This window comes from Micropruina sonneratiae (assembly GCF_025972045.1).
Lineage (GTDB): Bacteria > Actinomycetota > Actinomycetes > Propionibacteriales > Propionibacteriaceae > Micropruina > Micropruina sonneratiae.
The window spans coordinates 457754-515424 of record NZ_JAPDHX010000002.1; the positions used below are offsets into that span (position 1 = coordinate 457754).

A 57671-nucleotide genomic window follows, 5' to 3' on the forward strand; every position below is an offset into this window, starting at 1 on the left:
CGGCCACGTCCGCGGCGCCCAACCCCTTGCCGGTGAGCGCCTGACCGGCGATCGCCAGGGCGTCCAGGGCGAAGGCGAGCAGCGTCCACACGGTGAAGGCGACCTGATGCGCCGCCAACGGCACCTCACCGAGCGCGGCGGCCACCCAGGTGGTGAGCAGCAGGACGGCGCGCAGGGCCAGGGTCCGGACCAGCAGCGGGACGCCGCTGGTCGCGGCAGCCAGCACCCCGGCCGGATGCAGCCGCAGGGTCGCCCCCGAGCGTCGGACGCGGCTCACCCACACCGCGACGAGGGCCAGCGCCATCGCCAGCTGAGCGATCACCGTCCCCCACGCCGAGCCTGCGATCCCCCAGCCCAGCCCGTACACGAACCACCAGTTGAGCAGGGCGTTGGCACTGAAGCCGGCCACCGAGACGATCAACGGGGTGCGGGTGTCCTGGACGCCGCGCAGCGCCCCGGTGATCGCGAGCACCACCAGCATCGCCGGCAGTCCGATCGCCGAGACCCGCAGGTAGGCGACGGCCTGAACGAGCACCTCCCCGCTGGCCCCCAGCCCGGCACACAGCCAGGGCGCGGCGGCGGTCGCCACCGAGCCGCTGACCACGCCGAGCAGCAGGGCCAGCACGGTGCCATCCACGCCGGCCGATACCACCCGGTCGGACGCCCCGGCGCCCAGTGCCCGGGCGACCGCCGCAGTGGTGCCGTAGGCGAGGAAGACGAAGACCCCGACGGCCGTGGACAGCACGGAACCGGCGATGCCGAGGCCGGCCAGCTGCGGCGTCCCCAAGTGCCCGATGATGGCCGAGTCGACCAGCAGGAACAGGGGTTCGGCGACCAGTGCGACGAACGCCGGGACGGCCAGGTTCAGGATCTGCCTGGTCAGGCTCGGCGCACGCACCCGGTCAACCTACCCAGTCGAGCCGACGGCGCTCGCCCCGGTGACCTGCCGAGACCGAACGCTGGCCGGGTTCAGCGCAGCTGGGCCGCCCGTTGGCGGTACCCCTCGAGCAGTGCGGCGCCGGTTCCGGCGTCGTCCACCACCACGAGCTCGACACCACCCGATCGTCGGATGACGACGATCGCACGGCCCGACCGCAGCACGAAACCCTTCGCCCCCTGCAGCGGTCCGCGCACGGCGACCCGGTAGCCCCAGCCGCCGAACTCGGCCATCGCGCGTACCTCGGCGGCGGCGACCGCGGCGACGTCGTCGATGCCGACGACAGCCCGCGGCCAGCCGAGCGGACCGGCCACCCGCAGCCCCTGCGGCCCGACCGTCACCCGGACGCTGAGCGCAGCCACCATCAACAGCCCCAGCGCGAGCGGGACGACCAGCATCCACGCCGAGCCGAGGACCAGGGCGAACAGCAGGGTGAGCGCGGTGGCCGAAGCCGCGATCACGATGCCGGGGGTCGCGGTCAGCGCGACCCGGCTCCACACGGCGACCTCGGTCGGCCCCAGCTCGGCGGGCCGGACGCCGTCCACGCCCTGCGGCAAGGGCGAGGCCCAGCGCGGGATCAGCAGGGAGGTGGCGTAGCCGCAAGCCACTCCGATGACCAGACCCACCACGAAGGCGGGCAGCGGCAGCATCACCGTGCTGACGTCCCCGACGCCGAGTTGCGGGGCCAGGGTGCCGAGCAGCGACGTCAGCAGGAAGCCCCCGGTGCCGGACGCCAGGGCCGCGAGCGACCGGGCGGCCGTCGAGGTGGAGGCCGTCCCGGCCCAGGCGGCCGCGATGAGGGCCACCACGCCCAGCCCCATCAGCAGGGATGCGACAGCGGCGGGCGAACTGAAGCCGTCCGGCCGGCCGGCGGCGTCCCAGTGCGAGGCGACCGGATCGGGCAACTGCCCCCACCACAGCGCGAGCACCGCCCCACTGAGCAGCAGCATCAGCAACGGGAGGGCGACCGCCCCCATCACGACCCGGCCACTCGAGGGACGTTCCTGTTCGATCATCTGCCATATCCCTTCGTCACCAGTGTGGCCAGTTCGTCGGCGCTCAATCCCAGCCTTTGAGCGGCCCGGCGCACCTCCTCCAGCGCCGCCGCCAGCGTCGCCCGGTCGGCGGTGCTGACGGCGTCCGCCGACCCGGCGACCACCGCGCCGCGACCGCGACGCAGTTCGAGCAGCCCCTCGTCGCGCAGCAGGTTGTAGCCGCGCAGCACCGTGTGCAGGTTGATGCCGAGGGACTGCGCCAGGTCGCGAGCCCCCGGCAGCCGCTCCCCGGCCGCGATCGATCCCGCGGCCAACTGGGCGCGCACCGAGGCGGCAAGCTGCTCGTAGAGCGGTACGTCGCTGGCCGGGTCGATCCGGATCAGCACGACACCTCCTGCTGTAGTTGTTCGGTATCAACTATAACAAGCCCGGCAAGGATCGTGCCAGCCGTCCTCTCGCGCTCGCCTAACGACCGAGCGCTCGCCAAGGTTGGCGAGCGCTCGGTAGTGAGGCGAGCGGTGGGGAGGGAGTCACTTACTGGGCGGCGAAGACGAACCACCACACCGCGGTCGCCACCGCGAGGACGGCCAGCACGATCAGCACGATGCGTTGGGCGCGGGGCTGCGTGGGGCGTCCGAACGGCGAACTCGCGATGCCGGCGAGCGCCGGCAACACGGCCAGCGCCGTCCACCACCACCACTCACCGATCATGGCCGTGATCGCCAGCGGGGCGAACCCGATCAGGTAGGCGACCCAGAACCAGATGCCCAGGCCGCCGATGGCGCAGGCCCCGAGCAGTGCCAGGACGTAGCTCACTCCCCCGACCAGCACCATCCAGCCCACGGTGCAGGTGCCGTCGTCCTCGGGGCACAACGCCGGCACGATCGCACCGGCCAGAGCAAGCACCAGCCCGGTGCCGATGAGTGCGGCCAGTCCGGCCAGCATCGACCAGGCGACCCGTTCGGCCAGCTCGGAGCCGATGCCGACCCGGTCGGCGCGCACCCGCTTCTCCCGGCGCGGCCTGGTCGCGACCGCCGCCTTGCCCGCCGGGGTCGTGGACGCCTTTGCACCGGCGGACTTGGCCGCCGCAGTGGAGTCGGCCGCCTTCACCGACGCGGTGGCGCCCGCCTGGTCACCGGCCGGTGCGGACGCCTTGGCCGGCGACTTCTTCGCCGTGGCCGAGCGGGCCGCGATCTCGCGCTCCCTGCGGGTCCGCCCCGACCGATCCGTCCGCTTGGCCACTACTTCATCAGGCTCCGCAGCACGTACTGCATGATGCCGCCGTTGCGGTAGTAGTCGGCCTCTCCCGGGGTGTCGATCCGGACGATGGCGTCGAAGGTCTTGTCGTCGGCGGTCACCTTCACCGTCTTCGGGGTGGTGCCGTCGTTGAGCGCCTCGATGCCTTCGAAGCTGAACGTCTCCTCGCCGGTCAGCCCGAGCGAGTCGGCGTTCTCGCCCTCGGGGAACTGCAGGGGCAGCACGCCCATGCCGATCAGGTTCGAGCGGTGGATCCGCTCATAGCTCTCGGCGATGACGACCGTCACCCCGAGTAGCGCGGTGCCTTTGGCGGCCCAGTCGCGCGACGACCCGGACCCGTACTCCTTGCCGGCCAGGACGACCAGCGGGATGCCCGCCTGGGCGTAGCTCTGCGCGGCGTCGTAGACGGTGGCGACCGGGGCGTCCGCCTTGGTGAAGTCGCGGGTGAAGCCGCCCTCGGTGCCGGGCGCCAACTGGTTGCGCAGCCGGATGTTGGCGAAGGTGCCGCGGATCATCACCTCATGGTTGCCGCGCCGGGAGCCGTAGGAGTTGAAGTCCCTGCGCTCCACGCCGTGCTCGGTGAGGTATGTGCCGGCCGGGCTGTCGGCCTTGATCGCGCCCGCGGGCGAGATGTGGTCGGTGGTGACCGAGTCGCCGAGCTTGAGCAGCACCCGGGCGTCCGACACGTCGGTGACCGGCACCGGCTCGGCGGGCATGTCCTCGAAGTACGGCGGCTTGCGTACGTAGGTCGAGTCGGCGTCCCACTCGAAGGTGTCACCGGTCGGCGTCGGCAGCGAGCGCCAAGTGTCGTCGCCGGCGAACACGTCGGCGTAGCGGCTGGTGAACATGTCGGCCGAGATCGAGCCGTTCACGACGTCCTCGACCTCTTGGGTGCTCGGCCAGATGTCGCGCAGGTACACCGGCTGGCCGTCGGAGCCCTCGCCCAGCGGATCGTTGAGCAGGTCGATGTCCATCCGGCCCGCGAGCGCGTAGGCGACCACCAACGGCGGGCTGGCCAGGTAGTTCATCTTCACATCGGGGTTGATCCGGCCCTCGAAGTTGCGGTTGCCCGACAGCACCGAGGTGACGGCCAGGTCGGCCGAGTTGACGGCCGCGGAGACCTCAGGGATGAGCGGGCCCGAGTTGCCGATGCAGGTGGTGCAGCCGTAGCCGACCAGGTCGAAGTCCAGCTGGGCGAGGTACTGGTCGAGGCCCGACTTGGCGTAGTAGTCGGTGACCACCTTCGACCCGGGCGCCAGGGACGTCTTCACCCACGGCTTGCGGGTGAGGCCCTTCTCGACCGCCTTCTTGGCCAGCAGGCCGGCGCCGATCATCACGCTCGGGTTGGAGGTGTTGGTGCACGAAGTGATCGCGGCGATGGTGACCGCGCCGGTGGGCAGATCGAAGTCGGTCCCGTCGGCCAGCGTGACGTGCACCTGCTTGGAGGCGTCGTCGGTGTAGGTGCCGATGGCCTCGCCGAACGCGTCGGCGGCCTGAGCCAGGATGATCCGGTCCTGCGGCCGCTTCGGGCCGGCGATCGAGGGGACGATGGTGGCCAGGTCGAGCTCCAGGTATTCGGAGTAGCGAGGCTGGGCGTCGTCGGTGTGCCACAGGCCCTGGCGCTTGGCGTAGGCCTCGACCAGCGCGATCTGCTCGTCGGAGCGTCCGGTCAGCCGCAGGTAGTCGGTGGTTTTGGAGTCGATCGGGAAGATCGCGATGGTCGAGCCGTACTCGGGGCTCATGTTGCCGATCGTGGCCCGGTTGGCCAGCGGCACCTCCGAGACGCCGGGACCGTAGAACTCGACGAACTTGCCGACGACCTTGTGTTCGCGCAGCATCTCGGTGATGGTCAGCACCAGGTCGGTCGCGGTGGCGCCCTCGGGCAGCTTGCCCGACAGCTTGAAGCCGACCACCCGCGGGATCAGCATCGACACCGGCTGGCCCAGCATGGCCGCCTCGGCCTCGATGCCGCCGACGCCCCAGCCCACCACGCCCAGGCCGTTGACCATCGTGGTGTGGCTGTCGGTACCCACGCAGGTGTCCGGGTAGGCCTGCAGCACCCCGTTCACCTCGCGCGGGAAGATGACCCTGGCCAGGTGCTCGATGTTGACCTGGTGGACGATGCCGGTGCCGGGCGGCACCACGACGAAGTCGTCGAAGGCGCCCTGGCCCCAGCGCAGGAACTGGTAGCGCTCGCGGTTGCGCTGGTACTCGAGTTCGACGTTGCGGGCGAAGGCGTCGGGGGTGCCGAACAGGTCGGCGACGACGGAATGGTCGATCACCATCTCGGCCGGCGACAACGGGTTCACCTTGGCCGGGTCGCCGCCCAGGTCGGCGATCGCCTCGCGCATGGTGGCCAGGTCGACCACGCACGGGACGCCGGTGAAGTCCTGCATGATGACCCGGGCCGGGGTGAACTGGATCTCGCGGTTCGGCTCGTCGTCCGGCTCCCAGGCGCCCAGCGCCTTGATGTCGTCGGCGGTGATGTTGGCGCCGTCCTCGGTGCGCAACAGGTTCTCCAGCAGCACCTTGAGGCTGAACGGCAGGGTGTCGGAACCCTCGACGGTGTCCAGCGCGAAGATCTCGTAGGACGTCCCCGAGACCTCGAGCGTGGTTCTGGCGTCGAAACTGTTGATGCTCATCGGGTCCTCCTGTTGATCACCGGCAAGATATCTCGATATCGAGATAATACCTCAAGGCCGGGCGTCGCCGCGAACGGCTCCGACCTGGCACCCAACTCTAGAGGCACCAGCGGCGGGCGTACGAGGGAACCGGACACCTCACCCCCGCCCCCCGGCGACGGCAAACCGAGGGAACGGTTTCAAGGGTCCGCCGCTGGACCGCAGGAACCGTCCCCGTGGGCCGCGTCAGCGCCGCAGGATCGCGACCGCCTCCAGGTGGTGGGTCATCCCGAACAGGTCGTACCCGACGATCCGGGAGGCCTGCCAGCCCAGCTCGGCGGCGTAGCCAAGGTCGCGGGCAAGGGCGGCCGGATCGCAGGCGACGTAGGCGATCGCCCGCGGACGCCGCTGGGACACCGCCCCCATAACGGCCCTGCCGGCCCCGGCGCGGGGCGGGTCGAGCACGACCAGGTCGGCGCGCCCGGGCAGCCTGCGCAAGGTGCGCTCGACGTCCCCGGCCTGGAAGGACGCCTCGGGCACGTTGCCGCGCGCCAGTTCGACCGCGCGACGGTTGCCCTCGACGCCCCAGACCCGGCAGCCCGCGTCCACCAATGCCCCGGCGAACACCCCTACCCCACAGAACAGGTCGAAGGCCCGTTCGCCCGGCTGCGGTTCCAGTCCGGCCATCACCGCGCGGGTCAGCACCTCGGGAGCGGCGATGTGCGCCTGCCAGAACCCGTTCGCAGCCACCCGGAACGGCCGCTCGCCGACCCGCTGGGTGACCACCGCGTCCGAACCGGGTGCGAACAACGCGCCACCCTCGCGGCTGACCACGCCGACCACCTCGTCGCCACCCTCCCCCGCAGAGCCGGACGCCTCGGCCGGCCCGGCCAGGTGAGGCGGCATCGCCGCGGACGCGATCGGGCAGCCGCCCTCGGGCAGCGGGATCACCGCGTGCGACCGGTGCGCACGCAACCCGAGCCGACCGTCGCCGACGCTCACGAAGCGCATCCGGCACCGCGAACCGAGCACGGGCGGCACCTGCTCGACCTCGCCGTCCCAGTCGATCCCGGCCAGCCGCTGCAGCTGCTCGGCCAGTACCCGGCGCTTCAGCTCCGTCTGAAAGGCCGGCGCCACGTGCTGGAAGTCGCAGCCGCCGCACACCCCCGCGTTGGGGCACGGCGGCCGCACCCGATGCTCGGACGCCTCACGCACGGCCACCGCGTCCGCCCGGGCGAAGCGCCTGGTCACCTCGGTGACGCGCAGATCGACCAACTCGTCCGGCAGGGCGTGCCGGACGAACACCACCTGGCCCTCCCAGCGAGCCACGCAGTGCCCGCCGTGCACGATCGGACCCACCCGGACGGGCCCGATCAGGTCACCGGGCTGCACGTCACTCCCGGTCCAGGTGCTGCCCGGCCCGGACCGCCCCGGTGCCGGTCTGCCGCCACGCGGCGGGGTTGCGTTTCGCCCGGTCGATGGCGTGCCGCGACGAGGCCAGCAGGTAGGGCACCGAGGTCACCATCACGCCCGGCATGAAGTTCAGCCGCGCCTTCAGGATCAGCGAGGTCTGGTTGTGAAGGATCTGCTCCCACCAGTGCCCCACCACGTACTCGGGAATGTAGATGCACAGCACGTCGCGCGGGTTGTCCGACCGCAGGCCCTTCACGTACCCGATGATCGGGGAGACCACCTCACGGTAGGGCGAGTCGATGACCCGCAGGGGGACGCCCAGGTCCTCGGCGTACCACTCGTCGAGCAGCGCCTTGGTCTCGTCGGCGTCCACCGACACCGTCACGGCCTCGAGTGACGACGGACGGGTCGCCTTGGCGAAGTTGACCGCCCGGACGGTGGGTTTGTTGATGCCGATCACCACGATCACCGACCGGACGCGGCTCGGCAGCAGGTTGCGCTCGCCCGGCTCGACGGCGATCTCGGTCTCGACCTTCTTGTAGTGGGTGTTGATGGCGCGCATCAGGACGAACAGCAGGGCCATCGCCAGGATCGCGATCCAGGCCCCGAGTAGGAACTTGACCGCCAGCACGATGCACAACACGATGCCGGTGCAGCTGAGCCCGATGCCGTTGATGATCCGGGAGCGCTGCATGTGCCGGCGGGTCGCGGGGTCGGTCTCGGTGCGCAGGTGCCGTGACCAGTGCCGCATCATGCCGGCCTGGCTGACCGTGAACGAGACGAACACCCCCACCACGTAGAGGTTGATCAGCGCGGTCACCGACGCGTTGAACGCCAGCACCAGGCCGATCGCCGCCGCGGCCAGCAGCAGGATGCCGTTGCTGTAGGCCAGCCGGTCGCCGCGGGTGTACAGCGCCTTGGGCAGGAAGCCGTCGCGGGCCAGGATCGAACCGAGCACCGGGAAGCCGTTGAAGGCCGTGTTCGCGGCCAGGAACAGGATGACGAAGGTGGCGATGATGACGAAGTACAGCCCCGGGGCGAAGTTGTCGAACACCGTCGAGGCCAGCTGCCCCATCGCGGTGCCCACGTCGCGCTCGACCACCTCGCCGTTGACCCGGAAGTGGCTGTGACCGTCGGGATCGACGAGCTTCAACCCGGTCAGGTTGGACAGCAGGATGATGCCGCCGAGCATCGACACCGCGACGCTGGCCAGCAGCATCAGCGTGGTGGCGGCGTTGCGGCTCTTGGGCGCTTTGAAGGCCGGGACGCCGTTGCTGATCGCCTCGATGCCGGTCAGGGCGGCACAGCCGGAGGAGAACGCGCGGGCCAGCAACGCGATCATGGCGAAGCCAACGAACGGGTCGTAGACGGCCGAGCCGACCACGTCGAAGTTCTTGGTCGGCGCCTCCAGCGTCTCGCCGAGCACGAAGATGCGGAACAGTCCCCACGCGGTCATGCCCAGCACGGCGATCATGAAGCCGTAGGTGGGCACCGCGAAGACCGTCCCCGATTCGCGCACCCCGCGCAGGTTGATCGTCATCAGCACCAGGATCAGCCCGGCCGCCACCAGCCCCTCGTGTCCCTCGATCCAGGGCAGCACGGCCTTGGCGTTCTGGACGCCCGACGACGTCGACACCGCCACGGTCAGCACATAGTCGACCAGCAGGGCGGACGCCACGGTGAGCCCGGCCGTCGGCCCGAAGTTGACCGTCGCCACCTCGTAGTCGCCGCCGCCGGAGGGGTAGGCGTGCACGTTCTGCCGGTAGGACAGCACGACGATCAGCATCACGAACGCGACGGCCACCGCGATCGGCCACGAGTAGGCGAAGCCGACGACGCCCGCCATCGACAGGGTGAGCAGGATCTCATCGGGGGCGTAGGCGACGGAGCTCAGGGCGTCCGAGGCGAACACGGGTAGCGCGATCCGCTTCGGCAGCAGCGTCTCGCCCAGTTGGGCGCTGGCCAGCTTGCGCCCGACCAGCAGCCGCTTGACCGCATCGGTGATGCTCACGCGGCCTGACTATAAGCCGCCGGGCCGGAGCGTGCACGGGATGGCCAATGATCGGCCGTGTGACGCACGCTCCCTATACTGTGCCGCGGACGCAATGGGTGATCCACTAGGCAGGAGGCCCGCGGTGCACATTGTGATCATGGGTTGTGGCCGGGTCGGGTCGTCCCTGGCCCGCAGCCTCGAGAAGCGGGGCCATTCGGTCGCCGTCATCGACTCGCTGGCCGACGCCTTCCGACGTCTCGGCCCCACCTTCCAGGGCAAGACGGTCAAGGGCGTCGGCTTCGATCGCGGCGTGCTGATCAAGGCGGGCATCGAACGGGCGGACGGGTTCGCCGCGGTCTCCAGCGGTGACAACTCCAACATTCTGGCCGCCAGGGTCGTGCGGGAGACGTTCGGGGTGCACAACGTGGTTGCCAGGATCTACGACGAGGGCCGCGCCGAGGTGTACGAGCGACTCGGCATCCCCTCGGTCGCGACGGTGCGGTGGGCCTCCGACCAGGTGCTGCGGCGGCTGCTGCCCGAGGGCGCCGAGCCGCAGTGGCGCGATCCGTCCGGCACGGTGCGGCTGTCCGAGCTGGACGTCGACGCGGGCTGGGTGGGAACCACCATCGGGGCGATGGCAGAGGCGGCGCACTGCCCGATCCCGTTCATCACCCGCTTCGGGGTGGGCCTGGTGCCCGAGCCCGACACGATCTTCCAGGACGGCGATCTGCTCTACGTCGCCGTGCACAACGACCACGAGGCGGACGTCGAGCAGCTGTTCGGCGCACCGCCGGCCAGGCACTGATGGTGACCGCACCGCTGCGGCGGGCGGCAGTCGAGAGGGGCGCGACATGCGTGTGGTGATCGCCGGGGCCGGCAACGTCGGCCGATCCATCGCCCGGGAGCTGATCGCCAACGGGCATCAGGTGTTGCTGGTCGACCGGGCGCCCGAGGCGATCAAGACCGCCAGCGTGCCCGAGGCCGAGTGGCTGCTGGCGGACGCCTGCGAGCTCGCCTCCCTCGAGGAGGCCGAGCTGGAGACCTGCGACGTGGCGATCGCCGCGACCGGCGACGACAAGGCCAACCTGGTGCACTCGCTGCTGGCCAAGACCGAGTTCGGAGTCCCCCGGACCGTGGCCCGGGTCAACCACCCCAGCAACGAATGGATGTTCGACGACCTGTGGGGGGTGGACGTCGCGGTGTCGACGCCGCGGCTGATGTGCGCCCTGGTCGAGGAGGCGGTCACGGTCGGCGACCTGGTGCGGCTGTTCAGCTTCCGTGGTGGCCACTCCAACCTGGTCGAAATGACGCTGCCCGAGTCGAGCCCCCGCGTCGGCGTCCGGGCGGCCGAGCTGGCGCTGCCCGGCGACGCGGTGCTGGTCGCGATCATCCGCGACGGCGTGGCGCGTGCCCCGGAACGCGACGGTGCCGTCGAGGCGGCCGACGAGCTGCTGTTCGTCGTCGACCCCGACTTCGAGGCCGACCTGGCGCACTACCTGAGCCCGCGGGACCGTGACGCGGCCAAGACGGCCGTCGGCGAGGCCTGAGGCCGGGGTCTGTCCAGAGCGGGTCTCCCGCACACGTGCGTGCGCAGCGGGGGCTCAGAGCAGTTCGTAGTGGGGGTTGTACATCCGGCGTCGGCCGTCCACCCATGAGACTCTGCCGGTCACCTTCAGTTCACGACCGGCGATGACACCAGGAATCTCGCGGCGGCCCATCCAGATCAGCGTGATGCTGCCCGAGCCGTCGTTGAACTCGGCCTCCAGCCAGGGGGTGCCGCTACGCGGACGAAGCGTGAGCACCGCGATCCGACCACGCAAGGTGGCGCGCTGGCGGTCGGTGCACTCCGACACCGTCTGGGCGCCGGACGCCTGCGCGACCCGCACAGCGCGCTCGGAATCGAGCTCCTCGGTGGACCGGCCCAGCCACCGCATGGCCCGGGAGAAGGGGTTGCCGGCCACCGCTCAGGCCTGAGGCACCGTGGGCATGGTCATCGCGATGATCTCGCCGGGCACCATCGGCCCGTCACCGCGGCGCACCACGACGTTGCGGAAGAACTCCACGAAGGCCGCGGCGGCGCCCTCGTCGTCCTCGGTCAGGCCCGCCTCGCCGAGCAGCGTGCCACGCAGCAGCCAGCGCGGGCCCTCGGCGAACCACGTCCGGCTGACCTGGAACAGCTGCTCACCGGAAGGCCCCTCGGCCGGCAGCACCCGGCGCAGTTCGGGACCGAACGGGCCCACGGCGGTGGTGGCGCTGCCACCCGCCTGCTCGGCCTCCTCGGTCAGGTCCTCGCGCAGCTCGTCGCCCAGCCCACCGCTGGTCGGTGCGGCCAGCAGGGCCAGCTCGAGCCCGGACTGCTCCCAGAACGCCAGGGCGGCGACAACCTGCTGGTTGCCCTCGTTCACCTGCAGCTGCAGGCCCATGCCCTCCCACGGGGTGAGGATCAGCGCACCCAGATCGAGCCGTTGCACCTCGTCCGCACTCAGGTCGACCTCCTCGAAGTCGAAGGGCCCGTCGGCGCGCCAGTCGACTGCCTCCTCGTCGACTTCGTCGGCTCCGTCGTCGTCCGCCTCGTCCTCATCGGACTCGTCGTCGTCGCCCTCGTCCTCGTCGTCCTCGGCGTCGGCCAGCTCCGCCGGCAGCTCCGCGCCCGCATCGTCGTCGGCCTCGGCCGCCGCGTCGTCGTCGCCCACCTCGTCCGCCGCCGCCTCGGCGTCGTCGGCCAGCACAGCGGCGGCGTCGCCGTCCGCCTCGTCCGGACCGGACGCCTCGACCTCGGTCACGTCCTGCTCGGGCTCATCGACCGGCTGTGCCTTGGCCTTGCGTCGAAAGATCACGCCTGCTCCTTCATCGGTTCGGTGGCGCTCAGCCACCCCTTGATTCCCCCGGTGGACCCGTGCCCGCCCGCCCCACGATCACTGGGCGGGAGCTCGTCCACCTCCACGAATGTCGCTGTCGCGACGCGCTGCACCACGAGTTGGGCGATCAGGTCGCCGCGCCTCAACCGGACGCCGTCGCGAGCGTCGGTGTTCAACAGGCACACCTTGATCTCGCCACGGTAACCGGCGTCGACGGTACCGGGCGCATTGACGATGGTCAGTCCGTGCCGGGCAGCGAGGCCCGAACGCGGATGCACCAGGCCGACCCAGCCGGCCGGCAGCGCCAGCGCCACTCCGGTGCCGACCAGCACCCGCTCGCCGGGCGCGATCACCACGTCCTCGGCGGTCGCCAGATCGGCACCGGCGTCGCCGACGTGGGCGTATCGCGGCACCGGAATCGAGTCGTCCAACCGCTTCAGCAGCACCTGGACGTTCTCTGGCGAACTCACCCGCCGGAGTCTAGTCGGGACTCGCTCACCCTCCCGACGCCGCCCGAGGGCCGGTTGTCCGCGATCGCCCGGAGCAGACCGTCGGGATCCCGGGTCGACACCAGCCAGCACAGGTGCGGGTCGGCGTCGTCGGCGACCCCGATCAGGACGGTACCGGGCAGGTAGGGCCGAAGCCCCAGGAAGGCGTCTCCCCGGGCCAGCACGCGACCCCGCAGCGCCCGGTCAGCGATCGCCACCTGGCCCACGTAGGGCCACTCCAGCACGCTGCGGCCCACCCGGATGCCACCGGCGTCCACCGAGATCCTCAGCGATCCCCAGGCCAGCAGCGTCCAGGCGACCAGGACGACCACCCCGACCGTGCTGGCCAGCAGGATCCAGTTGCCGAGCATGAACGCGACCGCGGTCACGAAGGTGAGGCCGAAGAACAGCCCGATCCCCCAGTACGACAGCGGCACGGTGAGTCGTTCGGTGTAGGCGGGCGCCGAGTTGCTCGTCACGTTTCCAACCTAGACCCACTGCAGGGGTGTGGACGCCCGGGACGGGCCTGCGCCTAGACTCGACGAATCCGGACGCCCCCGCCCAGGAAAGCATGGAGGAACGATGAACCTGTCCCAGCGCGTGCTGTGGAACATCTACGCCGGCGCGGTCGGCGCGTTGAGCGCGGTGGTCGCGCAGAAGGCGGTCCGCGGAGCCTGGAAGGTGGCCACCGGTGACGAGCCGCCCGACCCCAACGATCCGGCCACGCCGATCACCGAGGCGCTGATCTGGGCGCTGGCCGGCGGCGTGGGCATCGGCATCTCACAGATGCTGGTCAACCGCTTCGCGGCCGACCGCTGGGAGAAGGCCATGGGCACGCCGGCGCCGACCAGTCCGACGGTTCACTTCAAGCTCTGAGCGGAGTTCCCGGCGCCCGGCCGGGTGACGCTCGTCGTCCCCCGCCCACCGTCATCCCGTAAAGGATGTTCGTCATCCCGGGCTTGCCCCGGGATCCCGGCGTCCGCCGGGATGACGGCCTACGAGATGTTCATCATCCCGGGATCCCGGCGGCCGGCTACAGCCGGCGCTCAGTCGGCGCAGTCCACGCAGTAGGAGTGCCCGTTGCGGGTGTAGGCGACCTGGCTGCGGTGCTTCACCAGGAAGCAGGAGTAGCAGGTGAACTCGTCGGCCTGCCGGGGCAGTACCCGAACGGTCAGTTCCTCGTGGGAGAGGTCGGCGCCCGGCAACTCGAACGACTCGGCCGCCTCGACCTCGTCCTCGTCGACCTTGCCGGAGTTCTTGTCGTTCCGGCGAGTCTTGAGTTCCTCGATGCTGTCTTCGCTCTCCTCGTCGGTCTTGCGAGGGGCGTCGTAGTCCGTTGCCATCTTCTTCGTATCTCCATCCGGAGCGCCTCTGTCGGGGGCGGCGCTCACTGATCTACAGCTCAATCCCAAATGTGTCGCACGCATACATACCACAAGCGCCCAAAAGCGACCGGTCCCGGCTCGCGCATCTCACCCATGGGGACGCCCCGCCACGCAGGCCGCCGAGGCGCCGTGCCGCGTCCGACCCGGTAGGTTACCCCTAGCACGAACACAGGAGAGCGATCGAGCGATGCGCACCGCCCGCCCACTCGGGTTGAGCCCCGACGGGAGGAGCCTGATCGTCGTCGTCGAGGGCGGCGAACAGGTGGCGATCCCGGCCGACGAGCGGCTGCGGGCCGCCTTGCGCAACGACCGAGCACGCATGGGACAGCTGGAGATCGACATGGACAGTGCACTGCGGCCGCGCGACATCCAGGCCCGGATCCGGGCCGGAGAGTCGCTCGAGGCGGTGGCACAGGCCGCCGGCGTCCCGCCGGAGAAGATCGAGCCGTTCGCCGGGCCGGTGCTCGCCGAGCGCGACCACATCGCCGGGCTCGCGCAGACCAACCCGGTCCGGCGGGCCGGTGACGCCGTCGCGCACCGCAGCCTGCGCACCGTGGTGACCGAGCGCCTACTGTCGCGTGGGGTGGACGCCGACACCGTCGAATGGGACGCCTGGCGCACCGAGGACCGGCGCTGGACCGTCCGGCTGAGTTACGAGTCCGGGTCGGCACAGCGCCAGGCGGACTTCACCTACGACCAGACCGGTCGGTTCTCGACCGCAGCCAACGACGACGCCCGGTGGCTGACCGGCGAACAGACCACCTCGCACGGCCCGCAGCCCGGGCGCAGGCGACGGGTCGACGAGAACGGCGATGATCTCGGACTCGACGACGAGCTGGCGATCGTGCGCGCGATCCAGCCGCAGTTCGCCGTCACCCCCGACGTGGACGAGTTCGACGACGAAGCCGACGACAACGACGGCGCCGACAACGAGGACGCGTACGCCGAGGGCGACCTGGCCGAGGTGGACGGGGTCTACGACATCGTCCCAGGCGACCGGTCGAACATGGACGTGCTCTACGACATGCTCTCGAGCTTCGACGAGGATTCGGTGCAGATCTACGCGGGTCTGGTGCGACCGCGGCCCGAGCAGGCCGCCGCCCCGGTGCTCGACGAGGGCCCGGCCGGCGACGACTACGACGAGCCGACCGAGCCGACACAGCGGATCGAGGAAGTCGAGATCACCGACGTCGAGGCGGACGCCGACGCCGGGCCGGAGCCTGCCGCGGCCGAGTCCGTGCCCGACGAACCGGAACCCGCCGAGGACGAGACCGGGGCGGATCTGACCGATGTGCCGGACGCCGGCCCGATCGCAACCGACGACGAGGAGGAGGAGGAGACCGGGGCGGAGGCGTCCGTGGCTGACCCGACCCCGGCCTCCGACGGCGACGAGCTGCCCGAGGACCACCCGGCGGCGATCGAGGAGAACCTCGCCCGGGACGAGCCCGTCGCGGTCGAGACGGTCATCGAAGAACCTGCCGCTGACGAGACCACTGCCCTCGGCGACGAGGCGGTGGCCGTGGAGCTCATCGAGGTCGAGGTCGACCTCGCCGACGAGCCCGACGCCCCCGCTGCCGACGAGACTGTGGAGGAACCGGCGCCCGAACCCGTCCAACCGAAGCGACCGACGGGCCGGAAGAAGACCGACGCCGCCCCGGCCGAGCCCGAGCAACCCAGCCTGGTCGACGAGGCCGGCGACGAGCCGTCCCGCCCGGTCAAGCGCAAGCGGGCCAGCGTGCCGAGCTGGGACGAGATCATGTTCGGGGCGCCGAAACCCAAGGAGTGACCCGGCGCGGGGTCCGTCCCCGCGTGACGGCAAACGACAGGGCCCACGAAAACTCGTGGGCCCTGTCGTCGTGCGAGCGGAGGGCAAGGGGCTGACGCCCTAGGGGGTCGCGAAGACCGTGTCCGCCTGATCGGGAATGATCGACCCGTTGTTGCGGCGCACCGGCCCGGGGTTGCCCTGGGCGTCGGTGTAGGCCGTCGTCGAGCAGGGGTACAGACCCTCCTTGCGCGGCAGCGGCTTGATGAACATCGGGTTGACCGCCCACTTGCCGTCGGCGTTGTCGTAGGCGTGGCACATCAGCTCGTCCTTGTTCCGGTTGAGCACCACGTGCACCCCGACCGCGTCGCGCAGCATCGAGACGTCGGTGGTGGCGTCGCCACCGGCCAGCACGGGCCGGAACGCCCGCGGCATCGGCTTCATGGCCCGGGGTCCCTTCACACCCAGGATGGTCTGGTTGATGAAGCAGCGCTTGCCGTCGATGTAGGTCATGATCGAGTCGGTGCCGTCGGCGTGGCCGCCGCAGCCGCGCAGGTGGCCGTTGAGCTTGCCCCTGGTCGTGAGCTGCTCGATGCCGATGGTGTGCGCCCGGTCGATCCCCACCCCGGCGCCCCAGACGTCGGCGAACTCCTTGGGCGAGGCGGACACGATCCACGGCTCGATGCCGGCCTTCTTGAGCGTCTTGATCAGGTCCCGGATCTCGGCGTAGTAGCGGATCCACGCCGTCTCGGTGCTCGAACCGACCTGCTGGGTGGCTCCGATCGGGGCCCGCAGGGCGGCGTCCCTGGCCTTGGCCGCGATCGCCCGCAGCTTCGCGGGCCTGTAGCCCTGCTGGATCTGCGACACCCAGGCGTAGCTCGCCTCCATGTAGCGCTCGTTCGCCCCCGCGAAGACCTCCTCGCCGGACGTCGTCTGCTGCGTCTTGCGCACCGACAGGATCTCGTCGGCGCAGGTGACGTTCGTGCTGGTGGGCAGCGGCTTGCCCGGTCGCGCCAGCGAGCCGCAGGCCTTGCGCAGAGCCGCGGCCCCGGCGTCGGTCATGTAGCGGCTGGTGTTGTGCCAGTCCCGGCCGGGCGGCTGCAGGATCTTGTCGTGCCGCAGCATCCAGAAGATCGTCTGGTCCGAGATGTCGTTCTTGATCACGGTGTTGTCCCAGTCGAACACCGCGTACGGGCGCACCTGGGGGGTGCGACCCTTGGGCCAGCTGCACCGGCCGTAGGAGTCGATGGCGGTCTGGATCAGCTCGGCGTTGTCGCCGTACCAGTTGTCCGCGAGCTTCAGCTGCGGGCAGCGGTTCGAACGATCCTTGCCGCCGCGGTCGTTGACGCCCTGCTGGACGCCGACGGCAACGGTCGGCGCCGGCTGGGCCGACGCGGTGGGCAGGCTGACGGGCAGGGTTGCGGCGACCATCGTAAGGCTGCACAGGCCGATCGCGCGGACTCTTCGCTGAGTGCGCATGGGGGTGACTCCCTTCAGGAGACTCTCAGGATTCCTCTTCGTGCACCCTCGCACTCCTGTCCGCAAAGCACCAGCCCCCCAAGGGCACCCGCCGCCTCAGTCGACGAACGGCAGCGGCTCGGCCGCGCTCACCCCGGCCACCGCGGCCGTGGTGTGTCGCCGGTGGTGTCGCCGGCACAGCACCTCGTAGGCCACCACCTGCGGAGCCGCACCCGCGATGTCGCCGACCACCACCTGGCTGCCCTCGGTGACCATCCGGCCGTCGACGGTGCGCGCGTTGTGGGTGGCCGGATCGCCGCACCAGCAGCGGGGCCGCACCTGCAGCAACTCCATCCGGTCGCACAACTCGACCAGTCGGCGGGTGGCCGGGAACAACTGGGTGCGGAAGTCGGTGAGGATCCCGAAGCAGTACACGTCGAGCTGCAACTCGTCGACGATCCGGGCCAGCTGGTCGATGTGGTCGGGGGTGTAGAACTGGGCCTCGTCGCAGATCAGGTAGTCGACGCGGCGTCCGTGGGTGAGTTCACGGATCACGAAACCCCAGAAGTCGAAGTCGTCGGTGACCTCCGACGCCTGCCGCTCCAGCCCGAGCCGGGACGAGACGGTGGCCGACCCGGCCCGGTCGTCGCGGGTGAACAGCCTCCCCCGCCGTCCGGCCTGCTGCTCGGAGAAGTCGGTCTGCAGGGCCAGCGTCGACTTGCCGCAGTTCATCGGCCCGGTGAAGAAGATCAGTTGCGGCATCGGATCACCCGACCAGCAGCGGCACGGTCAGTTCGGCCGGCGTCAGCGAGCCGTGCATGCCGACCAGGCCGAACTCGTTGGGCTGGGTGGTGGTCATCACGGCCAGGTCGGACGCCATCGCGACCAGCACGTCACCGAAGCGGTCCGCCAGCCGGGACTGGACCTGGCCGAACCAGCCCTCCTCGATCGCCTCGGCACGGGTGCGCACCCAGGCGTCCGGACCGAGCCGGTCGGCCCACCGTCCCGCCACCGCCGAGGGGTCGTCGGTGTAGAGCTGGCGGAAGCGGCCCTCACCTCCGACCAGCCGGACGCCGGCGCGCAGGTCCGGCTCGTCCTCGATGACGATCCGCCGGTCGGGGTCGATGTCGACCATGCCGTGATCGCCGGTGACCACCAGCACGACGTCGTCGGGCAGGGCCGCCCGCAGGTCGGCCACCACCGCGTCGATGCGGCGCAAATCGGCCGTCCACTGCGGCGACGCGGCGCCGTACTTGTGGCCGGCGTGGTCGAGATCGCGGTCGTAGAGGTAGACCAGGCTCTTCTCGGCAGCGGTCGCCGCCCGCGCCGCGTACTCGACCCGCCAGGACGCCGGGGAATCCTCGGCGAACCCGAAGAAGTGGGCGCCGCGCAGCGCCGAGGTGGTCAGGCCGCTGCCCTTGAACCGGGCGGGGGTGACCGTGGCGCAGTAGACGCCGGCCTTGCCCAGCCGTTCGAACATGGTGAGCTGCGGCTGCACGTCCAGGCCGCTCAGCCCGTCCTCCCACAACAGCGCGTTCAGCATCCGGCCACCCAGCCGGAACGTGTAGCCGGCCATGCCGTGCTGGCCCGGAGTGAGCCCGGTGCCCAGCGAGGTCACCGACGTGGCGGTGGTGCTCGGCGCGCCCGCGGTGATCATCCTGGTCGCCGGTGCGTCCAGCAGGGCCGCCAGCGTCGGGGCCGCATCGGCCCGCCCGCGCAGCAGGTCGCGGCCCAGGCCGTCCACCAGGAAGACGACGAAGCGCTGCGCGGCCGGCAGCCCGAGCACGTCGTCGCGGCCGGGGACGCCGAGCACCGCGGCGATGCTGGGCAGCACGTCCGACAGCGTCGAAGCCCCGTAGCCGGGCAGGACGGGTCGGCTCACCGGCCACCGCCGGAGGCGACCTGCAGAGCGGTCGCGAAGGACACCAGAGCGGCCACGTTGTCGGCCCCGTCGGCGGCGACGCTCATCCGTACCGTCAGGTCGTCGGCGGCGAGCGTGCCCGAGTAACCGTGATCGGCGTCGCAGTCGGGGTCGCCGCAGTGCGCCGGCTCGAGTTCGACCCGCCGCGCCGTACCCCAGCCGACGCTGAGCCACGTTTCGATGTCGGACGAGCGGTGGGCCCCGTGGCGCTCCGGATGCGCCACCACCCGGGTGAGCGCGACCGAGGTGATCTTGTCCAGCGCCACCGACTCGGTGGTCGACATCGCCTGCCCGGCCTCGCCCGGGGCGTCCGACTCGTCGGTGTGGCCCACGATCAACCGGGTCGCGGTGAGCACCAGCACCGACAGGTGCCGTTGGATCTCGTCCCGGGCGAAGGTCGCCTCGTGATGGACGACGTGGTGCAGAACGCGTTCGCCGGCGGTCGCCATCGCCACCGTCTCGGCGATCAGATCGGGAAAGTAGCCGCAGGCGTCGATGTCCCGCCGAAGGTCTGCCGGCAGTGCGAGCGAGGTCACCGGCTCATCTTGTCACGCGGCCGGAAACGCCCCCAAGTCTGTCGGGGGTGGCGAGCGCCAATGCGCTGACGCACCGATAGCGTGGGGCCGGTGAGCACCAAACCGTTCATCGCCGCCCGCGCCGAGGAGTTCATGGACCGGCGCCTCGAGGCGCTGTTCCGTGGCCTGCAGTGGCGCGAGCAGGTGATCGGCTACACCGGCTACGGCTCACCCGACTTCGCCCGCTTGCTGGCCCGGGTGGTGCTGGTTCCGCACTGGTCGCGCAGCCAGCTCGGCCGAGCGACCAAGGAGTTCGTCAAACGGCGCGGTTGGCGCAGCTTCCTGACCGCCCCGTGCGTGCGGGTGAAGGTGCAGGTCAGCATCGGCGAACGGACGATGTCGGTCACCACCGACCGGGGCGGATACCTCGACCAGCGGATCGTCGGGCACGGCCTCGAGCCGGGTTGGCACACCGCGACCGTGCGCACCGCGGGCTCCGATCCGGTGGAGTGCGAGGTGCTGATCGTGGCGGCCGACACCCGCTTCGGGCTGGTCTCCGACATCGACGACACGGTGCTGACCACCTGGCTCCCCCGGCCGATGATCGCGGCCTGGAACAGCTTCGTCCGCGACGAGTCGAACCGGCAATCGATCCCCGGCATGGCCCGGTTCTATCGCCGGTATCTGGACGCCCACCCGGGCGCCCCCATGCTGTACCTCTCCACCGGCGCCTGGAACACCTACGAGTTCCTGCAGCGCTTCCTCGCCCAGCACGGCTACCCGCGCGGACCGATGCTGCTGACCGACTGGGGGCCGACCAACACCGGGTGGTTCCGCTCCGGCATGGAACACAAGCGCACCAGCCTGCTGCGGCTGGCCGCCGACTTCCCGCAGATCGCCTGGCTGCTGGTGGGCGACGACGGGCAGCACGATCCGGAGATCTACGCCGAGTTCGCCCGCTCGCACCCCACCCACGTGGCCGCGGTGGCGATCCGGGAACTCTCCCCCACCGAGCAGGTGCTGGCCCACGGCACCAACATGCCGCTGGAGGAGCCCGATGAACTGGTGGACACCGATTCCACCTGGGTGGAGGCGCCGGACGGACGTGGCCTGGCGGGCAGGCTCGCCGGCCAGCTCGACCTGGCCGACTGATCCCACGCCGCCGACCGCGGCGACGCCCGCCGGCGCCGGCGGCCCCGCCCAGAGCGGTCCGGCCGCGTGTCAGTGGCGACCGCGGCGTCCGGGAAGGGCCACAATCGGCCCTGAGCAGTGCCCAGTGAAGGAGCGATAGCGGTGGCCCGTCCCACGGCCGATGACGAGGTGATCGAACGCATCGTCGATGTCGACATCTCCGACGAGATGGAGACCAGCTTCCTCGAGTACGCCTATTCGGTGATCTACAGCCGGGCCCTGCCCGACGCCCGCGACGGGTTGAAGCCGGTGCAGCGCCGCATCCTCTACACGATGGAGGACATGGGCATCCGGCCCGACCGTCCGCACGTGAAGTCGGCCCGGGTCGTCGGCCAGGTGATGGGCCTGCTGCACCCGCACGGCGATTCGGCCATCTACGACGCGCTGGTCCGGCTCGCCCAGCCGTGGGCGCAGCGGCTGCCGGTGGTCGACGGTCACGGCAACTTCGGCTCGCTGGACGCCGGACCCGCGGCGATGCGCTACACCGAGTGCCGGATGGCGCCGGCGGCGTCGGCGATGACGGCGGGTCTGGCCGAGGACACCGTCGACTTCAAGCCCAACTACGACGGCAAGGAGACCGAGCCGGTCGTGCTGCCGGCCGCGTTCCCGAACCTGCTGGTCAACGGCTCCACCGGCATCGCAGTGGGCATGGCCACCAACATTCCGCCGCACAACCTGATCGAGTGCGTGCAGGCGCTGAAGCACCTGATCGCGCAGCCCGAGGCCGACTCCGAGGAGCTGATGCGCTTCGTCCCCGGCCCCGACCTGCCCACCGGTGGCAAGATCGTCGGCCTCGACGGCGTGAAGGACGCCTACCTGACCGGTCGCGGCACGTTCCGCATCCGGGCGACCGCCCGCATCGAGCAGGTGCATGCCCGGCGCAAGGGCATCGTGGTCACCGAACTGCCCTACATGGTCGGGCCCGAGCGGGTGATCGAGCAGATCAAGAACCTGGTGCAGGCCAAGAAACTGACCGGCATCGCCGACATCAAGGACCTCACCGACCTCGCCAACGGCACCCGGCTGGTGATCGAGATCAAGAACGGGTTCAACCCCGAGGCGCTGCTCGAACAGCTGTACCGGCAGACCAAGCTCGAGGACTCGTTCGGCATCAACGCGGTCGCCCTGGTCGAGGGACAGCCGCGCACGCTGAGCCTGCGGGACATGCTGACCGTCTATCTCGAGCACCGGCTCGAGGTCACGCTGCGCCGCACCCGTTTCCGGCTCGGCCGGGCGTCCGAGCGGCTGCACCTGGTCGAGGGCCTGCTGATCGCGATCGTCGACATCGACGACGTGATCGCGATCATCCGCAGCAGTGACGATGCCGCCGCTGCCCGGGCGAGGCTGATCGAGGCGTTCGAGCTGACCGAGACCCAGGCCAACTACATCCTCGACATGCAGTTGCGCCGGCTGACCCGGTTCTCCCGGATCGAGCTCGAGAAGGAACGCGACGAGCTGCAGGCCCGGATCGCCGACCTGCAGGGCATCATCGACGACCCGGTCCGGCTGCGGCAGGTGGTCTCCGACGAGTTGGACGAGGTGGCCCGTACCCACGGGACGCCCCGGCGCACCGTGCTGCTGGCCTCCGGCGGCGGCGCGGTGTCGGCGGCGAAGGCGAAGGCGTCCGCCACCCCGCTGGAGATCGCCGACGACCCGTGCCGGGTGCTGCTGTCGTCGGCCGGGTTGCTGGCCCGCACCGACACCGCCGAGCCGTTGCCGTCGGGCGGCGGCCGGGCCGCGCACGACGTGATCGTCAGCACCTGCACCTCGACCGCCCGGGGCGAGTTCGGGCTGCTCACCTCACTGGGGCGGGTGGTCCGTGGCCAGACCATCGACCTGCCGTCGGTGCCGGCCACCGCCCAGGCGCCCAACCTGCAGGGCGGGTCGCCGGCGGCGGAGCTGTTCACCCTCGAGCCGGGCGAGAAGGTGCTGGCGGTCAGCTCCCTGGCCGAGGGCCTGTACGGCTGGGCGTTGGGCACCGAACGCGGCGTGGTGAAGCGGGTGAACCCCGAACTGATCGGCAAGGACGCCTTCGACATCATCCGGCTCGACGACGGCGACCGGGTGGTCGGCGCGGTCGAACTCACCCACGACCAGCTGGAGCTCGTCTTCGTCACCTCCGACGCCCAGTTGCTGCACTTCCCGGCGGACGCGGTGCGGCCCCAGGGCCGGGCCGGTGGCGGCATGGCCGGGGTGAAGCTGGCCGGCGGGGCGAAGGTGGTGTTCTTCGGCGCCAGCCGTCAGGCGGACGCCGTGGTGGTGTCGGTGGCCGGTTCGTCCAAGGCGCTGCCCGGCACCGATGCCGGCTCGGTGAAGGTGACCCCGTTCGCCGAGTACCCCGGCAAGGGCCGCGGCACGGGCGGCGTCCGATGCCAGCGGTTCCTCAAGGGCGAGGACGTGCTGCAACTGGCCTGGGTGGGCCCCACCCCGGCGGTGGCGGCGGCGGCGTCCGGCTCGCCGGTGGAACTGCCCGTCGAGGATCCCCGCCGCGACGGCTCCGGCACCCCCGCTGGCCAGCCGATCGCCGCGATCTCCACCCGCTTCCACGACTGAGTCCGCCACAGTCCGACAGTCCGACCCACCTTCGTCATCCCGGGCCTGCCCCGGGATCCCACCTCCGCCCACGACAAGATCCCGGCGTCCTTCGGGATGTCGACCGGCGCGGCGTCCGGCCAACTAGTGTGAGCGCGTGGATGACACCTTCGACGACCTGCTGCAGGCCAACCGGCGCTACGCCACCTCGGCGCCCCGCAACTTCGACGGCTACGCCCACGCCGGCGTCGCCGTCGTCACCTGCATGGACTCCCGGCTGCAGCCGCTGGAGATGATCGGACTGTTCCTGGGTGAGGCGAAGATCATTCGCACCCCAGGTGGCCACGTCACCGAGGACGCCCTGAACGGCTGCATCCTGGGGGTGTCGCTGCTGCGGGTGACCCGCATCATGGTCATCGCCCACACCCGGTGCGCGATGGCGTCGTGCGACGACGTCGAGATGCGCCAGCGGGTCGGCGAGGCCACCGGCCGGGACGCCTCGAACCTGGCGGTGGGCGCCGACCCCGATCAGGAACGGCACGTGCGCGCCGATGTCGAGCGGCTCGCGTCGCACCCGCTGATCGACGGGCTGGCCAGCGTCGGCGGCTTCCTCTACGACGTCGACACCGGCCTGCTCACCCAGCTCGCCTGACCCCGGAGCCGTTCCTGCCGGAGTTGTCCACAGCCGGACGCCGCACTCGCGCGCTCTGTCGGTGCAGCGTGAGACGGTGAACCCATGACCGACCAGTCCAGCGGGGCCACCACGATCGACCTGCGCGCCGAGGCCGTCGCCGTCCTGCGCCGTCTCACCGCCCGACCGGACGCCGAGTTCCACCCCGGCCAGTTCGAGGCGATCGAGGCCCTGGTCGCCCATCGCCACCGCGCCCTGGTCGTCCAGCGCACCGGCTGGGGCAAGTCCGCGGTGTACTTCATCGCCGCCCTGCTGCGCCGCCGCCAGGGCGCCGGCCCGGCGCTGATCGTGTCGCCGCTACTGGCGCTGATGCGTGACCAGGTCGCCGCCGCCGAACGGGCCGGCGTTCGGGCCGCCGCGATCAACTCCGCCAACGTGACCGAGTGGCGCGACATCGAACAACTGCTCGACGCCGACGCCGTCGACGTGCTGTTCGTGTCTCCCGAACGCCTGGTCAACCCGCGGTTCCGCGCCGAGCAACTGCCTCGGCTGGTCTCCCGGCTCGGCCTGCTGGTGATCGACGAGGCCCACTGCATCAGCGACTGGGGGCACGACTTCCGGCCCGACTACCGCCGCATCCGCGACCTGATCGCCGAGCTGGGTGACGACGTCCCCGTCCTGGCCACCACGGCCACCGCCAACCAGCGGGTGGTCGACGACGTCACCGAACAGCTGGGCGCCGGTGGTCGTGACGTGTTCACCCTGCGCGGCGCCCTGGCCCGCGACTCGCTGCGGCTGGGCGTGCTCGAGCTGGGCACCGCGCACCGGCGACTGGCCTGGCTGGCCGAACACCTCGACAGCCTGCCCGGCAGCGGCATCGTCTACTGCCTGACCGTCTCGGCCGCCGAGGACGCCGCCACCTTCCTGGCCGGGGCCGGCCACCGCGTCCTGCCCTACACGGGCCGCACGGACGCCGCCGAACGCCTCGCCGCGGAAGAGGCGCTAAAGGCCAACTCAGTCAAGGCGCTGATCGCCACCTCGGCGCTGGGCATGGGCTTCGACAAGCCCGACCTCGGTTTCGTCGTGCACATCGGCGCGCCCAGTTCCCCGGTCGCCTACTACCAGCAGGTCGGACGCGCCGGGCGCGCCACCGAGCGGGCCGACGTGCTGCTGCTGCCCGGCATCGAAGATCGCGACATCTGGCACTGGTTCGCCACCAATGCCATGCCCACCCAGACCCGGGCCGACGCCACCCTCGCGGCGCTAGCCGAGGCCGACCGGCCGCTGTCGGTGGCGGCCCTCGAGGCCCGCGTCGACCTGCGTCGCGGTCCGCTCGAACTGCTGCTCAAGGTGCTGGCGGTGGACGGCGCCGTCGAGTACGTACCGGGCGGCTGGGTCGGCACCGGCCGGCCCTGGCACTACGACGCCGAACGCTACGAACGCATCGCCGCCGCCCGCGTCGCCGAGCAGCGGGCGATGCTCGCCTACGAAGAACTGACCAGCTGCCGGATGGCCTTCCTGACCGAGGAACTGGACGACCCGCACTCGGCAGCGTGCGGCCGTTGCGACGTCTGTGCCGGTGCCTGGTACGCGACGGACGTCACCGTCGAGACCGCCCGCTCCGCCGCCGACGACCTCGACCGGGTCGGCGTGCCCGTGGCCCCCCGCTCCCTGTGGCCGAGCGGGCTCGACCGGTTGGGCGTGCACGGCGACGGCAAGCCGGTCACCGGCAAGCTGGCCCCTGGCGAGCAGGCCGAGCAGGGCCGGGTGGTCGCCCGGCTCACCGACCTGGGCTGGGGCGGCCCGCTGCGTGACCTGTTCGCCACCGACGCCGACGGGCGTCCGGTCGACGCCGAGGTGCCGGCCGAGCTGGGCCGGGCCGCCCTGCGTGTGCTGGCGGGCTGGGACTGGGCCGAGCGTCCGGCCGCGGTGGCCTGGGTGCCCAGCCTGGGGCGGCCCCGGCTGGTCGAGTCGCTGGCAACCGGTGTCGCCCGGGTCGGACGCCTCGAGCCGCTGGGTCCGCTGGCCCTCAACCCCGGCGCCGAGCCTGGACGGGGTGGCACCAACAGCGCGTACCGCGTGCGGGAACTGTGGGATCGGTTCGGCGTCCCGGAGTCGATGGCGAGCCGGCTGGGTGAGCTGACCGGACCGGTGCTGCTGGTGGACGATCTCATCGACAGCCGTTGGACGATGACGGTGGCCGCCCGGCTGCTGCGCCGGGCGGGAGCGGGCGCCGTGCTGCCGTTCGCCCTGGCCCTGGCCGGCTGATTCCGCCCGCTCGCGAAACTCCGTGCGCCGGGGTTGTATTTTTCCGGCCGCCGGGTTTATCTTTGTGTTCGACAAACGGCACGATCCACGAAAGGAGGCCGGGAGCATGATGACATCGAAGGTTCCGACACCGGGCGACGGCAATGCCGTGCTGGCCGGCCTCGGGCAGTGCTGACTTCGACCTGTCGGTCACGTCACACCCTGGGCCACGTCTGCTGAACGGCATCCATAACCCCTGATCAATAGGGTTCTATTGGCTTGCCGCGCCGGAGTGTCGGCCGCTCGACGCACCACTGCGCCAACGGCGACCCCGTACTGCGGGGACGCGACCCAAGCATTCACACTCATTCAATTCCGTCCTGCCAGCATTCGGCGGCGACGTTATTTCACCCTGCCTTTTCGACAAGGAAAATCCGATCATGAACACCATTGTGGAATCCAGAACCGACCATTCGCACCCTCCGCAACTGCGGAGCCTCAACCTGCTCGACCGGCTCGCGCTGTACGGCGGACTCGCCTTGATCCGCTGGGCACGGCGCAGCGATCAGGACGGCCGGACCATCGATACCGACCGCGTCACGCTACCGGCGCGGCAGGCCCGCGAGGTTCTCGAGTCGCGCATCGCGCACCGTGAACTGACCGAGGCCCGGTACCGGTACGGCCTGATCGTCTGAACCCGGTGCGAGCATCCCCGCCGGGCCGGCGGAGCGCTCCCCGCTCCGCCGGCCCGATCGGCGTCCGCTGGATCGCGGCCTGCGCCGTGCGCGGCGCGGCCGACACGGTCAGTGTCGCCCGGCCACGGCCTGGGCGAACACCTCCGCGGCGCGCTGCCAGACCTGCTCGCCGGTGAACAGACCGGGCAGCAGCGGCACCAGTCCCTTGGAGAAGTCCTCACTGGCCTGCAGCGGCAGCAGCGACGGCAGATTGTCGATCACGATGGCGTCCAGCGGCACCGGATCGTCCCAGATCCGGCGGACCGGCTCGGGCCAGGTGGTGTGCCGGTCGCTGACCGGCAGCAGGTTCAGGTCCGAGGTGACGTCGGCGGTCACGTCGGCCAGCACCCGCAGCCTGCGGCCGGGACGGTCACGGTCGGCCTCGACCAGGAACGGCGGCTGCGGAGTGTCGGCGTGCACGCAGTGCACCAGCAGGTCATGGCCGACCAGCGCGTCCGAATCCAGGTTGGCGGTGTCGTCGCGGTCCCAACGGTCCACCTCCACGCCGGCAAGGTGCAGGGCGTCGGTGGCACCGCGTCCGGCCCGCCCCCAGGCGCCGGTGACCACGGCGGACGCCTCCGAGAGGCTTGCTGCGGCGTCCTCCAGTTGCCCGGCCAGGTCGTCGAGCAGCAGCGGCTGCAGCGGAACGGTCAACCGCCCCGCCAGCGACAGGGCGGCGAGCGAGGCGCCGACGAAGCCTGCCCAGTAGCCGAACGCGACCACTCGGCGTCCGTCGTCGTTGACCAGATACTCCAGGTCGAGCAGCTGGCCGCCGCCGGCGACGAAGCGCTGCAGCAGCTCCTCTGCGTCGTGCTGTCCCTTGTAGGCGTGGCCGAAGAAGACGTGCCGGTGCCGCAGTTCGGCCGGTTCCGGCGGCAACTCCTTGATGCCCACCACCACGGTGTCGGTGGGTGAGGTCACCCAGCTTCCGGCGGGAACGATGGGCAGCCCGGCAGCTGCGTACTCCTGGTCGGTGAACACCCGCACCGGCGACGACTCCACCAGCACGCGCATGCCTGCGGCCTGCAGCTCGGCCGCACCCTGCGGAGTGATCGGGGTGCGGCGTTCACTGGCCCGCTCCTCCGACCGCAGCAGAATCGTCGGGACCTGCGACTCGGGGATGATCATGGCGGCAGGCTATCGCCAGGATGCGGGCGGTGGGGTTCGGCCCAGGCCGGCCGCGACACCGGGGAGGCCCGCTAGTCTCGACAGGACCGAAACCGGTAGGAGACCCCAGCGACGTCACGCACAGAGAGGTGCACCCGTGTCCAGTCCACTCGTCATAGGTATCGACAGCTCAACCACCAGCACCAAGGCCCTGGTGGTCGACGATCAGGGCACCGTCCTGGCCGAGGGCAAGGCGGAGTTCGCCATGCAGACGCCGCGGGTCGACTTCTACGAGCAGGACGCGCACGACTGGTGGCGCAGCACCGACACCGCCGTCGGCGAAGCGGTCGGCAAGCTGGAGCCCGGGGACCGCGCCCGGATCAGCCATCTCTGCGCCACCATTCAACGGCAGACCTTCACCCTCGTCGATGAGCAGGGTGAGCCGCTGCGGCCGGGCATCCTGTGGCTGGACGGCCGCGCCGCCGAGCAGGTCCGCCGGATCGGCAGCGAACACATCCACCAGCTCACCGGCTTCCAGCCCGACGTGACGCCGTCGGTCTACAAGATCGCCTGGCTGGCCGACCACGAACCCGAGCTGGTCACGAGCGCGCACAAGCTGGTCGGCGTTCACGCCTACCTGGTGCACGCGATGACCGGGCGCTTCGTCGACTCGGCGGCCACGGCCGACAGCCTGGGCCTGTTCGACATGGCGCACCTGGACTGGTCGGACGAGATGATCACCCACGCCGGCCTGCGCCGCGAGCAGCTCTGCGAGCTGGTGCCGGCCGCGTCGGTGATCGGCCCCATCGACTCGGCGATCACCTCGGCCTGGGGCATCGACCAGGAAGTCCAGCTGGTGGCCTCCTGCGGCGACGGTCAGGCAGCCGCCCTCGGTGTCGGCGCGATCGGGCTCGACGAGGCGTACCTGAACATGGGCACCGCCCTGGTCGCCGGCGTCCACTCCCCCGACTACGAGCACGCCCCGGTGTTCCGCACCGACGCCGCGGGCATCCCGGGCCAGTACGTGCTGGAGATCGTGCAGAACTCGGGCGCCTACCTGGCCGGCTGGTTCCGCGACAAGCTCGGCGACCCCAACCTGGGCGGCCGTCCCGACCCGGCACTCGACGAGGCCGCCGCCTCGGTGGCCGCCGGCTGCGGGGGGCTGGTCACGCTGCCCTACTGGAACGCGGTGCAGAGCCCGTTCTGGAACCCGGTCGCGCACGGAGCGATCGTGGGCCTGGCCGGCGCGTACGGACGCCCCGAGCTGTACCGCTCGACGCTGGAGGGGCTGAGCATCGAGATGGCGCGCAACCTGGCCGGGCTGGCCACCACCACCGGCGTGCCGCTGCGCACCGTGACAGCGGTGGGCGGCGGGCAGCGGTCACCGCTGTGGCGTCGCATCATGACCGACGCCATCGGCCTGCCGCTCACCGAGAGCCCCACGGAGGAGGTGTCGGCGATGGGTGCGGCGGTGATGGCGATGGCAGCCGCCGGCCGCTACGACAGCGTGCAGGACGCCGCCACCGCGATGGCGAAGCACGGAGCCACCACCGAACCCGACCCGGACAACCACGAGCTGTACCGGGAGTTGGGCGAGATCCAGGCGGCCACCTACCACCGGCTGGCCGACATCTTCGACGCCCAATACGCCTTCGCGGCCACGCACCCCCTGCACCCCTGACGCCTGACGGGGACGCTTCGTCATCCCGTCCTGGTGTCCGTCAGCCCGCCCTGGAGCCCGTCTCCCCGGGCTTGCCCCGGGATCCCAGGACACTCCCGCGCGCGAGATCCCAGCGTTCGCCGGGATGACGATCGCCGCCGGGAGAGAAGGAATCTGCGGCGGGGTGGCAGCACCGGCGTGCCGCTGGTGGACTCGTCGAGACCTTCCTAGGCGTCGATGCGGTCGGCGTCCAGGGCGTACGCGCCGGCGACGATGAACTCCTTGCGGGGGGCCACGTCGTTGCCCATCAGCCGCTCGAAGGTCAGCATCGCCTGCTCGAGCGACTCGCCCTCTTCGACCGCGATCCGCCGCAGCGTGCGGTGCCGCGGATCCATCGTGGTCTCCTTGAGCTGGTCGGCGTCCATTTCACCCAGGCCCTTGTAACGCTGCGGCTCCTTGAACCCGACCCCGCGTTTGGTCAGCTCGGCCAGCTTCCGCTGGTACTCGGCCTCGTTGTAGGTGTAGATGAACTTCTCCTGCCCCTTGCGGGGGTTGGTCAGTTCGAAGCGGTGCAGCGGCGGCACCGCGGTGTAGACCCGGCCGGCCTCGATCATCGGTCGCATGTACTTGAAGAACAGCGTCGTCAGCAGCGTGCGGATGTGGGCGCCATCGGAGTCGGCGTCGGCCATGAAGATGATCTTGCCGTAGCGGGCCTGCTCGAGCTCGAAGGTGCGCCCCGACCCGGCGCCGACCACCTGGATGATGGACGCGCACTCGGCGTTCTTCAGCATGTCGCCGACACTGGCCCGCTGCACGTTGAGGATCTTGCCGCGGATCGGCAGCAGCGCCTGGAACTCGGAGTTCCGGGCCAGCTTGGCGGTGCCCATCGCCGAGTCGCCCTCGACGATGAACAACTCGCTGCGCTCGCCGTCGGTGCTGCGGCAGTCGGCCAGCTTGGCCGGCAGCGAACTCGACTCGAGTGCATTCTTGCGACGCTGGTTCTCCTTGTGGGCGCGGGCAGCGACCCGGGTGCGTGACGCCGAGACGACCTTTTCCATCACCGCGCGGGCCTGCGTGCGCAACGCTGCCTTGTTCGAGGTGAGGAAGTCGGCCAGCTCGTTCTCGACGATGCGAGCCACCAGCCGGGTCACCGGCGGGGTGCCCAGCACCTCCTTGGTCTGGCCCTCGAACTGGGGCTCGGCCAGCGACACCGTCACCACCGCCGTGAGCCCTTCGAGAATGTCGTCCTTGACGACGTCGTCGCCCGCCTTGAGCAGCCTGGTGCCCTCGAGCCCCCGGCCGAACGCCTTCACCAGGCCGCGCTCGAAGCCGGCGACGTGGGTGCCCCCTTTCGGGGTGGCGATGATGTTCACGAACGACTGCAGGGTGGCGTCGTAACCGGCGCCCCAGCGCAGCGCGATGTCGACGGTCAGGGTGCGGTCGACGTCTGTGGGGGTCATCGCGCCGTCGGCGTCGAGCATCGGCACGGTCTCGGTGAACGAATCCGAGCCCTGCAACCGCAGCACCTCGGTGACCGGTGCGTCGGTGGCGAGGAAGTCGCAGAACTCGGAGATGCCGCCGTCGTGCTTGAACACCTCGGTGGTCGGCTCGTCGGAGCGCGCGTCGATGACGGTCAGCTCCAGCCCCGGCACCAGGAAGCTGGTCTGCCGTGCCCGGGCCACGAGGTTGGCCAGCGACAGCTGTGCATCGGGCAGGAAGATCTGCCGGTCGGGCCAGTACCGCACCCGGGTGCCCGTCCGACCCCGGCCGGCCCGGCCGGCCTTGGCTAGGGTGCCGCCCGGGGTGAAGGGTGCGTCCGGGCCGTCGCCGGCGAAAGTGCCCGGGACGCCGCGGCGGAACGACATCGCCCACGTGGATCCGTTGCGGTCGACCTCGACGTCGAGCCGGGACGACAACGCGTTCACCACCGAGGCGCCGACGCCGTGCAGGCCGCCGGTGGCGTTGTACGAGCCGGCGCCGAACTTGCCGCCGGCGTGCAGCTTGGTGAACACCACCTCGACCCCGGACAGGCCGGTGCGCGGCTCGATGTCGACGGGGATGCCACGGGCGACGTCGTGCACGCTGATGCTGCCGTCGGCGCCGAGCTCGACGCGGATCGAGTCGCCGAAGCCGGCCAGGGCCTCGTCGACGGCGTTGTCGATGATCTCCCACAGGCAGTGCATCAGGCCGCGGGTGTCCGTGGAGCCGATGTACATCGCCGGCCGCTTGCGCACCGCCTCGAGCCCCTCGAGCACCAGCAGGTGCCGTGCCTCGTAGTCGCGGCCCTCGGCCCCGGGCTTGCCTTTCGTGGTCACGTGGTGAGGCTAGCGCCCAGCGCCGACACTCTGGTGGACCCCCACCGCCGGACGCGCCACGCGCGGCGTCCGAACGCTGCGCGGGACGCGCTGGTGCGCGGGGGTAGTCTCGCGGCACGGAACAAACCGGCCTCGCCAAGAGTTGACACTGGTAGACTCAAGTACGAACAGGGAGGAACGCGATGAGCATGACTGCAGTGGAGGAGCTGACCACAGCGGATCGCTGTGATCGTTGTGGGGCGCAGGCCTATCTTCGGGTGACTTTGCCCGCGGGCGAGCTCCTGTTCTGCGCCCACCACGGCAAGGCGCACGCCGACCGGCTGAAGCAGGTCGCGCTGAACATTCAGGACGAAACCGACAAACTCAACTGAGCCACTTCCACGAACGCCCCGGACGCAATGTCCGGGGCGTTCGTCGTGGTCGCGGGCCTTCGGAGTCGCGGACGCCGCCCGGCTCAGTCGAGCGCCAGCACGGCGTAGGCGGCCAGCCAGTGTTCGGCCATCCAGTGGCTGCCACGCACCTCGGCCAAACCGGCGCTGAGGTGGTGCCGGGCGGCCCGCTGGACCACCACGGACGTACCGAGCCGACGCTGCAGCACCCGGAAGCCGGCCGCCCGGTGCAGGTTCAGCCCGTGGTGGTGGGCGGCCTGGCCGTCGCTGGAGTCGATCGCCGTCAGCGGGGTGAACAGCGTCGCCGGGTGGCCCTCGACGAGCCCCGGCAGGGCGATGTCGAGCCAGAGCGCGAAGGTGCGCGAGGGCAGCACCAGGGACATCAGCTCCGCCTCGGCCAGTGCCGGGGACAGGAAATCGCCGGCGCCGGGCTCCCACTGGGCGGGGTAGTCGCGGTCGTTGCCGTACCAGCGCCGTGCGGTCAGGGTGATCTGCTCGGCGAGCGCACCGTCGCCACGCTCGGACAGCAGCCGCGCCCACGGCCACGACCTGGCCAGGGCGAAAGCCGTGTTGGCGTGGGCCCCCTGCCGGTTGGGCAGTGCGGTGCGCGGGAGCCAATCCAGCCAGGCCGCGGTCACCCGCCCGGCGAGCACGGCCAGGGCATCGGCCCAGCGCGTCCCTTCGGACGCCTCGGCCAAGGCCAGCGCCCATCCCCAGCCGTAGGGTCGCTCGAAGCCGGGATGGGCGGCCAGGTACGCCGCTTCGGTCGCCACGTTGTCGACACTCAGGTGCTCATCCATCACCCGTTCGGCCTCCTCGCGATCGGCCCCGTTCAGCAGCGGCAGCAGCCTAAGCAGCGCCCAGTGCATCTCTACCGCCGAATGCCAGTCGAAGCAGCCGTAGAAGGCCGGGTGCAGTTGGCTCGGGTTGGCCATGTCGTCCGGTCCGGTCATCACGTGCCGGGGGGCGTTGGGGTACTCCCGCCGGACGGCGCCGATGATCGTCGCCGCGAAGCCCGGTGCGAGGTCGGCCAGCGAGGGCGTCATTGCAGTGCGTTGGGGCCGAGGCTGCCGCTGATGTTGGTGATCCGGCCCTGGTCATCGAACTGGACGCCCATCACGTCGCCGCCGATGTGCACCTTCAGCTGGCGCTCGTCGCCCGTCACCCGCAGGTCGTGCACAGAGGCGTAGGTGAGCACCTGGGAGCGGGGATTCTCGGGGCGCAGGCCCACGGCGTCCAGGATCCGGCGCGGGAAGGTCACCGCCTGAGGCCGCACCCGCGGCACCGCCGGGTCGAGGATGCCGAAGTAGGCGGTTCCGGCACCGTAGTCGGCGGAGTAGAACGCGGTCGCCCCGATGATCGGCGCCGCCACCAGGGCGATGCTGGCACCCGCGCCCAGGCCCGTGTCCAGGACGCCCGCCAGGCCGAACCGGGGCTCGGCCAGTTCCCACAATCCCCACGAGTCGGCCACGTCCGTCACCCGTTTCGCCGGGGCGATGGCGGGAATGTCCGAGGCGAACCCCTGATTCGCCCACGACCACAGCCAGGTATTGGTCTGCTTCGAGACGGTGCCCAGCAGCACCACGTGCAGCGGGCGCCCGCCGATGGTGAGCGTGGCCTGGTCGATGGCCGCCTGGTAAGGGGCGTTCAGGTCGACGACCGCCGCCAGCGACTCCTGCGCCTCCATGGCGACCGGCAGGTGTGCCACCACTGCCGAGTTGAAGCGGTCATGGTTGTGTTCGGGCATGCGGGCCAGACTATCGCCCCGCAACTCCCGCTCCGGAGGTTCGGGCAGCACTCCCCCGGCACCGGTCCGGACCCCTCGGCCGGCGAGGTCTCGACCCTCGCTGGGGCAGGTGCGAGGCTGGTGGGGTGACCACGATCGAAGCAGTCCAGGGCGACATCACCACCGAGACCACCGACGCCATCGTGAACGCCGCCAACTCGTCGCTGGGCGGCGGGGGTGGCGTCGACGGCGCGATCCACGCCGCCGCCGGGCCCAAGCTGCTCGAGGCGTGCCGGCGGGTGCGCCGCACCACCTGGCCCGACGGCCTGCCGGTCGGCGAGGCGGTGGCCACCGACGCGTTCGACCTGCCCTGCCGCTGGGTGATCCACACCGTCGGCCCCAACGCGCATCGCGGCCAGACCGACCCGGCCCAGCTGGCGTCCTGCTTCACCCGCAGCCTGGACGTCGCGGTCGACCTGGGTGCTGGCAGCATCGCCTTCCCCGCGATCAGTGCGGGCGTCTACGGCTGGGACGCCGGCGACGTCGCCCGGATCGCGGTGGACGCCGTCCGCGGACACCCGGCCGACGGCGTCCGGCTGATCAGGTTCGTGCTGTTCGGCGAACGGCTGCACCGGGCGTTCGCCACGGCCCTCGGCTGAGCGCCGCGTCCGTCGTCAGCCGGCGCCGCCGGGTCAGTACGTCGGGGTGGGCAGTGCCGACATCAGCAGCGCGGCGTTCAGCACCACCATTGTCGCCACCGTCAGCAGCACCCACACCCACCGTGCCGGGGCCAGCCCACGGCGAAGCAGCAGGAACAGGGCCACACCGGCCCCCGCCGCGCTGAACCAGGCCAGCCAGCTCAACGCCACCCGCTCGGGGTAGGTGTGGGTGGCCGGCGTCGTGCCGCCCCCCGGTGCGGGCAGCGTGTAATGATCGACGGACAACCCGAACAGGATGTAGCCCGCCAGGGCACAGGCGACGACCATCAGGCCGAGCACCAGCTTCGGCACCAGTGTCGGTGACACGGCGCTCTCGCCGGGTTGTGACACGGCTCAGTCCAGGTAGTCGCGGAGCACCTGCGAGCGCGACGGGTGCCGCAGTTTGCTCATCGTCTTGGACTCGATCTGCCGGATGCGCTCGCGGGTGACGCCGTAGACCTTGCCGATCTCGTCCAGCGTCTTGGGCTGGCCGTCGGTCAGGCCGAAGCGCATGCTGACCACGCCGGCCTCACGTTCGCTCAACGTGTCCAGGACGTCGTGCAGCTGTTCCTGCAGCAGGGTGAAGTTCACCGCTTCGGCAGGGACGACCGCTTCGGAGTCCTCGATCAGGTCGCCGAACTCGGAGTCGCCGTCCTCGCCGAGCGGCGTGTGCAGCGAGATCGGCTCCCGGCCGTACTTCTGCACCTCGACGACCTTCTCCGGCGTCATGTCGAGTTCCTTGGCCAGCTCTTCCGGGGTGGGTTCGCGACCGAGATCCTGCAACATCTGGCGCTGCACCCGGGCCAGCTTGTTGATCACCTCGACCATGTGCACCGGGATGCGGATGGTGCGGGCCTGATCGGCCATCGCGCGGGTGATCGCCTGCTTGATCCACCAGGTGGCGTAGGTGGAGAACTTGTATCCCTTGGTGTAGTCGAACTTCTCCACCGCGCGGATGAGACCCAGGTTGCCCTCCTGGATCAGGTCGAGGAACAACATGCCGCGGCCGGTGTAGCGCTTGGCGAGCGAGACGACCAGCCTCAGGTTGGCCTCCAGGAGGTGGTTCTTGGCGCGCCGGCCGTCCTCGGAGATCCACAGGTAGTCGTCCAGGTCGTCCTCGGCAACGGTGCGGCCGCTGGTCATCGATTCCTCGGCGAACAGGCCGGCCTCGATCCGCTTGGCCAGGGTGACCTCCTGCTCGGCGTTCAGCAGGGCCACCTTGCCGATCTGCTTCAGGTAGTCCTTGACCGGGTCGGCGGTCGCGCCGGCGACCATCACCTGCTGCTCGGGCTCGTCGGCGTCGTCGGCGTCGGAGACGATGAAGCCCTCGTCCTCGGTGAGTTCCTTCTCGGTCTCGGCCTCCTTGGCCTCCTCGAAGGTGGAGTCGTCCACATCGTCGAGAGAGCGTCGCTTGCCACCGACCGTCAGCACGACGTCGTCGCCCTCGCGGGCGAACTTCACGTCGACCGCCTCGGGAGCCAGCACGTCCTCGACGGTGGGCACGACCTCGGCCTCGGCGTCATCCTCGAGCTGGTCGGGGGCGTCCTGCGGCTCGGCGTTCTCGTCGATCTCTGTCGGGACGGCGGCGACCGGCTTCGCCTTGCGGCCGCGGGCGGCCGGCTCCTTCGAGGCGGACGCGGCCCGGCGTCGGCGCGGAGCCTGGGCCTGGGTAGTTGGGGTTTCGGACTTCGCGGCGGCGCTGGAGCGTGGTGACACAAGTAGCCTCTCGGATTCCAGTATTTGGGCGCACGCCATCCGGGCTTTGTCAATGGCCGGCGCCTCGCCCATTCTGGCACGCGAACGATGGCATTCCAAACAGGCCGGGCTGACTAGGGTTGCGGGCATGTCGCAACCGCCCCGGCCAGCCGAACGTCCCAGCCCGCGCCGCCACCACGGGGACGAGTTCATCGACGACTTCGCCTGGATGGCCGACAAGACCTCGGAGGAGTTCCTGGCCCATCTTGCGGCCGAGAACGCCTGGACGGTCGCCTCGACCGCGCACCTGGACGGCCTGCGCGACGAACTGTACGGCGACATCCTGGCCCGCACCAGGCAGACCGACCTGTCGGTGCCCGACCTGGTCAGGCACACCGACGGCTCCACGTGGTGGTACTACAGCCGCACCGTCGAGGGCCTCGACTACCCCGTGCACTGCCGGCTGCCGGCCGCCGATCCCGACCTGATTCCCGACGTGACGCAGCCGCCCGAGGGCGAGCAGGTGGTGCTCGACGAGAACCGGCTGGCGCAGGGCCGGGCGTTCTTCGCCCTCGGGCTGTGCGACGTGTCCCCGAACGGGCGCCGGCTCGCCTTCAGCGAGGACGTCAGCGGTGACGAACGGTTCCGGCTGCGGGTGATCGAACTGGCCGACGGCCGGGACGTGCCGGTGCCGCCTGTCGAGATCGCCGGCGGCGGCTGCTGGTGCGGCGACGACGCCCTCGTCTACCTGACCCTGGACGACAGCTGGCGCACCGACCGGATCTGGCTGCACACCCTGGGCTCGGATGCCGCCGACCGGTTGCTGCTGCATGAACCGGACGAGCGGTTCTGGCTCAACGCCGACGAAGCGCGGGACCGCCGGCACGTGCTGCTGGGGGCGGAGAGCAAGCAGAGTTGCGAGTACCGCCTGCTCGAGGTCGACCGACCGGACGCCGACGCCCGGCTGGTGGCCGCACGCCGGCCCGGCGTCGAGTACAACGTCGAGGTCGGCACCGACGGGCTGTACATCGTGCACAACGACGGCGCCACAGAGTTCGAGCTGGCCCGGGCGCCGTTCACGGCGTCCGGCGAGGGCGACTGGCAGTCGCTGGTGCCGCAGCGCCCCGGGGTGCGGCTGCTGGGCGTGCACGCCTACGCCGACTTCCTGGTGCTGCAGTCCCGCCGCGACGGGCTGCCGCTGATCGAGGTGCTGGCCCGGGACGCCGCGGGCGGCTGGCGTCCGCCCACCCCGATCCCGTTCGACGAGCAACTGTTCAGTGCCGGCGCGGTGTCCGCCGACGATCCACACACCGACCGCATCCGGCTCGTGCACGAGTCGCTGGTCACCCCGCGGCGGCTCGAGGAGTACCGGCTGGACACCGGGGCGCGCCGCACCCTGAAGCAGACCGAGGTGCTCGACCACCCCGTCCACGGGCGCTACGACCCCACCCGCTACGTGCAACGCAGGGAATGGGCGCTGGCCCCGGACGGTACCCGCGTCCCGCTGTCGATCGTGCACCGGGCCGACCTGGTGGCCGACGGCGGCAACCCGGCGCTGCTGTACGGCTACGGTGCCTACGAGACGACCATGTCGCCGTGGTTCTCCATCCCCCGGCTGAGCCTGCTCGACCGCGGCTTCGTGTGGGCGATCGCGCACGTGCGCGGCGGCGGCGAACTGGGCCGGACCTGGTACGAGCAGGGCCGGCTGCTGGCCAAGCCGAACACCTTCAGCGACTTCGTCGCCTGCGCCCGGCACCTGGCGGCGTCCGGCTGGACCTCGCCCGACCGTCTGGTGGCCCAGGGCGCCTCCGCCGGCGGGCTGACCGTGGGCGCCGCGGTGAACCTCGCCCCGGACGCCTTCCGCGCCGTCCATGCCGACGTGCCCTTCGTGGACGCGTTGACGACGATCCTCAACCCCGACCTGCCGCTGACGGTCACCGAATGGGAGGAGTGGGGCGACCCGCTGCACGACCCCGCGGTGTACGGGTGCATGAAGTCCTACACCCCCTACGAGAACGTGGCCGCCCGCGAGTATCCCGCGGTGCTGGCGACCAGCAGCCTCAACGACAGCCGGGTCGAGGTCACCGAGCCCGCCAAATGGGTGGCGCAGCTGCGCCGCACCGTCACCAACGGCACCGACCGGCCGATCCTGCTGCGCACGGAAATGGTGGCCGGGCACGGTGGCGTCTCGGGCCGCTACCAGGCCTGGAAGGACCTCGCGTTCGAGCTGGCCTGGATCATCGACCAGGCGGGCGCAACGGTTGCCCACCCCCGCCGGTAGCGGCCCGGGTACGACTGTGGTCTTGGATTGACCCGCAGGGGTGCCTTCAGGGTTCATTGAGGGCGAACACGAGAAGATCCGCGCTCCGCGCTGCGTTGTACTGATGACGAAGCGAAAGGACACGCATGATCTCGACTGCGCACCGCATCCGGAGCACCGACGGAATCGATGGCAAGGACGCCGTGGGCCTGTACCTCGACGGCATCGCCAAGACGCCCCTGCTGACCGCCGAACAGGAGGTGTTCCTCGCCAAACGGATCGAGGCCGGCCTGTTCGCCCGGGCGCTGCTCGCCGAGACCGTGGAGGCCACGCGTCCCCACGGTGCCAGCACCGACGAACTCGAACGCATCGCCGCCGAAGGTGACGCCGCCCTGCAACAGTTCATCACCGCCAACCTGCGGCTGGTGGTCTCGGTCGCCCGCAAGTACGGCCGGGCCCAGATGCCGCTGCTCGATCTGGTGCAGGAGGGCAACACTGGCCTGATCCGCGCGGTGGAGAAGTTCGACTACAGCAAGGGCTTCAAGTTCTCGACCTACGCCACCTGGTGGGTCCGCCAGTCGATCTCGCGCGGCATCGCGCAACAGGGCCGGATCGTTCGCCTGCCGGTGCACGTGGCCGAGCAGGTCAACCAGGTGTCGGCCGTCCGCCGCACGCTGGAGCGCCGCTTCGGTCGCGAGCCCGAACTGGTCGAGATCGCCGACGAGTTGGGCCTGACCGAGGAGCAGGTCGTCGACCTGCTGCGGCTGGCCCGCGACCACGTCAGCCTGGACGCCCCGGTCGAGGAGGACGGCGACACCGCGCTGGGCGACCTGCTCGCCCGCGAGATGTCACCCGGACCGGACGAGATGGTGCTGGACGCCGAGGACCGCGCCCGCCTGGACGGCATGCTGTCGTCGCTGGACGAGCGCTCCGCCGATGTGGTGCGGCGCCGCTACGGCCTGGTCGACGGCAGGCAGGCCAAGCTGGCCGACATCGCCGCTGTCTGGGGCATCACCGCCGAGCGCGTCCGCCAGATCGAACGGCACGCCATCGCCAAGCTGCGCACGGCGCACGAACTGGCCGCCTGAGCAGGACCCCCCAACGGCCCGCCCCACACCGGGGCGGGCCGTTTGTTGGTGGCGTCCGGTGCCTTCCCGGGGGCTGACCGTTCTCATCAACGCCGACTGCTGTCACCAACCGTGACTGCTTTCGCGTTGCAACACGAGAGCAGCCGGCCAAGCCGAGAACAGTCGGCGTTGATGAGAACGGACGCCCCCCGGGGCCAGCGACAGCACCCGTCATCCCGGGGTCTCTCCCCCGGGCCCTGGGGCATCCCGGCCGCCGGGATGAGGGTGCTGACCGATCACAGGGTCCGGTCGCCGTCTTCGGCGGATCGACCCGGTGAAGCCTCTGGACTGCCCGACTAGGGTGTGCCCATGGGTCTCCAGACGGGGGCGACGGTGCCCGCGCGTGACCGACCGCGGCATGGCCGCGGCCTCGCCCGGCTGCACGACGACTTCGTGAGTTCCGGCGCGGTCGACGAAGGCGTCCGGGCGGTCGTGTCCGAATCCTGGCAGCGCAGTGTGCGCAGCGGCGTCGACCCCGAACGGACGCTGGCCCCGGTCCGGCTCACCTCCGACGACCTGGCGCTGGCTAGGCAAGCCCATCCGCTGGCCCGGGCGTTGCCCGTGGTGCGACACCTGCTGGTGGAGGCGGCGGCCGATGCCGGTCTGCTGGTCGCGATCAGCGACGCGGCGGGGCAGTTGTTGTGGGTGGAGGGCGACCACGCGCTGCGCTCCCGGGCCGAGGCGATGCACTTCCTGCCCGGCGCGGACTGGAGCGAGGCGTCAGCGGGCACCAACGCCCCGGGCACCGCGCTGGCGCTGGGCCGTCCGGTGCAGATCGTCGGTGCCGAGCACCTGCTGCGGGCGGTCACCCCGTGGAGCTGCTCGGCCGCGCCGATCCGCGACCCGGCCCACGGGACCATCCTCGGCGTCCTCGACCTGACCGGCGGACCGCACAGCGCCACCCCGCAGACCCTCGCCCTGGTCCGGGCCACCGTCGCGGCCGTCGAGGCCGAACTGCGGCTGCAGCAGCTCTCGCTCGGCGACCCGACCCGGCAGGCCTCGGCCGGACGCCCGCAGCTGGCCGTGCTGGGCCGCCGGCAGGCGATGCTGCACGGCGCCGGGATCGATCAGGTGTTGAGCCTGCGGCACAGCGAGATCGTGCTGCTGCTCAGCCAGCACCCCGACGGCCTGTCCAGCGCCGAACTCGCGGTCGAACTGAGCGACGACGACCTGGCCCCGGTGACGGTACGGGCCGAGCTGTCCCGGCTGCGGCTCGCACTCGGTCCGCTCGAGCTTTCCTCCAAGCCGTACCGGTTGCCCCCACTGGTCACCGACCTGGGCGACGTGTGGGCCGAGCTCGAGGCCGGCCGGCTGTCGGCCGCGGTGGCCCGCTACCGGGGGCCGGTCCTGCCGGCGTCCCATGCTCCCGGCGTGGTGCGGCTGCGGGACGACCTGCACCGGGGCGTCCGTGGCCGGCTGCTCGCCGGCGGCGACCCGGACGCCCTGCTCGCGTTCGCCGACACGCCCTTCGGCCGTGACGACCTGGCCGTCTGGTCGCTGGCCGCCGCCACCATGCCGCCGTCGTCGCCCAGGCGTCCGGAGGTCCACCAGCACCTGCACGCCCTCGACCGGGCACTGCGGTGATCGTTGCAACCCTGATGCAACGCCGGGTTTTCTAACCTTCCGGTCACGCGATCGGACGGACCGGTCGCGGTGCGCAGACAAGGACGTCTCCATGACCGTTTACGCAGCACCGAACACCGACGGCTCGCCCGCCAGCTTCAAGTCCCGCTACGACCACTGGGTCAACGGCGACTGGAAGGCGCCGGCCAAGGGCGGCTACTTCGAGAACCCCTCCCCCGTCACCGGCCGGCCCTTCACCGAGATCGCCCGCGGCACGGCGGAGGACATCGACGCCGCGCTGGACGCCGCCCACGCCGCCGCGACCGGCTGGGGACGCACCAGCGCCGCCGACCGGGCCAACGTCCTGCTCAAGATCGCCGACCGGATGGAGGCGAACCTCGAGACCCTCGCGGTCGCCGAGACCTGGGACAACGGCAAGGCCGTGCGCGAGACCCTCGCCGCCGACCTCCCACTGGCCATCGACCACTTCCGGTACTTCGCGGGCGTACTGCGCGCCCAGGAGGGCACGATCTCGCAGATCGACAACGACACGGTCGCCTACCACTTCCACGAGCCGCTGGGCGTCGTGGGCCAGATCATCCCGTGGAACTTCCCGCTGCTGATGGCCACCTGGAAGCTCGCTCCGGCACTGGCCGCCGGCAACGCGGTCGTGCTCAAGCCGGCCGAGCAGACCCCGGCGTCCATCATGGTGCTGATGGAGCTGATCGCCGACCTGCTGCCGCCCGGTGTGATCAACGTGGTCAACGGGTTCGGCGTCGAGGCGGGCAAGCCGCTCGCCTCGTCCAACCGGATCGCGAAGATCGCCTTCACCGGCGAGACCACCACCGGCCGGCTGATCATGCAGTACGCCAGTCAGAACCTCATCCCGGTCACCCTCGAGTTGGGCGGCAAGAGCCCCAACATCTTCTTCGGCGACGTGGCCAGCGCCGACGACGACTTCTACGACAAGGCGCTCGAGGGCTTCGCCATGTTCGCCCTCAACCAGGGCGAGGTGTGCACCTGCCCGAGCAGGGCGCTGATCCAGAACTCCATCAAGGAGTCGTTCCTCGCGGCGGCCACCGAGCGGGTGCGCAAGATCATTCAGGGCAACCCGCTCGACACCACCACCATGATGGGAGCCCAGGCGAGCAACGACCAGCTCGAGAAGATCCTGTCCTACATCGACATCGGCACCAAGGAGGGTGCGACGATCGTGACCGGTGGCGAGCGGGTCGACCTGGGCGGTGACCTGACCGACGGCTACTACGTGGCACCGACGATCTTCACCGGCACCAACAGCATGCGGATCTTCCAGGAGGAGATCTTCGGCCCGGTGGTGGCCACCACGGGCTTCGACGACTACGACGACGCGATCAGGATCGCCAACGACACTCTCTACGGCCTGGGCGCCGGGGTGTGGTCGCGCGACACCAACACCGCCTACCGGGCGGGCCGCGACATCCAGGCCGGCCGGGTGTGGACGAACTGCTACCACGCCTACCCGGCGCACGCCGCGTTCGGCGGCTACAAGGGCTCGGGTATCGGCCGCGAGACGCACGCGATGATGCTCGACCACTACCAGCAGACCAAGAACCTGCTGGTGTCGTACTCGCCCAAGGCGATGGGCTTCTTCTGATGCACCCGGTGACGCGATGACAGTCTCGCGCGTCGGAGTGACCGCGGAGGCGGCGGAGATGATCCGTCGCCTCCGGGGCGAGCACGGGCCGGTCATGTTCCACCAGTCCGGCGGCTGCTGCGACGGGTCGTCGCCGATGTGCTACCCCAGGGGCGACTTCATCACCTCCGACGCCGACACCCTGCTCGGGACGATCGACGTGCGCGAGCCCGGAGCCACTGACGAGCCGGACGAGGACGACCTGGTCGAGGTGTGGATGAGCGCCAACCAGTTCGCATACTGGCGGCACACCCACCTGACGATCGACATCGTGCCCGGACGCGGCGCCGGGTTCTCGCTGGAGGGCCCGACCGGTTTCCGTTTCCTGATCCGTTCGCGGTTGTTCAGTGAGGACGAGTACGCCGAGCTCGGTGAGACCCCGCCCCAGGTGGGCCTCACCAGCTGAGGGAGCACCTCGACGACGTCGTCCCCGGGCGGGCCCACCGCTCGGCATACTGGGCGGATGCGCAGACTGAAGCTGCTGCTCGGCGCCATCGTGGTGGCAGCCGTGTCGTCCGGGTGCACGATGCCGACCCTGCTCGGGTGGGGTCCGCGCCCGACCCGGCCGCTGAGCGTCCATGCGGTGATCGCAAGCAGCCCGGCGCCCTGCTCGGACGCCGGGCTGGTCTTCCCCGATCCGGCGAACGAGTCACAATGCCTGGAGCTCGACGCGGCCGCCTTCACCGTGCAGGAGTTGCGCTCGGTCGAGGCGAGAGCGGACGGCTCCGGTGCCTGGGTCGTCACCCTCGAACTGGTCCACGCGGACGCCGAGAAGTTCGAGACGCTGACCGGACGCATCGCCGGCCAGACCGACCCGCGCAACCGGCTGGCGCTGGTGCTCGGCGGCGACGACCTCGTCACCGCACCCCAGGTGGCGGCGCCGATCACCGGCGGCACCGTGCAGATCTCGGGCAATTTCACCCAGCAGCAGGCGCAGGAGCTGGTCGGACGCCTCGGCGGCTGAACTGTCGGCGCCCGCCGATCAGGGTGGACCGCCGGAACCGCCCCCAGCGCTCAGGCGTCCAGCACGCGGATGAGCCCGGCCTGGGCGCAGGACGCCGCGATCGGGCCGCCGTCGCCGAACAACCTGCCCTGGGAGAAGCCGAGCCCACCGGAGGCCGACGGCGACGACTGGTCGTAGAGCAGCCATTCGTCGGCCCGGGTGTGCCGGTGGAACCACATGGCGTGGTCGATCGATGCGGCCTGCATGCGCGATGACATGAACTCGACCTCGTGCGACAGGGTGCTGACGCTGAGCAGCGTGATGTCGGAGAAGTAGGCGAGCACCATCTGATGGATGCGGGGGTCGTCGGGCAGCGCCGAGGCCGCCTTGATCCACAACTGCATCTGCGAGGGCCCACCGGTGGCCTCCAGCGGGGGTTCGGTGACGTAGCGGGCGTCCAACGCTCCCCATTCCGCCTCCCAGAACGCGGCCCGCCGCGCGGACCGCTCCCCCAGCACCTGCGCGGCCGGACGGCACTCGTCCGGACGGGGCACCCCGGCCGGAAACGGTTCGGCGTGGTCCAGACCCCCTTCGGGGACGTGGAAGGAGCACACCATCGAGAAGATCGGCTTGCCGTTCTGCCGGGCGACGATCCGGCGCTGGCTGAAGGCGCGGCCGTCCCGGGTCTGCTCGACCACGTACAGGATCGGCGTCACCGGCGAGCCCGGCCGCAGGAAGTACGCGTTCAGCGAGTGCGCCAGCCGCTCGGGGGTCACCGTGCGATAGGCCGCGCTGAGCCCCTGGGCCAGCACCTGGCCGCCGAACGAGCGTTGCAGCACGGTTTCGGGGTGGGGGCCGCGGAACAGGTCGGTGTCGAGCTTCTCGAGGTCGAGCAGGCCCAGCAACTCCTCGGTGGTGCGGGGCAAGTCAGCCCCGCCCGTCTGCGGAGTCGCCGTCCTGCTCGGCGAGGAACTGCTCCACCGCGGCACCGATCTCGTCCGCGGTCGGCACCGAGGTGCGGCCGGACTCGGACAGCTGGTCGTACTGCTCCTCGAGCGCCGCCAGCACCGCCGGGAACTCCGAATCCTCCTGCACCTCGGCGGCGATCGTGGCCAGCTGCTGCTCGGCCTCGTCGTCCAGGTCACCGAGCGGGATGTTCAGCCCCGCCGCGTCGTTGACCCGCCGCAACACCGCGGCGATGGCCTGCGGGAAGCTCGACTGCGCGAGGTAGTGCGGCACGTGCGCCACGAAGCCCAGCCCGGTCAGCCCCGCCTGCCCGGCGCGGTACTCGAGCATCGCCGAGAAACTGCCGGGGATCTGGATCCGGTCGATCCACAGCGGGTTCCCGGTGGCCAGGGCCGGATCGGTGGAGTGCGAGGTGACCAGGGTGGGCCTGGTGTGCGGCACCGCCATCGGCACACCCTGGGCGGTCAGCAGCAGGGCCGAGTGCAGCCGTTCGGCGATGCCCAGCACCGCGTGGGCGGCGCGCCGCCACTGGGTGTCCGGCTCGGGTCCGGTCAGCAGCAGGAACGGCGTCCCGTCGGCGTCGATCACCTTGTGCAGCAGCAGTGAGAAGTCGTTCATCGAGACCCAGGCGTTGGTGTCGAACACCATCTGTGGGCGCCGGCTGCGGTAGTCGTGCAGTTGGTCGTGGTCGAACTCGGCCAGCACCTCGTGGGAGCAGTGCGCCAGGATGTGGGCGGAGAGTCCGCGGTTCACCGAGGCAGCGTCCACATACCCCTCGAACAGGTGCAGCAGCACCGGGCGCTCAGCGTCCAGGCTGGCCCACACCTCGGGGTCGAACGTGTACAGCAACCGGGGATCGAGCACCCCGCCACCCTACCGCGCGGGTTCCGCGATCCCGCAGGGACTACGCCTTGGGCGAAGCGCCGCGCCCCTCGGCGAGCCGGACGCCGACGCCGGCGATCAGGAGTTCCAGGGCTTCGGCGTACCGATCGTCGGCGGGTGCCAGCATCGGCTCGCTGGCGGCCGCGGTCAGCGGGAACGAGTCGCCGACCAGCGCGCGGCAATCCTCGGCCGCGTACTCGCCCGACTCGTGCGAGGCCCGGTGCTGCTCCTCGATCACGAACCCGACGGTCAGGTCGAGCACCGACTGGGCGGCCAGGACGGCCAGCGACAGCGACAGGCCGGCACCGGTCAGCACCGCCAGCGGCCCCTCCATGGCCGTCACGAGGCTGAGGTCGCGCAACCGCCGACCGGCATACAGCCGGCCACCGTCGCGGTGCGCGAGCAGCACCCGCCGGATCTCGTGGCCGTGCCGGCGCAGCAGCGTCGACCAGCCCTCTCGGCGGCGGCCGGACCCATCTCGCGGCCGAGTTCGGTGGCCATCTCGTCGAGCAGGGTGGTCATGTCGGGCATGCCTGGAACCGTCCCGGCGGGCTGGTGCTGATCCCGTGAAGCTCCCGGCGCGGTAACCGCCCGACCGGACGCCCGAGCCGTCAGCGCGGTGGGGCCACGGCCGCCATCGCCGTGCGGACCCGCTTGGCCGACACCGGAGCGGCCGTGCCGAGGCTCTGCGCGAACAGGCTGACCCGCAGCTCCTCCAACAGCCAGCCGACGTCGGCGACATCACCCGGCAGCGGCCCGGCCGGATAGCGGGCGCACAGGGCCGCGTACTCGTCCTCGAGCTGGTCGATCACCTCGGCGCCGACGCGGTCGCGCCCCGGGTTGCTCCGGGCCGCGGACAGCCGCAGCTCGATGGCGTGCAGGTAGCGCGGCAGCCGTCCCCAGTACGGGTCGGGGGTGGCGGCGATGAACCCGGCATGGACCAGGCCGGCGAGCTGCTCTGCGACGTCTGCGCGCACCGGCGGCGGCGCCCCCGGCAGCGCCAACTGGACCCGCTGGTGGCGCTGCAGCACGTCGGCGGCGGCGTTCACCGTGTCGAGCATCGTCTCCGCGGTGCGGGAACGCACCCGGTCGCGCAGGGCCGCGAAAGCGTCCGCGTCGCGCACCTGCCAGGACGAGCCGGACGCCGCCGCCAGTGACCCGGTCGCCTTGAGCCGGCAGTCGGCGAGCAGCGCCGGGACCGAGGGGTACGGCGAGGCGGCCAGCGCGAACTTGACCGGGTTGCTGATCCGGGACACCACCCAGTTGGTCGGGTCCGGGCTGGTCAGCACGATCAGCCTGCGCAGGCCAAGCGCGTGCGAGCGGATCGCCTCGTCCCTGGTCGCGAACACCGTCACACCGACCCTGTCGCGGTGGTCGGCCAGCGCCGGGTAGCCCACCACGGCGCCGTCCACCTGCTCGGCGATCGAGCCGAACTCCCAGCTCGTCGCCCCGGCGTGGGTGTGCTCGGCGGCGCCGGCGTTCAGTTCGGCGCGCACCTGGGTGCCCAGCTGTTCGGCCAGCGCCGGAAGGTCCTTGCCGGTGGCCACCTGCTCACCGTCGCGGGTCACCACGAAACGCACCCGCAGGTGATCGGGCACCGCCTCACCGTTCCACGCCTCGTCGGGAACCTGGACGCCGGTGAGGCTCCGCACCGCGCGGCCGAGGGCCGCCGGCAGTGGCTCGCCGGCGACCGGATGCTCGGCCAGCCAGGCCAACGCCCGCTTGGCGGTGTCCGGCGCCGGCACCAGGCGCGCGCGCCACTGCTTGGGCAGCGTCCGGATCAGTTCGGTGGCGAGCTCCTGCCGCAGCCCGGGCACCTGCCACCCGAAGTCGGACGCCGCCACCCGGTTGAGCTGGGCGAGCTCGACGGCGACCGTGACCCCGTCGGAGCCGGCGCCGGGTTCGAAGGTGTAGCTGACGGGCAGGTCGACCTCGCCGCTGGTCCAGTGGTCGGGGAACGAATCGGTGTCGACCTCGGTGTCGGTGAGCAGGTCGTCGCCGGACAGGTCGAGCAGGTGCTCGTCGCGGCGGCGGGCGTCGCGCCACCAACGGTCGAAGTGGGCCACCGACACCACGTCGGGCGGGACCCGGGCGTCGTAGAACGCGAACAGGCTGGCGTCGTCGGCGAGCAGGTCGAGCCGCCGGGTGCGTTCGGCCAGCTGCTCGGCCTGTGCCCGCGCGGCCTCGTTGCGGGCCCAGAAATGGTGCCGGGTGTGCCACTGCCCCTCGACCAGGGCGGACTGAATGAAGATCCGGTGCGCCTCGATCGGGTCGATCCGGCCGTAGGACACGGTCCGCCCAGCCACGATCGGGACCCCCAGCAGCGCGACCCGTTCGGTCGCCACCACCTGCCCCGAGCGGGCGGACCAGCGCGGCTCGGAGTAGCTGCGGCTGAGCAGGTGCGCACCGACCTCCTCGATCCAGGTCTCCTCGATCGGCGCCACGGTGCGCGCCCACAGCCGGGTGGTCTCGACCAGTTCGACCGCCATCACCAGCGGCGGGTTGATCCGTGCGGCGGCCGAGCCCGGGCTGATCGCGAAGCGTGAGCCCCGCGCGCCCAGGTACTCGCGGGGGCCGCGGCGGCGACGCTCCCCCGGCCTGCCCCGGTCGCGTTCGCGTTCGTCCAGTAACCCGACGTGCGACAGCAGGCCGGACAGCACCGCCAGGTGCACCCGGTCGAGCCCGGCCGGTTCGGCGTTGCGGTTCATGCCCAGATCACGGCAGACGGTCTTGAGTTGGGCGTTGAGGTCCTCCCACTCACGCACCCGCAAAAAGTTCAGGTACTCCTCGCGGCACATCCGCCTGAACGCGTTGCCGGAGCGCTCCTTGCGGCTGCGCTGCAGGTAGCGCCACAGCCGCAGCAGGGCGGCGATGTCGGACGGGTCGCGGTCGGTCTGCTTGCCCTCGGCGCCGGCCTCGAGGGCGTCGGAGAAGAAGCGCCGGTGCAGGGCGTCCGCCTGCTGCTGGAACTCGGCCGGCCGGTCGCGGACGTCCTGGACGGTCAGGCCCGCGACCACGGCCTGGGCCTCGCGCAGGCAGCCCTGCCGCTCGGCCTCGACCAGCATCCGGCCGAGCCGTGGATCGACGGGCAGCCTGGCCAGCCGGTGACCGATCGGGGTGAGCCGGACGCCGTCGCCGCGGCCCCGGCGTCCGCGTCCGCCGCCCGGGTGGGCCGAGACCCCACCAGCGGAGGTCCCCGCCTTCGACGCCCCCGTCGTGGCGCGGTCGGTCTCGATCGCGCCCAACTCGGTGAGCAGCCGCACGCCGTCGCTGATCTGGGCCGAATCGGGCGGTTCGACGAACGGGAATCGGGCGATGTCTCCCAGCCGGGCCTGCGCCATCTGCAGGATCACCGCGGCCAGGTTGGTGCGCAGGATCTCCGGCTCGGTGAACTCGGGCCGCGCCAGGAAGTCCTCCTCGTCGTAGAGCCGGATGCACACCCCGGGCGCGACCCGGCCGCACCGTCCGGCCCGTTGGTTCGCCGACGCCTGCGAGATCGGTTCGATCGGCAGCCGCTGCACCTTCGTCCGGGCCGACCAGCGCGAGATCCGGGCGAAGCCGGGGTCGACCACCGACCGGATGCCGGGCACCGTCAGCGACGTCTCGGCGACGTTGGTGGCCAGCACCACCCGCAGAGTGCGGTGGGCGCTGAACACCCGGTGCTGCTCGTGCGCCGACAACCGGGCGAACAGCGGCAGGATCTCCACCTCACGTCTGGTCATGCCGGGCCAGTCGAGGCCCGCGATCGCGTCCGCGGCGTCCCGGATCTCGCGTTCACCCGAGCAGAACACCAGGATGTCGCCGTCGGGCCCGTCGAGCACCAGCTCGGTGACCGCGTCGCAGATGCCGTCGATCAGGTCCCTGTCGGTGCCGCCCTCGATCACCGGACGCCAGCGCAGCTCGACCGGGTAGGTGCGGCCGGACACCTCGATGATCGGTGCGTCGTCGAAGTGCGCGCTGAACCGGGCGGTGTCGATCGTCGCCGAGGTGACGATCACCTTCAGGTCGGGACGCCGCGGCAGCAGCTGCTTCAGGTAGCCCAGCAGGAAGTCGATGTTGAGGCTTCGCTCGTGCGCCTCGTCGATGATCAGGGTGTCGTAGCGGCGCAGGTCACGGTCGTGACCGATCTCGGCCAGCAGGATGCCGTCGGTCATCACCTTCACCCGGGTCTGCCGGGTGGTCTTCGCCGTGAATCGAACCTGGTAGCCGACAACCTCGCCCAGCGGCGTCCCGACCTCTTCGGCGATGCGTTCGGCCAGGCTGCGGGCCGCGATCCGCCTGGGCTGGGTGTGACCGACCCGTTCCCGCCCGGCCGCCAGGCAGAGCTTCGGCAGCTGGGTGGTCTTGCCCGAGCCCGTCTCGCCCGCCACGATCACCACCTGGTGGTCGCGGATGGCGGTCACGATCTCGTCCGCCCATGCCGCGATCGGTAGGCCCGGGTCGACCGCCAGGCGCAACGCCCCGGCCACTACTTGACCAGCACCACCGGGCAGCTGGCGTAGGTCATCAGGCCGCGGGCCACGCTCCCGATCGAATAGGTCGGGAAGCGCACGTTCGCCTCGAGCACCAGCAGCGACAGCGAGTCGCTGAACGACGCCAGCTCGTCGACCGGAGCGCCGTAGCGCACCTGGGTGGTCACCGCCGGGGCGTCCGGGTGACGCGCCAGCACGCGACGGACCTGCCGCTCCTGCTCGGCGGCGGTGTTCACGACCGCGGAGTCGATCTGCTCCTGGCTGACGGCGGAACGGAAGATCCTGCCGGAGGGTGCCTTGCAGATGCTGATCACCTGGACGTCCTGGCCGGCGTACAGCGGGTTGGTCAGCACCCACTCCAGCGCCGCATCACCCGGACCGCCCGCCTCGATCGCCACGCCGATCGGGCCGTCGTGGTGCGGCGCGTCGGCGACCACCACCAACGGGCAGCGCACCGAAGCGGCCAGCCCGACGGCCGTGGAGCCGGACAGCTGGCGATTGTCGCCGTGGGTGCGCCGGCCGACCACCACCATCGAGCAGTTCTGGCTGAGCTGGGTGAGGACCCCGACCGGGGTGCCGACCGCGACCTTGATCCGGATCCGCTTCTTGGCCACGCCGAGGGAGTTCGCGACGGCGGCGGCGTCCACCAGCAGCCTGCGAGCGGTCGCCTGCACATCGGCGCCGTCGGTGACCACTCCCCAGGCGCTGTTCACCACCGTGTTGTCGGCGACGAACACCAGTTGCAGCATGGTCTTGGTCGCGGCCGCGATCCCCGCTGCGTACTCGAGCGCCTCGACCGCGTCGTCCGAGGCGTCGTAGCCGACCAGGATCGGCGGCGGCCCGCTGTAGGGCTTCGGCATTCCCCCTCCAATCAAAGGTCCCGCGTTCAGTCGGCCGCGATCGAGCGCCCCGCGTAGTGATCGGGCTGGATGCCGATCACCATGGGTCGGTCGCCCGGCGCCCACGGACTCGGCATGTTGGCCGGCAGCGACGCTACCGGCGCCCCCGAGGTGCCGTGCACCAGGACACTCCAACCGGTCGAGGTGTCCGCATCCAGGTCGTCGACCTGGAACGACACCTCGACCGGGCGAACGAGTTCGGCCAGCGGTGAACCCGCCATCGTGCGGAAGACGATCACGTCGTCGACCAGTCCGTAGCTGACCGGCAGGATCTGCACGCCCGAGGCGGAGTTCCAGCCGACCCGGCCAAAGGTGCGGGTCGCCAGCAACAACCGGCATTCCGCCGCATCCAGCGTGGTCAGGTGCCCATACTGCGCCATGGGGGCGACCTTACTAGGGTTCAGACCACCCCTGCGCCCAGCTTCCAATCCCGCACCTCCGGCAGGTCTTCGAGATGTTCGATGATGTAGCTGTGGTGCCGCTCGAGCTGGCTCTCGCAGTACCGCATCAGGTCGCCCGATCCGCGCCGGGTCACCTTCATGTTGTTCAGCACGTCCATCACCAGGTGGTAGCGGGAGGCCCGGTTGCGCACCACCATGTCGAACGGCGTGGTGGTGGTGCCCTGCTCGATGAAGCCCCGCACCCGGAACCGGTCGGCGTCCGGACGCCCGTGCACCAGTTGGTGGATGGCACCCGGGTAGCCGTGGAAGGCGAAGACGACGTCGCGGTTGTCGGTGAACAGCTCCTTGAAGTACAGCTCGCTCATGCCGTGCGGATGGTCCTTGGGCCGCATCAGCGTCATCAGGTCGACCACGTTGACCACCCGCAGCCTGATGTCGGGCAGCCGCGACTTGATCAGCTCCGCGGCCGCGATCGTCTCCAGGGTGGGGATGTCGCCGGCGCAGGCCATCACGATGTCGGGCTCGTCGGCGTCCTCTTCGGTACCGGCCCATTCCCAGATCGAGGCGCCCTGGGTGCAGTGCTCGATCGCCTCGTCCATCGACAACCACTGCGGCTGCGGCTGCTTGTCCTGGACGATGAGGTTCACGTAGTTCTTGCTGCGGAAGCAGTGATCGGCCACCGACAGCAGGCAGTTGGCGTCCGGCGGCAGGTAGATCCGGGAATGCTGGGCGCCGCCGTTGAGCACCACCTGCAGCATGCCGGGGCCCTGATGGCTGAAGCCGTTGTGGTCGTTGCGCCAGGCCGTCGAGCTGAGCAGGATATTCAGGCTCGGCACGTCGGCCCGCCAGGGCAGGTGGGACGCCTCCTGAAGCCATTTGCCGTGCTGGATGGTCTGGCTGGCCGACACCATCGCGAACGCCTCGTAGGTGGCGAACAGGCCGTGGCGTCCGGTCAGCGTGTAGCCCTCGAGCCAGCCGTGGCAGTTGTGCTCGCTGAGCACCTCCATCACCCGGCCACGGTGGCTGAGCTTCACGTCGATGTCGGTCAGGCCCTCCATCCAGGCCCTGTCGGACGCCTCGAAGACCGCCCCCAGGCGGTTGGAATTGGTCTCGTCGGGACAGAACAGCCGGAACGTGTGGGGGTTGCGCACGTAGGCCTCGCGCATGAACTCGCCCAGGCTGCGGGTCGACTCGATGCGCTCGGTGGCGCGCTGCTCGACGGTGACCGCGAGGTCGCGGAAGTCGGGCAGGTCGAGCGGCTCACTGAGCAGGCCGCCGTTGGCGTACGGAGTGCCGGACATGGACGCCGACTTCTCGGGGTTGGCCTGGCGGACCAACTCGACCGGACGGCCGGTGTCGTCGAACAACTCCTCGGGCCGGTACGAGCGCATCCACGCCTCGAGCTGCGCCAGGTGGGCGGCGTTGGTCTTGACCCCCGACAGCGGCACCTGGTGGGCACGCCAGGTGCCCTCGACCTGCACGCCGTCGACCTCGTGCGGGCCCGTCCAGCCCTTCGGGGAACGCAGCACGATCATCGGCCAGTGCGGCCGCTCGGTGAAACCACTGCCTTCGCGAGCCTGCTCCTGGATGGCCTTGATCGTGCCGTAGGCCTCGGCCAGCGCAGCGGCGAAGCGGTAGTGCATGCCGGGCAGGTCGTCGCCCTCGACCTCGATCACGTCGTAGCCGTGACCGGTGAGCAGGCCGTGCACCTCGTCGTACGGTTTGCGTGCCAGCACCGTCGGTGCGGCGATCTTGCCGCCGTTGAGGTGGAGGATCGGCAGCACGGCGCCGTCGTGCTCGGGATTGACGAACGAGATGCCCTTCCAGGAGCCCTCCAGCGGACCGGTCTCGGCCTCACCGTCGCCGACCACCGCGATGGTCAGCAGGTCGGGATTGTCGAAGACCGAGCCGAAGGCGTGAATCAGTGCGTAGCCGAGCTCGCCGCCCTCGTGGATCGAGCCGGGGGTGGTCACCGACACGTGACTGGGGATACCGCCGGGAGCCGAGAACTGCCGGAAGAACTTCAGCAGACCCTCGTTGTCCTGGGTGATGTGCGGAAAGGCGTCGGTGTAGGTGCCCTCGAGGTAGGAGGCGCCGACCAGGGCGGGGCCGCCGTGACCGGGCCCGGTGATGTAGAGGCAGTCCTGTCCGGTGTGCTGGATCAGCCGCGACACGTGGGCGTAGATGAACGCCAGGCCGGAGCTGGTGCCCCAGTGGCCGAGCAGCCGCGGCTTGATGTGTTCGGGCGCCAGGGGTTCGCGCAGCAGCGGGTTCGCCATCAGGTAGATCTGGCCGACGGTGAGGTAGTTGTTGGCCCGCCACCAGGCGTCGATACCGGCTAGCTCGGATTCGGTGAGTTCAGGCAGGGCTGCTGACATGCTCTCCACGCTAGCCACTGCGAGCGACGAAAGGCGCGATTCGGGTCCGCAATTCCGTCGGACGGCTAGATCGGTCAGCCGTCGGAGGCGAACGTGGTGCGGCCGCGCAGCTTGGCCGCCAGGTGTTCGTCGATCTCGTCCGAGACGACCGACACCGCCCGCAGCGCCTGGTGCAGGTGTGCAGGCACGAACGGCTGGGCGAAGATCGACAGCGACACGAACACACGGTCCTTGATCAGCATGAACCTCACGAAGCGGGCCTCGGTGTTCAGGTCGGACAGCACCTCCATCGCCCGGCTGCGGCCCTCGACGTCGTGGACCACCGCGGAGAACACCAGCACCTCCTGGGCGTCGCTGGTGGCCCTGACGAACACCATCGTCGAGCCGACCCGCAGCGCGAAGTCGCCGTCGTCGTCCTGGAGCGGCGGGTGGCCGAGCAGCTCGGTGAGCTCGGCCCCGATCAACCGGTCCAGGTCGGCCTTGCCGGCGACCATCCGGGCAGCCAGGTCCTCGTCGTCGAAGGTCGTGGTGGGCGCCTCCTTCGCCCCGGGCGGGGTGAGGATCTCAGCCAGCTGATCGGGCGCCAGGAAAGCCGGGTGCGGCACCCGGTAGACGGATCGCAACACCTCGGTGGCGGCGGCCGCCAGGTCGCCGGCCCCCTCCTGGTCGCCGACTCGCCAGAAGTTCTCGCTCGGGTGCTCGTCGTCGACGTTCGGCGGCTGCCAGCCCAACGCCTCGAGCTGTCCGAGCTGGCCGTCGTCGAGCTGGAACTCCTCGCTCAACGCGGCGTTGCCGGCCGCCTCGGCCACCAGCTGCTCCTCGGGGCCGCAGCGGAACAGCACGAACGGCGCCGTGCCCTCCTGTTCGGTGGCCAGCGACCCGATGCGCAGGGTCGCGCCCGGATCCATGTGCGAGATCACCTCGCCCAGGCGTCCGGCGAACTCGGCCCACGCCTGGTCGGTGCTCCGGTCGAGGTCGAACGAGTGCACCTCGCTGGCGTTGTTGTCGGCATCCACGCGCCCAACCTAGCCAAGCCCGGCGTGAAGGTGGAACGCCTCGGCGGTTCGGGTTCGGATCAGGGCGCGCCGGAATGGCGCCCGTGCCCCGGTCGGCTCAGCCGAGCAGCGCGGCGATCAGCGTGATGGACGGCACCGACAGCATGGTGGAGATGAAGATCGAGTCGCGGGCCAGCAGCTCGCCCACCTCGTAGCGGGACGCGATCACGAAGATGTTCTGGGCCGCCGGCAGGGCCGCTATCACGGTGACGGCGAGCAGCTCGTGCCCGGACAGCCCGAACGCCATCCCCAACGCCCAGGCGGCACAGGGCATCAGCAGCACCTTGACGACCTGGATGAGCACCACCTCGTTGAACTGCCTGCCGGGCCTCGGCAGCGGGTCGAGCCGCAACGACACGCCGAAGGCGAGCAGCATCGCCGGCACCGCGATCGCGCCGACCAGCTCGATCGGGGCCATCACCAGATCGGGGACGCCGAGGCCGGACAGGTTCACCGCCATCGCGAGCAGCACGGCGGTGGTGATCGGATTGCGCAGCGGCAGCGTCAGGTAGCTGTACCAGGGCATCGGCTCGCCGGCGTGCCGCGCCGCCCGGGTGTCCAGCAGGGCCAGCGCCACCGGCTGCAGGAAGCCGACCTGCACCAGCATGATCGGCGCCATCCAGGTCATGTCGCCCATGATCGCCGCGGCGATCGGCAGGCCCAGGTTGCCGGCGTTGGTGTAGCTGGCGCACAGCGTGCCGACGATCGTGCGGGCGTTCGGACGCCCGAACAGCGCTCGTGCGCCGATCAGGTAGCCGGCCGCGGCGATCGCGATCGCCAGCACCGACACCACCAGGGTGTGTGAGAAGAGGTGTGCCAGGTCGGCCCGGGAGACCAGCGAGAACAGCAGCGCCGGGGACGCGACCAGAAAGGCCAGGCGGTTCAGCAGGGCGCGGTGCAGGTCGCCGAGCACCCTGAAGTGGGCCAACAGCGCGCCCGCGGCCACGATCGTCCCGATCGTGAAGAAGCCGGAGAGCGCACCCTGCATCGCACTCACCCTAGAGCGACCGGCGCCGGTGCGAGGCGGCGTCCGGAGGCGGGGCGGCGGCCCCTGCCCCGGCGTCGGGACGCGTACAGTGACCGCCGATGACCCAGCGCAACCACCTGATCGACCTGGCCCGCGCGCTGTCGGTGTTCGTGGTCGTCACCTTCCACTGCCTGCTGTACCGCATCGTGGTGGTCGACGGCGCGCCGGCGATGGTGCCCTGGGCGCCGCGGCCGCACGCAGCCTGGTGGACGGCGAGCTGGTTCATCATGATCATCCCGCTGTTCTTCATCGCGGGCGGCTTCGCGCACGCCCTGGTGGTGGACCGGATGCGTGCCGAGGGCCGCGGCTACACCTACTACCTGACGTCGCGGGCGCGCCGCCTGGTCGGGCCGCTGCTGGTGTTCGCCGGGTTCTTCACGCTGCTCGGCACCGCCGCCGCGTGGTTGTGGGACGCCGGCGCGACCGTGGCGCTGAGCGTGCAGTTCGCGCAGCTGCTGTGGTTCATCGCCACCTACCTGGTGATCGTCGGGGTCGCGCCGCTGATGGTGACCCTGCACGACCGGTTCGGCGTGTTGCCGATGCTGGCGCTGACGGTGCTCGCCGTCGCCGTGGACGCCTGGGCGATGGCGTCCGGCACCAACGACCTGCGCTACCTGAACCTGGTGACCGTGTGGCCGCTGTGCCACCAACTCGGCATCGCCTACCACCGCGGCTGGTTCCGGCGGGGCCGGGCCTGGGTGCCGTGGCTGGCGCTGGTCCTCTCGGCCGCCACGATTCCGGTGCTGATCGCCGGCTTCGGGTACCCCGGATCGTCGATCGGGCTGGGCGACATTCCCGTCGCGAACGTGCTGCCGCCGACGGCGGCGATGATCGTGCTGGGCTTCGGCCAGACGGCGCTGCTGGGGCTGCTGGAACGGGCCGGGGTGGCGGCCACCCTGCCGCCCCGGGTGGAGCGCGGGTTGGGCGTGGCCAACGCACTGGCCGTCACCACCTACCTGTGGCACATCCCGTGCATCGTGATCGCGGCGGTCGCGCTGTACGCGGTCACTGTGGCGGCACCGGCGTTGACCAGCGTGTTGCTGTCCCAGGTCGCGGTCGCGGTGCTGACCTGGGCGATCATCGTCGCGGTGGTGCCGCTGATCGGCCGCGCCGAATACGCGCTGGTGCCCCGGCTCGGCGAGACTCCGGTGCGGGGCGCGATCGGTGCCTATCTGCTGCTCACCGCCGGCACCGCACTGATCTGGCTGAACGGCATGGTGCTGCACCCGTTGCGGCCCTGGTCGGCGGTCGGACTGGTGCTGCTCGGCGTGGGGATGGGGTGGCTGCGCCGCGCAGCGAGCGCGCCTGCCGCGGCGTCCGGCCCCTAGTGGGGCCCTGCCCCACCGCCGTCCGCCGCCTAGACTGGCCCCTCGAAGGGGAAGGCGGTGGGAGTGGATCCGACCCAGTGGGACGCGCCGTTCCCGATCATCGTCGCCGCCCTGTTCTGCATCGTGCTGGTGCGTACCAACGCCACCTACTGGGTCGGACGCCTGGT

The 57671-nt window shown here is 70.9% G+C and carries 50 protein-coding genes and 1 pseudogene (2 of these 51 running past the window's edge); 20 read left to right on the forward strand and 31 right to left on the reverse strand.

Annotated features, from left to right (window positions below; all coding sequences use genetic code 11):
* From OIE40_RS07285 to OIE40_RS07315, 7 genes are all read right to left on the reverse strand, one after another.
* Positions 1-898: the 5' portion of an MATE family efflux transporter gene (locus tag OIE40_RS07285; RefSeq protein WP_264701460.1), read on the reverse strand. It extends 437 nt beyond the left edge of the window; only the first 898 of its 1335 coding nucleotides appear in the window; the start codon lies at positions 896-898; its stop codon lies off the left edge, out of view.
* A 71-nt stretch (positions 899-969) separates the two neighbouring features.
* Positions 970-1953 carry a DUF1648 domain-containing protein gene (locus OIE40_RS07290; protein ID WP_264701463.1) on the reverse strand — a complete coding sequence of 328 codons (984 nt, stop codon included), beginning with the start codon at positions 1951-1953 and terminating at the stop codon, positions 970-972.
* The gene (locus OIE40_RS07295; protein ID WP_264701464.1) at positions 1950-2318 is read right to left on the reverse strand and encodes a GntR family transcriptional regulator; all 369 of its coding nucleotides are present in this window, start codon (positions 2316-2318) and stop codon (positions 1950-1952) included. The genes OIE40_RS07290 and OIE40_RS07295 overlap by 4 nt, the downstream gene beginning before the upstream one ends.
* Before the next feature lie 148 nt (positions 2319-2466).
* Positions 2467-3174, reverse strand: coding sequence for a hypothetical protein (locus tag OIE40_RS07300; protein ID WP_264701466.1), 708 nt, complete (start codon positions 3172-3174; stop codon positions 2467-2469).
* Positions 3174-5831 (reverse strand): aconitate hydratase AcnA, encoded by a 2658-nt coding sequence (gene acnA, locus OIE40_RS07305; protein ID WP_264701468.1) that lies wholly within the window; start codon positions 5829-5831, stop codon positions 3174-3176. Before acnA ends, OIE40_RS07300 begins: the two co-directional genes overlap by 1 nt.
* A 225-nt stretch (positions 5832-6056) precedes the next feature.
* Positions 6057-7202: a class I SAM-dependent RNA methyltransferase gene (locus tag OIE40_RS07310; RefSeq protein ID WP_264701470.1), complete on the reverse strand. Its 1146-nt coding sequence runs from the start codon at positions 7200-7202 to the stop codon at positions 6057-6059.
* Between the two features lies 1 nt (position 7203).
* The gene (locus OIE40_RS07315; protein WP_264701472.1) at positions 7204-9234 is read right to left on the reverse strand and encodes an APC family permease; all 2031 of its coding nucleotides are present in this window, start codon (positions 9232-9234) and stop codon (positions 7204-7206) included.
* A gap of 94 nt (positions 9235-9328) precedes the next feature.
* Between OIE40_RS07315 and OIE40_RS07320 the strand changes: the two genes are divergently transcribed.
* The gene (locus tag OIE40_RS07320) at positions 9329-10021 is read left to right on the forward strand and encodes a potassium channel family protein (protein ID WP_319805212.1); all 693 of its coding nucleotides are present in this window, start codon (positions 9329-9331) and stop codon (positions 10019-10021) included.
* Positions 10022-10067: 46 nt separating this feature from the next.
* Positions 10068-10763: a potassium channel family protein gene (locus OIE40_RS07325; protein ID WP_264701476.1), complete on the forward strand. Its 696-nt coding sequence runs from the start codon at positions 10068-10070 to the stop codon at positions 10761-10763.
* Positions 10764-10817: 54 nt separating this feature from the next.
* On the opposite strand, the gene OIE40_RS07330 is transcribed toward OIE40_RS07325, so the two are convergent.
* From OIE40_RS07330 to OIE40_RS07345, 4 genes are read right to left on the reverse strand one after another with little or no spacing between them, the layout of a single operon-like run.
* A complete protein-coding gene (locus tag OIE40_RS07330) occupies positions 10818-11177 on the reverse strand; it encodes an OB-fold nucleic acid binding domain-containing protein (protein WP_264701478.1) in 360 nt (119 codons plus the stop codon).
* 3 nt (positions 11178-11180) lie between these two features.
* A complete protein-coding gene (locus tag OIE40_RS07335; RefSeq protein ID WP_264701479.1) occupies positions 11181-12053 on the reverse strand; it encodes a DUF3710 domain-containing protein in 873 nt (290 codons plus the stop codon).
* Positions 12050-12544, reverse strand: coding sequence for a dUTP diphosphatase (gene dut, locus OIE40_RS07340; protein ID WP_264701481.1), 495 nt, complete (start codon positions 12542-12544; stop codon positions 12050-12052). Before dut ends, OIE40_RS07335 begins: the two co-directional genes overlap by 4 nt.
* Positions 12541-13041, reverse strand: coding sequence for a DUF3093 domain-containing protein (locus OIE40_RS07345; protein ID WP_264701483.1), 501 nt, complete (start codon positions 13039-13041; stop codon positions 12541-12543). Before OIE40_RS07345 ends, dut begins: the two co-directional genes overlap by 4 nt.
* A 103-nt stretch (positions 13042-13144) precedes the next feature.
* On the opposite strand from OIE40_RS07345, the gene OIE40_RS07350 reads away from it, so the two are divergent.
* Positions 13145-13438 carry a DUF4235 domain-containing protein gene (locus tag OIE40_RS07350; protein WP_264701485.1) on the forward strand — a complete coding sequence of 98 codons (294 nt, stop codon included), beginning with the start codon at positions 13145-13147 and terminating at the stop codon, positions 13436-13438.
* Positions 13439-13608: 170 nt separating this feature from the next.
* Here the strand turns inward: OIE40_RS07350 and OIE40_RS07355 are convergent, their stop codons facing one another.
* Entirely contained in the window at positions 13609-13905 is a 297-nt protein-coding gene (locus OIE40_RS07355; protein ID WP_264701487.1) for a DUF4193 domain-containing protein, read from the reverse strand.
* Between the two features lie 229 nt (positions 13906-14134).
* Between OIE40_RS07355 and sepH the strand changes: the two genes are divergently transcribed.
* Positions 14135-15733 (forward strand): septation protein SepH, encoded by a 1599-nt coding sequence (gene sepH, locus OIE40_RS07360; protein ID WP_264701489.1) that lies wholly within the window; start codon positions 14135-14137, stop codon positions 15731-15733.
* Positions 15734-15832: 99 nt separating this feature from the next.
* On the opposite strand, the gene OIE40_RS07365 is transcribed toward sepH, so the two are convergent.
* The 4 genes from OIE40_RS07365 to OIE40_RS07380 all read right to left on the reverse strand — a co-directional run bounded on the left by OIE40_RS07365 (position 15833) and on the right by OIE40_RS07380 (position 19624).
* A complete protein-coding gene (locus tag OIE40_RS07365; protein WP_264701491.1) occupies positions 15833-17140 on the reverse strand; it encodes an HAD family hydrolase in 1308 nt (435 codons plus the stop codon).
* A 144-nt stretch (positions 17141-17284) separates the two neighbouring features.
* Complete coding sequence (locus OIE40_RS07370; protein ID WP_264701493.1) at positions 17285-17929, reverse strand: thymidine kinase; 645 nt, start codon at positions 17927-17929, stop codon at positions 17285-17287.
* Between the two features lie 4 nt (positions 17930-17933).
* Positions 17934-19049 carry an alkaline phosphatase family protein gene (locus OIE40_RS07375; RefSeq protein WP_264701494.1) on the reverse strand — a complete coding sequence of 372 codons (1116 nt, stop codon included), beginning with the start codon at positions 19047-19049 and terminating at the stop codon, positions 17934-17936.
* On the reverse strand, positions 19046-19624 hold the full coding sequence (locus tag OIE40_RS07380) for a DUF5998 family protein (RefSeq protein WP_264701495.1): 579 nt from the start codon (positions 19622-19624) through the stop codon (positions 19046-19048). The genes OIE40_RS07375 and OIE40_RS07380 overlap by 4 nt, the downstream gene beginning before the upstream one ends.
* Positions 19625-19714: 90 nt before the next feature.
* Between OIE40_RS07380 and OIE40_RS07385 the strand changes: the two genes are divergently transcribed.
* The 5 genes from OIE40_RS07385 (at position 19715) to OIE40_RS07405 (ending at position 26899) form a co-directional block, all read left to right on the forward strand.
* Entirely contained in the window at positions 19715-20755 is a 1041-nt protein-coding gene (locus OIE40_RS07385) for an App1 family protein phosphatidate phosphatase (RefSeq protein ID WP_264701496.1), read from the forward strand.
* 141 nt (positions 20756-20896) lie between these two features.
* The gene (locus OIE40_RS07390; RefSeq protein WP_264701498.1) at positions 20897-23347 is read left to right on the forward strand and encodes a DNA gyrase/topoisomerase IV subunit A; all 2451 of its coding nucleotides are present in this window, start codon (positions 20897-20899) and stop codon (positions 23345-23347) included.
* Positions 23348-23483: 136 nt separating this feature from the next.
* The gene (locus tag OIE40_RS07395) at positions 23484-23978 is read left to right on the forward strand and encodes a beta-class carbonic anhydrase (RefSeq protein ID WP_264701500.1); all 495 of its coding nucleotides are present in this window, start codon (positions 23484-23486) and stop codon (positions 23976-23978) included.
* 84 nt (positions 23979-24062) lie between these two features.
* Positions 24063-26225 carry a RecQ family ATP-dependent DNA helicase gene (locus tag OIE40_RS07400; RefSeq protein ID WP_264701502.1) on the forward strand — a complete coding sequence of 721 codons (2163 nt, stop codon included), beginning with the start codon at positions 24063-24065 and terminating at the stop codon, positions 26223-26225.
* Positions 26226-26644: 419 nt separating this feature from the next.
* Positions 26645-26899 carry a hypothetical protein gene (locus OIE40_RS07405; protein WP_264701503.1) on the forward strand — a complete coding sequence of 85 codons (255 nt, stop codon included), beginning with the start codon at positions 26645-26647 and terminating at the stop codon, positions 26897-26899.
* A 108-nt stretch (positions 26900-27007) separates the two neighbouring features.
* Here OIE40_RS07405 and OIE40_RS07410 read toward each other — a convergent pair whose 3' ends face one another.
* Positions 27008-28066, reverse strand: coding sequence for a Rossmann-fold NAD(P)-binding domain-containing protein (locus OIE40_RS07410; protein WP_264701505.1), 1059 nt, complete (start codon positions 28064-28066; stop codon positions 27008-27010).
* Between the two features lie 136 nt (positions 28067-28202).
* Between OIE40_RS07410 and OIE40_RS07415 the strand changes: the two genes are divergently transcribed.
* Positions 28203-29726 carry a xylulokinase gene (locus tag OIE40_RS07415; protein ID WP_264701506.1) on the forward strand — a complete coding sequence of 508 codons (1524 nt, stop codon included), beginning with the start codon at positions 28203-28205 and terminating at the stop codon, positions 29724-29726.
* 206 nt (positions 29727-29932) lie between these two features.
* Here the strand turns inward: OIE40_RS07415 and OIE40_RS07420 are convergent, their stop codons facing one another.
* Entirely contained in the window at positions 29933-32020 is a 2088-nt protein-coding gene (locus OIE40_RS07420) for a DNA gyrase/topoisomerase IV subunit B (protein ID WP_264701508.1), read from the reverse strand.
* A 182-nt stretch (positions 32021-32202) separates the two neighbouring features.
* On the opposite strand from OIE40_RS07420, the gene OIE40_RS07425 reads away from it, so the two are divergent.
* On the forward strand, positions 32203-32391 hold the full coding sequence (locus tag OIE40_RS07425; protein ID WP_264701510.1) for a DUF7455 domain-containing protein: 189 nt from the start codon (positions 32203-32205) through the stop codon (positions 32389-32391).
* 83 nt (positions 32392-32474) lie between these two features.
* Here the strand turns inward: OIE40_RS07425 and OIE40_RS07430 are convergent, their stop codons facing one another.
* Positions 32475-33455 (reverse strand): DUF2891 domain-containing protein, encoded by a 981-nt coding sequence (locus tag OIE40_RS07430; RefSeq protein ID WP_264701512.1) that lies wholly within the window; start codon positions 33453-33455, stop codon positions 32475-32477.
* Positions 33452-34156 (reverse strand): DUF6882 domain-containing protein, encoded by a 705-nt coding sequence (locus OIE40_RS07435; RefSeq protein ID WP_264701514.1) that lies wholly within the window; start codon positions 34154-34156, stop codon positions 33452-33454. The genes OIE40_RS07430 and OIE40_RS07435 overlap by 4 nt, the downstream gene beginning before the upstream one ends.
* A 125-nt stretch (positions 34157-34281) precedes the next feature.
* Between OIE40_RS07435 and OIE40_RS07440 the strand changes: the two genes are divergently transcribed.
* Positions 34282-34794: an O-acetyl-ADP-ribose deacetylase gene (locus OIE40_RS07440; protein ID WP_264701515.1), complete on the forward strand. Its 513-nt coding sequence runs from the start codon at positions 34282-34284 to the stop codon at positions 34792-34794.
* A 33-nt stretch (positions 34795-34827) separates the two neighbouring features.
* Here OIE40_RS07440 and OIE40_RS07445 read toward each other — a convergent pair whose 3' ends face one another.
* Together OIE40_RS07445 and OIE40_RS07450 are read right to left on the reverse strand one after the other, a co-directional pair.
* On the reverse strand, positions 34828-35160 hold the full coding sequence (locus tag OIE40_RS07445; protein WP_264701517.1) for a hypothetical protein: 333 nt from the start codon (positions 35158-35160) through the stop codon (positions 34828-34830).
* A 27-nt stretch (positions 35161-35187) separates the two neighbouring features.
* Complete coding sequence (locus OIE40_RS07450) at positions 35188-36588, reverse strand: RNA polymerase sigma factor (protein ID WP_413774470.1); 1401 nt, start codon at positions 36586-36588, stop codon at positions 35188-35190.
* A gap of 88 nt (positions 36589-36676) precedes the next feature.
* Between OIE40_RS07450 and OIE40_RS07455 the strand changes: the two genes are divergently transcribed.
* The 6 genes from OIE40_RS07455 (at position 36677) to OIE40_RS07480 (ending at position 44117) form a co-directional block, all read left to right on the forward strand.
* Positions 36677-38809: a S9 family peptidase gene (locus OIE40_RS07455; RefSeq protein WP_264701521.1), complete on the forward strand. Its 2133-nt coding sequence runs from the start codon at positions 36677-36679 to the stop codon at positions 38807-38809.
* A 125-nt stretch (positions 38810-38934) separates the two neighbouring features.
* Complete coding sequence (locus OIE40_RS07460) at positions 38935-39876, forward strand: sigma-70 family RNA polymerase sigma factor (protein ID WP_413774471.1); 942 nt, start codon at positions 38935-38937, stop codon at positions 39874-39876.
* A gap of 348 nt (positions 39877-40224) precedes the next feature.
* A complete protein-coding gene (locus OIE40_RS07465; protein WP_264701523.1) occupies positions 40225-41499 on the forward strand; it encodes a GAF domain-containing protein in 1275 nt (424 codons plus the stop codon).
* A 91-nt stretch (positions 41500-41590) separates the two neighbouring features.
* On the forward strand, positions 41591-43114 hold the full coding sequence (adh, locus tag OIE40_RS07470; protein ID WP_264701525.1) for an aldehyde dehydrogenase: 1524 nt from the start codon (positions 41591-41593) through the stop codon (positions 43112-43114).
* A gap of 58 nt (positions 43115-43172) precedes the next feature.
* Complete coding sequence (locus OIE40_RS07475; protein ID WP_264701527.1) at positions 43173-43559, forward strand: DUF779 domain-containing protein; 387 nt, start codon at positions 43173-43175, stop codon at positions 43557-43559.
* A gap of 57 nt (positions 43560-43616) precedes the next feature.
* Entirely contained in the window at positions 43617-44117 is a 501-nt protein-coding gene (locus tag OIE40_RS07480; RefSeq protein ID WP_264701528.1) for a SecDF P1 head subdomain-containing protein, read from the forward strand.
* Between the two features lie 50 nt (positions 44118-44167).
* Here the strand turns inward: OIE40_RS07480 and OIE40_RS07485 are convergent, their stop codons facing one another.
* From OIE40_RS07485 to OIE40_RS07525, 9 genes and pseudogenes are all read right to left on the reverse strand, one after another.
* On the reverse strand, positions 44168-45022 hold the full coding sequence (locus tag OIE40_RS07485; RefSeq protein WP_264701530.1) for an acyl-CoA thioesterase: 855 nt from the start codon (positions 45020-45022) through the stop codon (positions 44168-44170).
* Position 45023: 1 nt separating this feature from the next.
* Positions 45024-45926, reverse strand: coding sequence for a PAC2 family protein (locus OIE40_RS07490; protein WP_264701532.1), 903 nt, complete (start codon positions 45924-45926; stop codon positions 45024-45026).
* 40 nt (positions 45927-45966) lie between these two features.
* A pseudogene (locus tag OIE40_RS07495) lies at positions 45967-46389 on the reverse strand (TetR/AcrR family transcriptional regulator C-terminal domain-containing protein); the annotation flags it as partial.
* Positions 46390-46555: 166 nt separating this feature from the next.
* Complete coding sequence (gene hrpA, locus OIE40_RS07500) at positions 46556-50413, reverse strand: ATP-dependent RNA helicase HrpA (protein ID WP_264701534.1); 3858 nt, start codon at positions 50411-50413, stop codon at positions 46556-46558.
* Positions 50413-51276, reverse strand: coding sequence for a universal stress protein (locus OIE40_RS07505; protein ID WP_264701536.1), 864 nt, complete (start codon positions 51274-51276; stop codon positions 50413-50415). The genes hrpA and OIE40_RS07505 overlap by 1 nt, the downstream gene beginning before the upstream one ends.
* 26 nt (positions 51277-51302) lie before the next feature.
* Positions 51303-51695 (reverse strand): pyridoxamine 5'-phosphate oxidase family protein, encoded by a 393-nt coding sequence (locus OIE40_RS07510; RefSeq protein WP_264701538.1) that lies wholly within the window; start codon positions 51693-51695, stop codon positions 51303-51305.
* A 20-nt stretch (positions 51696-51715) separates the two neighbouring features.
* A complete protein-coding gene (locus tag OIE40_RS07515; RefSeq protein WP_264701540.1) occupies positions 51716-54094 on the reverse strand; it encodes a phosphoketolase family protein in 2379 nt (792 codons plus the stop codon).
* A 74-nt stretch (positions 54095-54168) separates the two neighbouring features.
* The gene (locus OIE40_RS07520; RefSeq protein WP_264701542.1) at positions 54169-55110 is read right to left on the reverse strand and encodes a T3SS (YopN, CesT) and YbjN peptide-binding chaperone 1; all 942 of its coding nucleotides are present in this window, start codon (positions 55108-55110) and stop codon (positions 54169-54171) included.
* A gap of 97 nt (positions 55111-55207) precedes the next feature.
* The gene (locus OIE40_RS07525; protein ID WP_264701543.1) at positions 55208-56137 is read right to left on the reverse strand and encodes an AEC family transporter; all 930 of its coding nucleotides are present in this window, start codon (positions 56135-56137) and stop codon (positions 55208-55210) included.
* Positions 56138-56235: 98 nt separating this feature from the next.
* Here OIE40_RS07525 and OIE40_RS07530 point away from each other — a divergent pair, with 98 nt between their 5' ends.
* Together OIE40_RS07530 and OIE40_RS07535 are read left to right on the forward strand one after the other, a co-directional pair.
* On the forward strand, positions 56236-57504 hold the full coding sequence (locus OIE40_RS07530) for an acyltransferase (protein WP_264701545.1): 1269 nt from the start codon (positions 56236-56238) through the stop codon (positions 57502-57504).
* A 63-nt stretch (positions 57505-57567) separates the two neighbouring features.
* A protein-coding gene (locus tag OIE40_RS07535) for a DedA family protein (protein ID WP_264701547.1) crosses the window boundary here: on the forward strand, positions 57568-57671 show its 5' portion. 412 nt of this gene lie beyond the right edge of the window; the window shows 104 of its 516 coding nt (coding positions 1-104); its start codon is at positions 57568-57570; its stop codon lies off the right edge, out of view.

Bases quoted from the DNA above. Each gene is read 5' to 3' on its own strand.
- OIE40_RS07290 (WP_264701463.1), bottom strand. From the start codon at position 1,953: ATGATCGAACAGGAACGTCCCTCGAGTGGCCGGGTCGTGATGGGGGCG.
- OIE40_RS07435 (WP_264701514.1), bottom strand. From the start codon at position 34,156: ATGCCCGAACACAACCATGACCGCTTCAACTCGGCAGTGGTGGCACAC.
- OIE40_RS07515 (WP_264701540.1), bottom strand. From the start codon at position 54,094: ATGTCAGCAGCCCTGCCTGAACTCACCGAATCCGAGCTAGCCGGTATC.
- OIE40_RS07350 (WP_264701485.1), top strand. From the start codon at position 13,145: ATGAACCTGTCCCAGCGCGTGCTGTGGAACATCTACGCCGGCGCGGTC.
- adh (WP_264701525.1), top strand. From the start codon at position 41,591: ATGACCGTTTACGCAGCACCGAACACCGACGGCTCGCCCGCCAGCTTC.
- OIE40_RS07370 (WP_264701493.1), bottom strand. From the start codon at position 17,929: ATGCCGCAACTGATCTTCTTCACCGGGCCGATGAACTGCGGCAAGTCG.
- OIE40_RS07410 (WP_264701505.1), bottom strand. From the start codon at position 28,066: ATGATCATCCCCGAGTCGCAGGTCCCGACGATTCTGCTGCGGTCGGAG.
- acnA (WP_264701468.1), bottom strand. From the start codon at position 5,831: ATGAGCATCAACAGTTTCGACGCCAGAACCACGCTCGAGGTCTCGGGG.
- OIE40_RS07465 (WP_264701523.1), top strand. From the start codon at position 40,225: ATGGGTCTCCAGACGGGGGCGACGGTGCCCGCGCGTGACCGACCGCGG.
- OIE40_RS07455 (WP_264701521.1), top strand. From the start codon at position 36,677: ATGTCGCAACCGCCCCGGCCAGCCGAACGTCCCAGCCCGCGCCGCCAC.
- OIE40_RS07475 (WP_264701527.1), top strand. From the start codon at position 43,173: ATGATCCGTCGCCTCCGGGGCGAGCACGGGCCGGTCATGTTCCACCAG.
- OIE40_RS07400 (WP_264701502.1), top strand. From the start codon at position 24,063: ATGACCGACCAGTCCAGCGGGGCCACCACGATCGACCTGCGCGCCGAG.
- OIE40_RS07510 (WP_264701538.1), bottom strand. From the start codon at position 51,695: ATGGCGCAGTATGGGCACCTGACCACGCTGGATGCGGCGGAATGCCGG.
- OIE40_RS07460 (WP_413774471.1), top strand. From the start codon at position 38,935: ATGATCTCGACTGCGCACCGCATCCGGAGCACCGACGGAATCGATGGC.
- OIE40_RS07405 (WP_264701503.1), top strand. From the start codon at position 26,645: ATGAACACCATTGTGGAATCCAGAACCGACCATTCGCACCCTCCGCAA.
- OIE40_RS07425 (WP_264701510.1), top strand. From the start codon at position 32,203: ATGAGCATGACTGCAGTGGAGGAGCTGACCACAGCGGATCGCTGTGAT.
- OIE40_RS07480 (WP_264701528.1), top strand. From the start codon at position 43,617: ATGCGCAGACTGAAGCTGCTGCTCGGCGCCATCGTGGTGGCAGCCGTG.
- OIE40_RS07530 (WP_264701545.1), top strand. From the start codon at position 56,236: ATGACCCAGCGCAACCACCTGATCGACCTGGCCCGCGCGCTGTCGGTG.
- OIE40_RS07430 (WP_264701512.1), bottom strand. From the start codon at position 33,455: ATGACGCCCTCGCTGGCCGACCTCGCACCGGGCTTCGCGGCGACGATC.
- OIE40_RS07450 (WP_413774470.1), bottom strand. From the start codon at position 36,588: ATGGCGTGCGCCCAAATACTGGAATCCGAGAGGCTACTTGTGTCACCA.
- sepH (WP_264701489.1), top strand. From the start codon at position 14,135: ATGCGCACCGCCCGCCCACTCGGGTTGAGCCCCGACGGGAGGAGCCTG.
- OIE40_RS07525 (WP_264701543.1), bottom strand. From the start codon at position 56,137: ATGCAGGGTGCGCTCTCCGGCTTCTTCACGATCGGGACGATCGTGGCC.
- OIE40_RS07355 (WP_264701487.1), bottom strand. From the start codon at position 13,905: ATGGCAACGGACTACGACGCCCCTCGCAAGACCGACGAGGAGAGCGAA.
- OIE40_RS07365 (WP_264701491.1), bottom strand. From the start codon at position 17,140: ATGGTCGCCGCAACCCTGCCCGTCAGCCTGCCCACCGCGTCGGCCCAG.
- OIE40_RS07505 (WP_264701536.1), bottom strand. From the start codon at position 51,276: ATGCCGAAGCCCTACAGCGGGCCGCCGCCGATCCTGGTCGGCTACGAC.
- OIE40_RS07325 (WP_264701476.1), top strand. From the start codon at position 10,068: ATGCGTGTGGTGATCGCCGGGGCCGGCAACGTCGGCCGATCCATCGCC.
- OIE40_RS07320 (WP_319805212.1), top strand. From the start codon at position 9,329: ATGGGTGATCCACTAGGCAGGAGGCCCGCGGTGCACATTGTGATCATG.